The organism is Streptomyces sp. NPDC046900, from assembly GCF_040644975.1.
Lineage (GTDB): Bacteria > Actinomycetota > Actinomycetes > Streptomycetales > Streptomycetaceae > Streptomyces.
This window is the reverse complement of sequence record NZ_JBEYXD010000045.1, coordinates 1-57671: the sequence shown is the minus strand read 5'-3', so window position 1 is coordinate 57671 and position 57671 is coordinate 1. Positions and strand designations below refer to the sequence as shown.

Here is a 57671-nt window from a genome sequence, read left to right as displayed (position 1 = left end):
CGGACAGAAGAGAGGCCAGTTGCGCCTCGGCGGCCTGGACAGCCACGGCGAGATCGGCATTCCACACATCAAGGGCCGGCCAGTCGCCCAGGCGGCGAATCAGGGCGTCGTGCTGTTCGACGACGGTCGCCCAGCTCTGCCGGTTCCACGCCCTCCCAGCAGGGGCGGCGGACCAAGAGGACTCCCCCCAAAGGGTGCACAGCCAGGAGACCTGCGTCCGGTAATGGCCCCACGCTGCTTGCAGGGGCCAGGCGCCCTGCACCCGCTCTTGCACCGGGCCGGCGGAGGGATCGGTCAAAGCAAGGCCGCCCTCGGACGTTTGAGCCGCAGGCCGCGGGCAGGTGTCGTCCATCGCGGCACAGGGCGAGGTATCCGATCGGAAGTCCATGGCAACTTCTTCTGTCCAGGTATCACTGCTGTGACTGTGCGGAGTGCGGCGGAACGGCGGGGAATGCCCGCGCCGTGCCGATCAGGCCGCAGGCCTGATCGGCACAGGAGGCACCGTCTCCTTCGGCTGCCCCGCTGCCACGCGCCTCTGACCCCGCGCAAAGGCCGCATTCTGCGCCACAGCCCCACGTCACCCGCCCATCCCGTTCTCCTCGCCCCCGGCAAGGCTGCCGCCGGGCGGACCCGGAGGGGAACGATGTGGAGACGCGGCAGCCGGGCACGGCGCCGACAGCCCTGCGGGGTGTCCATGACAGAGATGCCAAAGCCCCCAGGGGGTTTTGCCTCGGGGCTGGCGATCGCCGCTGCCGTCAAACCCAGGTCAGTTCACGCTCTGGCCGCCGTCGACCATCACGGACTGACCGGTGACAAACGAGGCCCGGTCCGACAGCAGGAACAACACCACCTGCGCGACCTCCTCCGCCTCACCGATACGACCGAGCGGGATCTTCTCACCATGCGGGTGGTACTCCGAACCGTCGTCGTTCTTGGTGATCCCGCCCTCCGTCAGCGGAGTGCGGATGATCGTCGGGTTGACGGTGTTGACACGGATCGAGTCGGGGCCGAGCTCGACCGCCGCTGCGCGGGCCAGTGCCGCGACACCGCCCTTGGTTGCGCTGTAGATAGAGATGCCGTGCGTGCCCAGCTCCGCGAACACCGACCCGTTGAAGACGATGGCCCCACCGTGGCTCTGCCGCTTCATCTGAGCCGCCTCGGCCTGAAGGTAGAAGAACGAGCCCTTCAAATTCCCGTCCACCAAGTGATGCCACGCGGCCTCATCCAGCTCCGTGATCGGACCGACGGCGGCGGTGCCGGCATTGTTGAAGGCCACGTCAAGCCGGCCGAAACGACCTACCACCTGCTCCACAACGTCAGCTGCGCCACTGATGTCAGTGGCGTCGGCCTTGACGAACAGGGCTTCACCACCGTTCTTCGTGATCTCGTCGACTACCTCCTCTCCGGCGACCTCACGCCGGCCGGTGAAGGCCACCTTCGCGCCCTCCTGCGCAAACAAGACGGCGGCGACACGGCCGATTCCGGAAGTTCCACCGGTGATCAGTGCGACCTTCCCGTCCAGCAGACCCATCGTTGCTCCTCGCGACATTTTCCTAATTGATGGCGGCGGAATACCGTCCTCGGTACCCGGCCGTACTGCCACCTGGCGGCGGCAAGGTCCACAGCTACACAGTGGCCACCGTCATTCCGGCCCGGCCATTACAGAAATCGCTGGCCGCTATCGCAGGACTTCCTGACATCCGCCGTCACCTCGGATCATGCTGGCCTGCAGATAATCGCCGCGGACTCCTCCGATCCGCGGCATCCGCCATAAGATTTCATGAAAGCGACGATCAGTGCGATTTATGCCGGGCGGGTGACCTGCTGGAATGCCATATGCTGATATGGGTAGATGGAACTGCGGGAACTTCGAGCCTTCGTTGCTGTCGTCGAAGAGCACGGCATGTCTGCCGCGGCACGCCGACTGCACGTGAGCCAGTCGGCGCTGTCCCAGACTGTGAGCAGTCTGGAGCGGCAATTGGGATTGAAACTGCTGATCCGTACCAACACCGGCGTACGCCCGACGCAGGAGGGTGGGGCCCTCCTGGCCGAGGCCCGTGCCCTGATTGCTCGGCACGATCAAGCATTGCGGACGATGGCCGGCTTTACGAGCCCGGGCTGCGGGCTGCTGCGGGTCGGCATCCCCCTTGAACTCCCGTCCGATCTGCTCGGTCCAGCGATGGAACAGGTGGCAGCCGCATGCCCTGACACCCGGGTCCAGGCCCGCCACCTGTCATCAGCAGCTCAACTGGAGGCACTTCGCGCCGACGAGTTGGACATTGGCCTGCTCAGGGAACGCCCTGCGGACCCCGACCTCGATGCCATGCTGGTCGTCAGGGAACAGCTGGGAGTGTTGTTGGCGGCGAGTGTGGCCGCGGAGCTGGCCGACGACGAGGGGGTGCGTCTGGAGACCCTCCATGGCTTGGAGTGGGTGAGCTTTCCCCGCTCCGGAAGCCCTACATGGTACGACGAGGTCACCTCGGTGCTGCACAGCTTCGGCCTCGACCTCGGTCCCGAGCCGCCGGAAGACCAGGAGTTGATCGCGGAGATCAAACTGGCCGCCGTCACCACGGAGAAGGCCTTCGCCCTCGCCCCGCCCAACTGGTCCCAGCCACTCCCGGAGAATGTCGTCTGGAAGCCATTGCATGGACATCCCCTGGTGCGCCGCACCTGGGCTGCTTGGCCTAGCCACTCCCGGCGCCGTGACCTGGCCAGCTTCATCGCCGGACTCCCCACTCCGAATGCCTGACCGTTCCTGAACAGCGATCAAAAGTGCCGTAGCAGCCCGGCCAGGGCTTAGCCGGTGGTGCCCGCAGGCCGGCCTTGCGCCGGCCACCCGTGGCTCGTGACGCAGTGGGGTCAGCACGGCCTTTCAGGGCGGGCCTGTTGACCGTGCACACCGCAGCCGGCGGCACCGGCGCGATCCGCGCCGCCTCCACCCCCTACCTGCCCCGGGTGGATGCCTGTGGTGTCTTGGGCCGACCCACCGCATCGCACCTGCCGGCCTTGTCGCCGCCGACGAAGACGCGGCCCTCCTCCGGTGTCCATGCTGCTCCCGCGCCCTGCTCCTGCGTCCTGCTTCCGCGTGTTTTCGGTAGGGGTGGGTGGGGGTTGCTGGGGAGTGAACTCGACATCCTGGAAGGGGTCACGGTTATGGAGGAGAGCAGGGCGAGGGTCGGCAGCCCGCCCGGCGGCCGCGTCGGGGCGCGGGTTGAAGCGGAGCTGGTGCGGTGCAGGGTTGCGGAGGCGTTCGCGGCGGCTGGATCGGGCGGTTTCGTCCATGCCGTGGACATCGACAGTGGGGTGCAGTTCGAGTACGGGGCGGACGAGGCGGTGCTGTTGGCCAGTGTCTGCAAAATCCCGGTGTTGGTCGAGCTGTATGCCCGGTCCGACGAGGGCACGGTCGACCTGAGCGGCCGTGTGCATGTGCCAGAGGGCGGCCGGTCGCCGGGGCCGACCGGGTTGTCGGTCATGCTCGACCCGATCGACGTCTCCCTGCGCGATCTGGCCTACTGGATGATGAGCGTGAGCGACAACGCGGCGACGGACATCCTGTGCGACCTGCTGGGTATCGACGCCATCAACGCCAGGATGAGCGGTCTGGGGTTGAAGGAGGTCCGGCTGGAGGGGACGTGCCGGGACATCTACGCCGCGTTCGACGAAGAGTTCGGCGGCGCCGACGTTCTGGACCTCAGTGATACGCAAGCCGAGCGGCTGCGCGCCTCCCGTGTGCTGCACATCCCCTCTGCCACCCGCGGGACACCCCGCTCGATCACCGCCCTCCTTTCGATGATCTGGCGCAACCAGGCGGCGTCGGCCAAGGCCTGCGCGGCGATGCGCCGCATCCTGGGACTGCAGGTGTGGCCGCACCGGCTGCGCAGCGGTTTCCCGGACGACGCGGTGGCCGTTGCGGGCAAGACCGGGACGCTGCCGTTCGTCCGTAACGAGGTCGGCGTGGTGGAGTACCCGGACGGCGGCCGGTACGCCGTCGCCGTCTTCACCTGCCCCCATTCGCCGGCGTATGTGAATCCTCCGGCTGACGCCGTCATCGGCACCGTGGCCCGCGCCGCCGTCGACTACATCCGGGCGGCGCAGCCGACCGGCTGACCTTGCGGTGCTTGGCTTGAGGCCGCGGGTGCGGGCGCGTGCCGATCCGTGCCAAGCACCGTCGGCAGCCGAATCCCCCCGGGGGTTCGGCTGCCGGCGGTTTTCGGCCCCCGTATCTGGGGTCCTACCGCAGGGCCTGCAGGTTCACGTAGGTGCGCGAGATCGTGAACTCCTCCAGCGCGTCGGGTTGGACCTCGATGCCGAATCCGGGTGCGTCGGGCACCTGCAGGTGCCCGTCGGACAGGACGAAGGGCGCGGTGATGTCCTTGGCGTAGTAGCGTGCCGAGGCCGAGGTGTCGCCCGGCAGGACGAAGCCGGGAAGCGCGGCGAGTGCCACGTTGGCGGCCCTGCCGATCCCTGTCTCGAGCATGCCGCCGCACCATACGGGGGCGCCCATGGCGGCGGCGACGTCGTGGATGCGCCGGGCTTCCAGGTAGCCGCCGACGCGACCGGGTTTGATGTTGATGATCGAGCAGGCCCCGATGGCCAGGGCGTCGGCCGCGGCGCGGGCCGAGGTGATCGACTCGTCCAGGCACAGGGGTGTGCGGATGCGCTGGGCCAGTTGGGCGTGGCCGCGCATGTCGTCCTCGGCCAGTGGCTGCTCGATCAGCAGCAGGCCGAACGGGTCCAGTTGGGCGAGGGTGGGTGCGTCGGCGAGGGTGTATGCGGTGTTGGCGTCGACTTGGAGCAGCAGGTCGTCGCCGAAGCGTTCCCGCACCGCGCGGACGGGTTCCACGTCCCAGCCGGGCTGGATCTTCAGCTTGATGCGCAGATATCCGGCGTCCAGGTAGCCGGCCACCGCGTCGAGCAACCTCTTCGTCGAGTCCATGATTCCCACCGACACACCGGCTGGAACCGTGTCGTGCACTGCGCCCAGGTAGCGGGCGAAGGGCATGCTGGCGGCCCGCAGTTCGGCGTCGAGAACGGCCATCTCCACGGCCGCCTTCGCCATGCGGTGGTCCTTGATGGGGGCGAGCAGCGGCGCGACATGGGCGGCCGTCACCTCGTCAACCGCGGCGAGCCGGGGCAGCAGGAAGTGCTGGACGACGTGCTCGGCACCGTCGATGTACTCCGCCGAGTACAGCGGCTGGTTCATCGCCACGCACTCGCCCCAGCCTTCCGCGTCGGGGGTGACCATGCGCAGCAGCAGCAGCTCGCGGGCGTGCTGGGTGCCGAACGAGGTGCGGAAGGGCTCGACGAGCGGCAGCCGCACGCGCCGCAGTTCGCATCCTGTGATCTTCACCTGGTTCCTCCGAGGATGCCCTGGCCTTCAGGCTGGAGGGGAATCGGACTCCTGCGGAGCAGGGCAGGCAACGGGGTTTCGCCTCCAGGGCGAAAGACCGTCCACGCGAGCGGGTAGGCTGCTCGGTGTGCGTTGCGAGAACCAAGCGCGCACACCGTGCTGAGCGGGAGCCAGGCTGGCATAGCAACTCCTTTGCTTGTAGTACCGAACCGGGCAGGTTCCGACCCGGCTGGTGTTGAGGGTGTAAGACCCGTAGGTCCGCCGGGCCCGCAGGCAGCCTGAGCCAGGAATCCCCTTGCTTCAGCGGAGGGAGGGTTCAAGACGGGTTCCTCCGGGTGAGTAGGTAGTGCCCGGACCGGGTGCAGGTCCGGATGTCGTAGCCCTCCGCGAGGGCGCCGGTCAGCGCGGTGCGCAGCGCGAGCCGCCAGTGCGCGGCACCGGCGGGGTCCGCGCGGCGCAGGGCCTCGATGTCCGCAGGGATCCAGACCAGCTGGGCCTGCGCGCCGGTCGGGTGCGGCTGGGGGCCGCCGTTCGGGCCCTGCACCAGCCGGGGCTCGGCGTGGGCGGCGGCATCCGCCTGTGCGGGGCGGCGGCTGGGCATGGCGTCGAGCAGATCGATGACGTGGGTGGCCAGCAGCGGCCAGGTGAGGTGGAGCCGGTCGCTGTGCTGGCCTTGGTTGATCCCGTCGGTCATGTCGCCGTAGAAGTCGGTGAGGTATTCGGTGGCGCGGGCACCGAGTTTGACCAGGTTGAAATAGGCGTTGCGTCGTATGAGCGGGTCGAAGGTCCAGGTGATGTTCTCGATCCCGCGGGCGAGAGCCCAGGCACGTTGGTGGAGTTTGAGCGCGAAGCCGATGCTGCGGCCCTGCGCGGAGGCGCGGACGCCGCTGATATGGGAGTGCAGCATCGGCCCCTGGCGCAGACCGAGGAAGGCAACGGATGCGCCAAGCAGTTCCTCGCCGTCGAAGGCGCCCACCACGTAGTTGCCGGCGTGGGCGAGGGCCCGCATGACGTCGGAGTTGAGCGGGGGCCGGTCGGTGTTCCAGATGTTGGCGAACAGCAGGGCCGCGCTTGTCAGAGCGGGGATGTCGGTGAGTTCACGGACATCGACTGCGGCACGGGCCTGGGCCACCGCCGCGGCGGTGGCCGCCCGGTCCAGCGCGTCGGGTGCGGCGCCCGTGGGGGCGGCCGAGGGTGAAGTAGCCACCCCCTTACTGTGTTTGCATCCGCCCACATGTGCTTCGTCGCCGCGGATCAATCCTGGTCGGGGACTTGGTGGGGGCCGACGACGTGAAGGCCTTGGGCGGTGGTCGGCGCTGCTCTTGCCTGGGAGAGCAGCAGTCGCAACTGAAGCCAGAGAACGAGGCGTTCGTCCGCGTCCTGCAGGTTCACGCCGAACAGCTCCCCGAGGCGGCGGATGCGGTAGCGGAAGGTGTTCTGGTGGACGTGTAGGCGGTCGGCTGCGACGGTGGTGTCACCGAAGGCGTCGAGGTAGGCCAGGAGGGTCTGGGCGTACCGGGTGCCCTTTTCGGCGTCGTGGCGCAGCATGGCGGTGACCGAGGCGAGCTGGATCCGCGGGTCGTTGGCGATGCTCTCTTGGAGTTCCAGCAGGATCGCCTGGCAGCGCACGTCCTGGAGGGATGCGACGCGGGCGCGGTGTGGTTCGGCGGCGAGCACCGCCAGGACCCGGTCCGCCTCCTGACGCGAGCGCGGTACGTCCGCGAAGTCGGCCACTGCGGAGCCGATGCCGGCCCGCAGCCGGGTGTGCAGCGACTCCTCGCAGCGGGTGATGACCATCTCGGCCAGTGACGCCACCCGCGCCTGCGGTACGTCCTGCGCAAGGGGGAGCAGGGCGTAGACGACCTGTCCCTCGACCACACAGGAGACGGAAGAGGTCAACGTCTCCGCGCAGGCCATCACCAGGTCTGCGACCTGCAGCCCGAGGGTGTTGAGCGGGGTGGGGGAGGAGGAGGGCAGTTCGAGGGCGAGCACGGTCATTCGGCCACAGTCGATGCCGAACCTGGCCGCGGAGGGGAGTTTGCCGGCGAGCAGGGAGCGGAGCAGTTCGCCGCGGGCCCGGCGTTCCAGCTCGGTTGCGCGGCGCAGTCTGAGCAGGTGGAGCGTGGCCGCCTTGGCGGCGTCGGCGAGTGCCTGCTCGGCCTCGGGACCGAGCGGGGTGCCGGACTCTACCGCCCAGATGGAGCCGAGAGGTTCGGTGCCGGCCCGGATGGCCACCGCGAGGCGGGGCAGCGGCGAGGCGTCACCGACCCGGACGACCCCGGGGGCGCGCCACAGTCGCCGGTAGACCTGCAGGTAGTGGTCGTCCAGGGGTACCTGCCGCCCGAGGATGGTGTCGCGGCGGGCGTCGTCGATCGGCTGGCCGGGGAGGTTGGAGTAGGCCAGGACCCGCTGCTGGGGGTCCTCGACGGTGATGGCGCCGCCCACCATCGCCGCCACGGCGTTGGCCAGGGCGAACAGGTCGCCGACCGCGGCGGCCGAGGGAAATCCTGGCGCGTCCTGTCCGACGTTGCCTGCGGCGGCGGCGAGCAGTGCGTCGAGGTGCCGCCAGGGAATGACGTCGGCGACGGCGAGCACAGCGACTCCTGCGGCGGTGGCGGCCTTGACCAGCGGCCCGGTGTCGGCCCCGCGGGTCTTGAGGGCGATCGCCGCAACGCGTGCCCGGCCGAGCGCGGGCAGGGCGTCCAGGAGGGCCGCGGCGTCGGGACGCATCCCGACGGCCAGCAGGATCGCCCCCTCACGGGCCGGCCCCTCCTCCTCGGTGACGTCCAGGACGGTGTGATCGGTCACCGGGATGTCACATCCTGCCGGCGCGGCGAGCAGGCGGGCGGCGGATGTCCCCAGCAGGTCGAGGATCCGCGCGAGGGAGGGATGCGCGTAAGGGTTCGTCACGTTCCGTCCTTCCAATGCCGCTTACGGTCGCACGCCGCACCCGGCGGGGATATGTGCCAGGCCACATGGTCGCCGCACCGGATTGGTCGCGGAGAACGAGGTGGGGGTGCGGGCCTTTGGTGAGACTGCCATCCCGCAGGCAACCACAGTTAAGGAGACGTGGCGTGTACGACCTGAAGCTGTTCGGCGGCATCGTCTACGACGGCCTGGGCTCCCCGGGGGTGCGGGCGGACGTCGCCATCACGGGTGACCGGGTGAGGGCGGTCGGCCGCAATCTGGGGCCCGCTCGGCGGGAGATCGACGTTGCGGGGATGGCCATCGCGCCGGGGTTCATCGACCCGCACAGCCACTCGGACATGGTCCCGATGATGTCCGATCCGCAGCCCTTCAAGCTGCTCCAGGGTGTGACGACCGAGATCGCCGGCAACTGCGGCTATTCCGCCGCCCCGATGGACGACGCGGCCGCCAAGGAGGCCCAGGCCCTGTTCGGCGACCTCGCGGCCGGGGCCGCCTACACAGCGCGCTCCTTCGGCACCTATCTCGACGACATCGAGGCCGCCGGTCCCACCAACCACCTGGCCGTGATGGTCGGGCACCACACGCTGCGGCTGACCGCCAACGGCATGCGCCGCACGCTGGCCCCTAAGGCGCTGGCAGCGATGTGCACGCTGGCCGACGAGGCGTTCGCGGCGGGGGCCGTCGGCTTCTCCAGCGGTCTGATCTACACACCGGGGGCGTACGGCGACGTCGAGGAACTGGTGGCACTGGGCAAGGTCGCCCACCGGTGGGGGCGCCCGTACGCGACCCATATGCGCGACGAGAGCGACGCCCTGGAGGCCGGCCTGGACGAGGCGATCGAGATCGGCCGGCGGGCACGCATCCCGGTGCAGATCTCCCATTGCAAGGCGGCCGGCCGGCCCAACCACGGCAAGTCCTCGATGCTGCTGGGAAAGCTGCACGCGGCGCGGGTGGCCGGCGTGGACGTCCGCGGTGACGTGTACCCCTACCTCGCCGGAGGCACCATGCTCCACGCGCTGCTGCCCCCCGAGGCGCTCGCCGGAGGCGCTCAGGCGCTGCTGGCCCGGATGGCCGACCCGGCCGAGCGTGCCCGTCTGCGGGCCAGGGCCGAGGATGTGGCGCAGGCGGTGGCGGCGGGGCTGTGGCGCCAGGTGACGCCCGCCGACGTGCTGATCAACCGTCACCGGGACACCGCCGTCGCCGGCCGGACCCTCAAGGAGGTCAGCGGCGAGGGCGACGCGTGGGAGGTGTTGTGTTCCCTGATCACAGCCGACGTGAACGCGATGATCGTGCCGACCATGATGGCCGAGTCGGACCTGCGGACGATGATGGCCGATCCGCTCATCGGTATCGGTTCGGACAACGGCATGCCCACCGGGCTGGATCATCCGCGCACCTGGGGCTGTTTCCCCCGGTTTTTCGGCCGCTACGTGCGCGAAGAGAAGGTGGTGGACTGGCCGGAGGCGGTCCGTAAGGCGAGCTCGGCCAGTGCCGCCCAGTTCGGCCTCGCCGCACGGGGCTGGGTGGGGCCCGGCGCCATTGCCGACCTGTGCGTCATCGATGTGGAGAAGGTCGGCCATGACGGCACCTACACGGTGCCCGACGTCAAGCCGACGGGCATCCCGTATGTGGTGCTGGCCGGGGATGTCGTGGTGGACTGCGGGGAGTTCACCGGTGAGCGGCGAGGCCGCGTGCTGCGTGCCGGCCACGGCGAGCGAGCCGCCCGGGCGGCGGTGGCCCGGTGAAGCACGCCGCGCTGCTGGCCGCGGCCGCCTCGCAGGCGCCGCGGATGCGGGCCGAGCTGGCCGCGCTGGTGGAGCAGGAGTCGTTCTCCCAGGACCTGCCGGCCCTGCACGCGTGTGCGGACCTGGTCGCGGAACTCGGCGCGCAGGCACTGAAAAGCGCGCCCAGGCGCCTGGAGCTCGGAGGCCGGCCCCATCTGCTGTGGCCGGGTTCGGGTACCGGCGACGTGCTGGTGCTCGGCCACTTCGACACGGTGTGGCCGACCGGCACGCTCGCCGGGTGGCCGTTCACGGTGGACGGTGACCGGGCCAGTGGCCCCGGTGTCTTCGACATGAAGGCCGGCCTCGTGCAGATGTTCGCGGCCTTGCGGCTGCTGCCGTCGGCGCAGGGCGTCGCGGTCCTGCTCACCAGCGACGAGGAGCTCGGCGCCCCGTCCTCGCGGGAGCTGATCGAGGACACCGCCCGCGGCTGCCGGGCGGTGCTGGTGCCGGAACCGAGCGCAGCCGGGGCGCTGAAGACCGCACGCAAGGGCATCGGCGCCTACCGGCTTCACGTCCGCGGGCGGGCGGCGCACGCGGGACTGGAACCGGAGAGGGGCATCAACGCGACCGTGGAAGTCGCCCACCAGGTGCTGCGCATCGCCGCACTGGGCGATGCCACCGCAGGCACCAGCGTGACCCCGACCGTGCTGTCGGGCGGCTCCTCAATGAACACGGTTCCCGAACAGGCCTTGGTGCAGGTGGACGTGCGGGCATGGACGGCGGCCGAACTGGAACGGGTGGACGCCGTCCTGCGTACGCTTAAGCCCGTGGCCGCTGACGCCGGCCTGGAACTGGACGGGGGCGTCAACCGGTACGCGCTGGAGTCCTCCCATTCGGCACACCTGTTCGCCTCGGCCGCGCAAGAGGCTCAGGCGCTGGGGCTGGCCCCCCTGCGCCGCGCGGCGGTCGGCGGCGGCTCGGACGGCAACGTCACCGCCGGTCTCGGAGTGCCCACGTTGGACGGGCTGGGTGCGGTCGGGGACCATGCGCACGCCCCGGGCGAGTACGCCGACGTGTCCGCGATGCCGCAGCGGGCGGCGCTCCTGGCGGCGCTTATGGGACGGCTGCTCGGCACCGGCTGAGCAACTGCCCGGCATAGGCTCGGGGGCCGGCGCCTCTGGCGCAGGCCCCCGGACTTTGGCCCTCGTGCCGCCGCACCCGGCCATCGGCGCGGCGCCACGAGGGCCGCGTGTTCAGCCGACCTTCGGCGTGGCGCGACCACCGAGGTGGATGTAGCGGGAGCCATCACCCAGGGTGTAAAGGACGACAGGCGCCCACGCGGCGACGTCCTGCTCCCGGGTGACGAAGAGACCGGCGTCCGGATCGACGGCGGTCAGCGGCATCCGGTGCGGTGGCTCCTCGAGACCGGCCAGCCCCTCGGTGACGGTCACGGTCAGATGCGGCGTGCCGTCCTGGCACGGCGCGAGGTCCATGCGCACGCCGTGCCGCTCGTAGCTCCCGTACCAGTCGGCGAGATCCACGGCGATGCGCTCGGCGGGCGGCTGCGGCGGCCCGGGCATGTACAGCCCGGCGGCCTCGGGGAGTACCTCGTTCGCGACCGCCCAGAAAAGCTCCCGGGTGCGTCCGCCGTTGGCGAGCAGGACGATGACGACGTCCCGGTCGGGGAGGATGCGCAGGAAGGCGCTCTGGCCGATGGTGCCGCCGTCGTGGCCGTACAGGGTCCGGCCCTGCCAGGTCGGCAGGAACCAGCCCAGGCCCCAGTGATCGGCGATGGTCCAGCGGTCCGGCACCGCGACCTGCGGCTCGCGCATCATGTGTGCGGAAGTGGCGGACAGCACACGGGTGCCGTCCGCGGCCGCGCCGTCCGCGAGGTGCATACGGGCGAAGGCGACGAGGTCCTCGGCGGTGGCGACGACGATGCCCGCCGGTCCGGCCGAGCGTGGGATGTCCCAGCGCGGCGCGGGTTGTGGCCAGTCGTCGGCTCCGCCCTCCGGCACTGGCAGGTGCCCCAGGGCGGCCCGGAAGCGCAGCACGTCCTCGGGCAGGGTGAAGGTGTGGTCCATGCCCAGGGGGGAGAGGAGACGCTCGCGCAGGGCGGTGTCCCACAGCTTGCCGGTGAGCACCTCGATGACCCGGCCGGCGACGGCGAAGCCGGTGTTGCAGTACGACTGGGTGGCACCGATGGGGTGCGACTGGCCCAGCTCCGCCAACCGGGCCACGAACCGCTCCAGCACGTCGTCCCCGCGGCCGACGTCGGCGAAGACGTCGCCCTGGATGCCGCTGGTATGGGTGAGCAGGTGACGCATCGTCACCGACGCGGTCACGTCCGGGTCGGCCACCTTGAACGTGGGCAGTACCTTCACCACCGGCTCGTCGAGGTCGAGCAGCCCCTCGTCCACCAGTTGCATCACCAGGGTGGTGGTCAGGGTCTTGGTGATGGAACCGATCTGGAACAGCGAGTCGGTCGTGGTCTGCACTCCCGTACCCCGGTTGAGCACGCCCGCCGCCGCGAGAGTGGTCCGGCCGCCCGCGTGGACGGCCAGGGTGGCGCCGGGTACGCGGTAGGTGCGGGCGAGCTCTTCGAGCCGTCGCCCCAGTTCCGCCTGGTCCAGTGTCAACGTTGCTCCTTCGTCGCGGTCTCTTCGTCGGTGGCGGCCACCGCGGCGAGCGAGGCGTGCCCACCATTCGACGGGCCGTCGCGTTTTTCGGCAATCCCCGCGGCGTCCAGGGTCGGGCCGGTCGCCCTGAGGCCGCCGGCGGCCGCCGGGTCGTCGGCGAAGTGGCAGGCGGCCCGGTGGGGCCGCCTCGCCGCGCCGAGCTGCGGGTCCAGGGTCAGGCACACCGAACGGGAGGCGTTCACGCGCGGCCCGACGGGGCAGCGGGGGTGGAAAGGGCAGCCTTGCGGAGGATGGTGGGGATCGGGGGCGTCCAGGTCTCCGGACGGCGTGGTGATCTCGCGCCAGGACCGGCCCAGCCGGGGCACGGCTGCCAGCAGGGTTTTGGTGTAGGGGTGGCGGGGCCGGGCGAGGAGTTCCTCGGTGGGCGCGGCCTCCACGATGCGGCCCAGGTACATCACGGCGATGACGTCGCTGACGTACCGGACCACCTCGAGGTTGTGCGAGATGAACAGCATCGAGGTGCCCAAGCGGGCCTGGATGTCGCGGACGAGGTTGAGTACTGCGCCCTGCACGGAGACATCGAGGGCACTGGTGATCTCGTCGGCGATGATGACGTCGGGGCGCACCGCGAGCGCCCGTGCGAGGGCCACCCGCTGCCGCTGGCCGCCCGACAGGCGCCCAGGCAGCATGCCCGCATGCTCCGGGGACAGCGCGACCAGATCCAGCAGCCGGCCGATCCCCTGACCGCGCTGCTCACGTGTCAGGCGCGCACCGGCGCGGGCCCGGAGCGCCTCGTCCAGGGTCGCTCCGACCGTCATCCGCGGATTGAGGGAGGCGTAGGGGTCCTGGAAGACCATCTGGATGTGCCGGTGGCGGGCCGTGTGGGAGGCGATGTCCTCGTCGTCCAGCAGGATGTGGCCCGCGGCAACGGGAGCGAGCCCGACGACGGCGCGGGCGAGGGTCGACTTACCCGAGCCCGACTCACCCACCAGGCTGACGATTTTTCCCGGGGGCACGGTGAGACTCACCCCGTCGACCGCCGTCATGGCTCGGCGGCCCCGCCCGTACCGTACGGTCAGCCCTTCGATCCGCAATCCGGTCATGCCTGCCCCGTCGTGGTGGTCGTCGTGTCGGTAGGGCCCGCCGGAAACGGCGGACGCGGATGCCAGCAGGCGATGCGCCGCCCGTCCCGGAACTCCAGTGGCGGCTGCTCGCTGCGGCACTTGTCCGATGCGAACCGGCAGCGCGGTGCGAAGGCGCAGCCACCGGGCAGCTCGAGGGGCTGCGGGGGCCGGCCGGGGATAGTGGCCAGCGGCTGGTCCCGGTCGCTGGCCATGTGGGGCACGGACGCCAGGAGCGCCTCGGTGTAGGGATGGGCGGGGCCCTTGAGCAGGGAGGCGACGTCGATGTCCTCGACGATCCGGCCTGCATACATCACCACCACCCGCTGGCACAGCGAGGTGACGACCGAGATGTCGTGCGAGATCATCAGGACCGCCGCTTTCGTGTCCTGGTTGATCTGGCCCAACAGCCGCACGATCTGTTCCTGCACGGTCACGTCGAGCGCAGTGGTCGGCTCGTCGGCGATGATCAGTTCGGGTTGCCCCATCAGACCCATGGCGATCATGGCGCGCTGGCGCATGCCGCCGGACAGCTCGTGCGGGTACTGGGCCATCCTGAGGGCGGGGCTGGGGATGCGTACCTGGTCCAGCCGCTCCTGTGCGAGCCGCATCGCCTCGGCGTGGGTCAGGCCGAGGTGGACCTCGCTGGCCTCGGTGAGTTGACGCCCCATCTTCAGTGCGGGGTTGAACGAGCTCAGCGGGTCCTGGAAGACCACAGCGGTCATCGAACCCAGCAGCCTGCGCTGCTCGGGTGGGCGCAACGCTGCGGGGTCCCGTCCGGCGATCTCCATCCGGCCGGCGGTGACCCGGCCCGGCTGCGGCACAAGTCCGGCGATCGCCATGGCCGTCAGCGTCTTGCCGCTGCCCGACTCGCCGACGATGCCGACCCTCTCGCCGCGCCCCACGTCCAGGGTGACGCCCCGGACGGTGTGCACCGGCCCAGACGGGCCGGGGAAGACGACCGAAAGGCCGTGCACGCGCAGCGCGTACGCGTCGGCGTCGGCCGGGGGCACGGCGGTCTCCTGCTGCCCGGTCGTCCCGGTCGTCCCGGTCGTCCCGGCCGGCGGCCGGCTGGCGGCGGTGCGGCGCAGTGCCCCACCGAACCAGCGCGGACGGGCGGCCCGGGCGGCGGCGGCCGCATCTGCGCGGACGAGGGCGGCCGCACTCTCGCCGAGGGCGTTGAAGACCAGGCCGGCGATGACGATGGCGACGCCGGGCCCCAGCGCCGCGGCGGGGGCAGTGTAGATGCGGTTGAGGTTCTCGCTGAGCAGGCGCCCCCAGTCGTAGGAGGGCGGCTGGACGCCCAACCCGATAAAGCTCAGCCCGGACAGCGCGATGAGCATGCCACCGACCTGCAGGGTCGTGGTCACGATCAACGGTTCGGCGATGTTGGGCAGGATATGACGCAGCATCAGGCGCCACCGGGACACGCCGAGGATCCGTGCGGCCAAGACGTAGTCCGCCCCGGACACGGACGAGGCGAGGGTGTAGGTCAGGCGCGCATAGTTGGGGGCGGTCGCGATACCGAGGGCCCACACCGCCCCTGTCGCTCCGACACCGGCCACGGTCGCGACGCACAACGCCAGCAGCAGCGCGGGGAACGCGATCGCGGTGTTCATCACGGATTCCCAGGCCCGGCGGCCGCGGCGGCCAAGGACGGTGGGGAACGCGCCGAGCAGCACGCCGGCCGCCGAACCCAAGGCGGTCGCCAGCACCGCGAGGACCAGGGAGAGACGGGCCCCCGACATCACGCGGGCGAGCATGTCCCGGCCCAGGCTGTCGGTGCCGAGCAGATGCCGGGCGGAGGGTCCCTGCTGGGCTGCGGCCACGTCCAGGTGCGAGGCGGCGGCGCCCCAGATGACGGGGCCGGCAATCGCCAGGAAGAGCAGCAGGAGCAGGCCGACTGCGCCCACCATCCCGGTGGGGCCGATCCGGGAGGCGTACCGGCTGCCTTGCTTGGTCACCGGGTTCCTCCGAGGATGTCCCGGCTTTCAGGCCGGGGAGGAATCGGGCTCCTGCGGGGCAGGGCAGGGATAGCCGGATCGCCGTCGGGGCGATCCGGTGTCGACCCCGCACGGCGGTGATGTCGCCCACGATGATCGAGAACTCTCAACTGTCAGTCCTCCCGGGTAGGTTCGGATGCATGACGACGGAAGCGACCACAAAGGACGCCGGGCATGCCCGGTACACCTTCCGTGTGCGCCTGTCCGCGACGGCCCGGCGTCAGCTTGAAGCCGAGTGGGATCGCTGCCGGTGGATCTGGAACGAATGTGTGGCCAAGTCGAAGGCCGTGTATCAGCAGGCCAGGGCAACGGGCGAGAAGCTGACGTGTGGTCCGGCGCAGCTCGACAAGATGCTGACCGAGGCCCGCAGGGTGACGCCGTGGCTGGCTGAGGGCGCGAGCGTGCCTCAGCAGCAGGTGATACGCGACTTCTCCACATCCCGCGCGAAGGCCCTGAAGGACATCAAGGACCGGGTTGCGATGCACCGCCGGGCGGGGATGCCCCGGTGGAAGAAGAAGCGGGAGGCGCGGCCGAGCCTGAACTACACCCGGCGCGGTTTCCGGCTTGATGACGGTCGTCTGCACCTTGCGGGCGGGGTCGTCCTGACGGTGGTGTGGTCGCGGGAGCTGCCCGCGGATCCGTCCAGTGTGCGCGTGTACCAGGACAGTCTCGGCCACTGGTACGCGTCCTTCGTCGTCGCGGCTCAGGTTGAGCCGCTCGCTGAGACCGGCCGCGTGCTGGGCGTGGACTGGGGGGTGAAGGAGACCGCTACCACCACGGATGACGCCTACGACCTCCCGCATGGCGGGCACGGCAAGCGGGCCGCGCAGCGGCTCGCGAGGTACCAGCGGATGATGGCCCGGCGGCGCCGTCCGAAGGGAGTGCCCGCATCCGCGGGCTACCGGACGGCGCAGGCGCAGGCGGCGAAGCTGCACAAGAAGATCGCGAGGCAGCGTGAGGACACCGGCCGCAAGTGGGCCAAGGCCGTCATGCGCGGCCATGACGGGGTTGCGGTGGAGGACTTCCGGCCGACGTTCCTCGCGAAGACGACCATGGCCCGCAAGGCGGCGGATGCCGCCATCGCCGCGACCAAGCGCGCCCTGGTCGAGATGGGCCGCAAACACGCGCGAGACGTCCGTCTGGTGCACCCGGCGCACACCACGATGGACTGTGCAACGTGCGGAGCGAGAACCAAGCACGCACTACCTCTCTCGATGAGAACGTATACCTGCACCGTGTGCGCAGCCGTGTCCCCCAGGGACAAGAACTCCGCCCGCGTGATGCTGGTCCGGGCAGGTTGGAACCCGCACGGTGTCGAGGGCGTAAGACCTCCAGGTCCGGTGGACCCAGAGGCAGCCTGAGCCGTAAATCCCCGCTCAGCCCTGGAGGGTGGACAATCCCCTCCCCTCAGGGAGGGGAGCCTTCAACGTTGTTCAGCTCCTCGTGAGGGTCGAGCGGGGGTCGAGCAGACCAAGGGCCAGATCGACGACGAGGTTCACCACCAGCACCACCGAACCCAGGAGCAGGACGATCGCCTGCACCAGCGGGTAGTCCTGGGCGACGATCGCGCCCACCACGGTGCTGCCGAGCCCTGGCCAGGCGAAGACGTTCTCGACCAGGACGCTGCCTGCGACCAGCGAGGCGAACAGGATGCCGCCGACGGTGAGCCCCGCGGTGAGCACGTTGGGCAGCGCGTGGCGCAGGTAGAGCAGTCGTGCGGGCAGGCGCTTGCTGCGGGCGACCCGCAGGTGGTCCTGCCCCAGGACGCGGGTGGTCTCGGTGCGGATGATGCGGGCGAGTTGGCAGCTGGGACCGAGTGCCAGAGCGAGCACGGGCAGAAGGTAGGAGGCGGGTGTGTCGGCGCCGGCGGGTGGCAGCCAGGGGAGGGTGACGGCGAAGACGAAGACCAGGCCCACGCCGATCAGGAAGTCGGGGACGGTGGTGCAGATGCCGGTCACGCTGGTGAAGGCGAGATCCGCGCCGCGGCGGCGCCCACCATAAGTGGCCGCGGCCACCCACATACCGACGGGGATGGCCACCAGCGCGGTGAGCAGGAACGCCCCACCCGCCAACTGTGCGGTCGCCGGCAGCCGGGTGGCGATGACCGACGACACCGGATCGCCGCTGGTGATCGAGGTACCGAGGTTCCCGGTGAAGACGCCCCCCAGGTAGTGCAGGTACTGCGTCAGCAAGGGCTTGTCCAGGCCAAGTTGGGCTCGGCGGGCCGCCACCACAGCGGGGTCGGCCGTGATGCCCAAAGCGGAGCGCACCGGATCCCCGGGGACGAGGTGGACGAGCAGGAACGAGGCGGTGATGACCACGAAGAGCGAGATCGCCAGGCGTACCACTCGTCTGATCAAGAACCGTGCCCAGGGGGAGGACCGCCGGATGTCCTCCCCCTGGTGCTCCGCGCGTGCGACGACCGCCCGGGAACCGTCGCGCGGGAGTGTCACGCGGCCCGGGGATGGCTGAGCCATGGCGTGGTGTCTCCTTTAGTGGGCGCGCAGCCGGATGCTGGTCGGCAGGGGCATCTCGCCGGAGATCTCGAAGGTCGCGCCGCGCCCGAAGTAGCTGACGTACCGCTGGGCGATGGGGACGACGTCGGCTCGGGCGAAGAGCGCCTTCTCGGCCTGGGTCCACATCTGGCAGCCGGGCCGGCCGGGGGCCTTGACCGCCTGGGCGACCAGCTGCTCGTAGGCGCTGTTGTGGATGCCGGCGAAGTTGGATCCCTTGGGGGCGCCGGGGCCCGAGAAGAAGCTGACGCTCTGTGACGGCAGCTGGGTGGCCAGGTTGATCTCCGGGGTGACGTCCCAGTTGTCGCTCTGGAAGACCGCCTGCAGGAAGGCGGCCGAGTTCAGGCTCTTCACCTTCACCTCGACCCCGAGGTTCTTCCACGCGGCCGAGAACAGCTCCATGCCCGCCGACGCGTTCGGCCGGTCGGAGGAGTACATCGCGGTGAGGGTCAGCCGCTTACCGCCCTTCGCCCTGATCCCGTCCGCGCCCTTGCGCCAGCCCGCCGCATCCAGCGCGGCGGCCGCGGCCGCCGCGTCGAACGCGGGGATGCCCGCCGCAGCACCAAAGTCGTCGCAGACCATCGGCGGCACACCCATCGTGCTGTCACCGATCTTGCCCTGCCGGTCGGTGAGCACATCGGCGATCTGCCCGCGATCCAGGGCCTGCGTGAGCGCCTTGCGGACCACCGGGTCGGCACCGGGATGGCCCGGGTGCTCGTTGAACACCGCCAGGGTCCCGCCGTTCTCGAAGCGGTACTCCTTCATGGTGGCCATCAGCCGCTGCCGGTCGGGGCCGTTGACGATGCTGCCGTTGAGGGTGCCGCTGGTGAGGAGGTTGGCCGCGGTGGTGTCATTGTTGACGATCTTCAGGACGATCTTCTGCGGGGCTCCGGGCACATTGATCCTGGCGCCGTTGGGCCCCCAGGCGTACGCGTCGCGGCGGACCAGCGTGTAGTGGTCGTTGGGGACGGCCTCGGTCAGCTTGTAGGGGCCCGATCCACTGCTGGTCCTGGCCAGTGCGGTGGGATCGGCCGTGCCGCTGCCGCACACCACGAAGAAGGCGGCCAGCGACGGGAGCAGCAGGCCGTCGGGTGTGCCGGTGGTGATCGTGACGGTGCCCGCGGCGTCGTCGGCCTTGGTGGTGAAGTCCGGGCCCGGCAGCACGATGCCAAGCAGCGGCGAGGCGGACTTGGGGTCCTTGAGATAGTCCAGGTCCTTGCTGACGACGCTGGGGGTCACCGCCGAGCCATCGGAGCACGTGACGCCCTTGCGGAGGGTCAGAGTGACCGACGAGGGGGTGACATGCCACTTGGTCGCGATGCCCGGGACCGGATTTCCCTTGTCGTCCAGGGCCACCAGCGGGTCGTAGGTGAAAGACAGCAGGTCGTTGGCCGCGGCGACCACGGTGTGGTACGGGTCGAGTTTGCCCGGGTCCTGCGACAGGGTCGACGTGAACGTGCCGTTGCGGACATAGGCGCCCTGGCTCCCGGCGCCCGAGCCCGAGGCCCCCGCGGAGCAGGCCGTGGCGGCGAGCGCGATCACACACAACACCGCTGTCTTGGTTCCGTGCAGTCTCATCAGAATGCCTCCAGCAGCCCACCGTGGCGGTGAGGATGCGCAGGAGCATCCAGCCGGCACCCCCGGGCCGTCTTCGTCGCTGAGCACCAGACGGGCACCTCGCGTTCGTCGCCGGACCCCAATACGCCGGATCCGCAGGCGGATTGCTCGAGCCGGTTGCCTCCGCCCCCGCCGGGACACGGCGCTTTACCGGCGGACCACGTCGACAGCACCCGTATCCCGGCCCTCCGGGCTCCTTGGCGTCAACTCCGTCCAAGGCACCCCGGAAACCGCCCTTGGAGCCACCGACGATGTCGTGGAGCGCACTTCTGCCGGCGTGGATGGTGCGGTCCGCACAAGTTGTGGCGCGGCGTTGTGCGCTCCCGACGATGCAACGCATGGGCGGCGGCCCGGATGCTGCGGCGGATCCCCCGGAAAGAGCCGGGGCCACCATGATCCGAAAGGGAGCCCGATGCAGGATGTCGCAGCGAAACAGGGCCCGCTCGCACATGAGCGGTTGGTCATCCGCCGCGGAGCCCGATCCGGCGTGACGCTCATGGTCGCGGTGCACTCAACAGCACTGGGCCCCGCGGTGGGCGGGTGCCGGATGCGGGCCTACCGCTGCTGGCAGGACGCCCTGGCGGACGTGCTGCGGCTCTCGCAGGCCATGAGCTACAAGTGCGCCGCCGCCGGCCTCGCCTACGGCGGCGGCAAGACCGTGATCGCTCTGGACGAGGGCGCCGATCCGGCACGCATCGACCGCCGCACGGTGCTCCTCGACGTCGGTGACCTGGTCGCGGAGTTCGACGGCCGCTACAGCACGGGACCCGACGTCGGCACCTGCGCCCAGGACATGATCGTGGTACGGGAGCGCACCCCGCACGCCTTCTGCCTCCCCGAGTCCCACGGCGGCTCCGGATCCCCCGCCCTACCGACCGCGATCGGGGTGCTGGCCGCGTTGCGCACGGTGTCGGTGCACCGGTTCGGCACCGAATCGCTCGCCGGACGCCGCATCGCCGTCAGCGGGCTCGGCGCGGTCGGCGAGCGACTGGCGCGCAGCCTCGCCGAACAAGGCGCCGAGCTGACCGTGTCCGACGTGGACGACCAAAAAAGGGTGCTGGCCAAGGAACTCGGCGCGACATGGGTAGAACCCGCACAGGCGATCACCACCGACACCGAGATCCTCGTCCCGGCCGCAGTCGGCCAAATCCTTGACCACGCAGTGGTTCCCCGGCTGCGCTGCGCGGCGATCGTCGGACCGGCCAACAACCAGCTCGTCACCGACGACGTCGCCGACGTGCTCCGGCAGCGGGACATCCTCTGGGCGCCCGATTTCGTGGCCAACGCCGGCGGCGTGATCTACGCGCTGGCCCGCGAGGTCGAGGGCATCGGACACGGCGAGGCGATCGAGCGGGTGCACCACATCGGCACCACGCTCGCCGAGATCCTCACCACCGCCGATCGTGCCGGCCAAACGACGCTCGCGACCGCGACCGACCTCGCGGCCACCCGGCTGAGGACAGCACCGTGAACCACCGGCCGGGGGGCTCCCGCCGCCGACAGCGGCCCACCCAGAGCTCACCCGCAGACCCGCACCTCGGACACGGCGGCTCGGCGGCTCGGTTGCTCGGGGAGGCCGGAGCCGAGCACCCTGGGCCCAGAGCCCGGGGGCGGGTGCGAACGCGGGCGACTGCAACGGGAACCGCAACGGGATCGGCCTCTGCCGCAACCACCTGACCCGCCCACTGACTTCGGCACTTCGAGATGGCTGTTCTGCTCGCGCTGCTGACTGAGGGTCACCTGCACGGTATGCGCTGTGCGCGGTGCGGATGGGGCGGACCGACGGCGAAGGCCCGCAGCGCGGTGTGAGGGGCGCGCAGGGCTGGTGACGCCCGCCAAAGAGCGGGCGCCACAGCCCTGCGCGCGTCCGCCAAGGCGGCGTCACCGTGTTGGGCTTGTGGTGCTCATGCTGCTTGGAGCAGTCCTGCCGGGGCTGAGCGTGCGAACTGGTCGGTGGTCTGCGGCACCCAGAGCGCGCCCGTGATCGAGGCCACGACGCCGACCAGCATGAAGCCGAAGGCGACGGTGTAGGAGAAACGGTCGACGAGGAAGCCCATGACCAGCGGGGTGATGGCTCCCGCGAGCTGGCCGCCGAGATTGAGCAGGCCCATGCCGGTGCCGACGATGCGGGTGGGAAGCACCCGCAGCGGCAGCCCCATGACGGCCATGGTCGGAAGCGCCATGATCGCGTTGCCGAGGGTGAGGTAGGTGGTGAAGGCGGCGGTGGAGTGGGCCACCATCATGAGCCCGATGAAGATGCCTCCGAGGACGAAGCTGGGTACCACCATGAGCCGGGCCCGGTCGTGGAAGTACCGGTCGAACAGCCACCCGCCCAGGACGGTCGCAGCCGCCGCCACGAACCACGGAATGGCTGCGAGCCACCCGGTGTCGGCAAGCTGGACATGCCGGACGTCCATGAAGTAGCTGGGTACCCAGGTCAGGAGGCCGTAGGCGACGATGTTCCCGCCGCCCAGCAGCGCGGCGAACTTCCACATGGCCGGCGTCCGCAGCAGCGTCCACGAAGGAACCGGCTTCTGGGTCGCGGTGTCGGCCGAGAACTCGGCCTTTACGGGGGCGCCGCCCAACTCCTCGCGGCTCAGCTTCCTGGGCAGGAAACGCCACAGGATCACTGCCATCACCAGGCCGAGACCGGCGACGAGCAGGAACGTGCTCCGCCAGCCCACCAGCGCCATGGCGGGGGCCGCGATGAGCGGTGCGAGGGCTGCTCCGAGGCTGTTGGACGACAGCATGGTGCCGATCGCCGCGCCTCGACGTGAGGGCAAGGTGCGTTCGCTCAGCGCCTTGATGGATGCGCCGGGGAAGATGCCCTCGCTGACGCCGAAGAGGATGCGGACCAGCAGGAGTACGGCGAAGGCGGCAACCAAACCGGTGAATCCGGTGAAGAGCGACCAGGCGATGAGGGCTATCACCATCATCGGCCGGGACCCGAAGCGGTCCGCCAGGAGGCCTCCCGGCACCTGGCAGGCCATATACGCGATGAAGAACACCGTTACGACCAGGCCCTGTTCGGTCTTGTCCACGTGGAAGGCCTTGCCGATGTCGGGAAGTGCCAGGGCGATCACCAGCCGGTCGATGTAGTCGACGACCCAGGCGGTGAAGAGCAGACCTGTTGTCAGAGCTCCGATCCGGGCAATGCGACGGGCCGTGTCTGACTCCGTCGCAGGGGGGTCCTCGCCGGGGATATGGGAGGGGGCACGGTACAACACAGGGATTCACCTCCGCGGCACCTGTGGTGCCGAAACCAGCAGATAGGCGGTCGGTTGGTGTGTCAGTGCCGCGCCAGCATGCCCCGCCGAGATCGGACGCGCTTTGTGCCGGGAACCGAACCTCCCGGACACGGATGGTGGCCACCAACAGGTCTGGGTGATCGCGCGGTGAGTGAGGAAGGGCTGTCGGCCGCCGAGGCCGTTGCGTCACACGGGCGGGCGTTCTTCAAGGGACATGGTGTGGAGGTCGTCGACTACGGCCTCGGACCCGAACGGTGAGAGGTAGTGCCCGATCTGCGGATGGTCGTGGTGGGGCCCGGCCCCCGCAGCGACGGTTGGGCCTATGCGAGTGCCGGGTGCCGGGCTCCGATGGAAAAGGACGGTCACGGAGTTGAGTTCGTCATGACCGCGCAGGTTTGCGACCAGCGGTTCATCGATCTCATGGCGGTGATCGCCTACCACCACCGCGGAGGGCATGAGTTCGGCCTGAGGACAGCATGCCGATCGATGAACCGTGGGTGCCGGGTTCGACCTGCGACCACCTGCTGGTCAGCCGTGGCGCGCTGTGCAGCACCTCGATCCCTGTGGGGGGAAGAGGGTGGGCGGAAGGCACCCCGTCTCAGGTGTACGGCAGGCCGAACCGGTAGTGGACACCGTGGATTTCGAAGGTGTAGGGACGCCTCAACGTTTCCCAGGCGCCGATCATGTCGGCGTCGAAGGCGGCGTTCCCCAGCGTGTGAAGTGCGTCCCGTACCTCGGGGCAGTGGCGGGGGTTGGGAACTGTTCGTTTCCAGATGTGCAGGAGCGTGCGTGAGTGTGCACGAGCGTGTACTGGTTCGTGGTGTTGTAGCGCGCACGCGTCGCATGGCGGGCACTGTCAGTGTCGGCCGGTACCGTTCTTCCTGTTGCTGATCAAGTGTTGGGGAGGGGGTGCATCGATGCGTGATGAGTCGTCGCTGCGTACGATTGCTGCCCCTTTTGTGGCCGTCGGCCCGTCCGGTGTGGCGATCCGCACCCGTCTGGGCCACTTGAGCGCCGCCGACGAGGAGGTGTTGCGCCTGGTGGGCGCGCATCTGGGCTCGCTGGCCTCAAGGGACCTTAAACGCCGGTGCGCCGATGGTCTGGAGCACTCCGCGGAGAGGTGGGCGGAGCGTAAGCGGGCCCTGACAGGGGAGTCTTCGTCGCGCTGGGCCGGGAGTATCACCAAGGCCACGCATGATCAGTGGGCGCTTGCGCGGCGTGCCCAACTCGCGCACATTCAAAGTCTTCAGGCGGGCGTGCGGACGATCGCGCACCGCCTGTCCCTCCCGATCGGCGAGAAGGGAAACAGGCGGGCGTCAGGCGGCTACCGCAGCGCACAAGAGTGGTTCGCCAAGACCCGGCGCCTGCAGGTCCTTCACGACCGGCTCAGCGCCCAGCAGGCCGACCGCGCTGCGGGCCGCGTCCTGGTGGTGCGCGGCGGGAAGCGGCTCGCGCGCAATCGGCACAACCTGCACGCCGGCCAGCTCACCCAGGCCCAGTGGCGGCAACGGTGGGAAGCATCGCGCTGGTTCCTGCAGGCGGACGGGGAATCGGGCAAGCGGTTCGGCAATGAGACGATCCGCGTCACGCCCGAGGGCGAAGTGTCACTGAAACTGCCTGTGCCGCTCGCCCACCTGGCCAACGCTCCGCATGGCCGGTATACGCTCACCGGCGCTGCCCTCTTCCACCACCGCAGTGACGAGTGGGCCGACCGCATCACCACGAACCGGTCCGTGGCCTACCGCATCCACTACGACGTGCAGCGCGGGCGCTGGTACCTCACCGCCTCCTGGACCATCCCACCGGTCAAGACCGTTCCCCTGTCCCACGCCCGCGAGGGCGGCCTGATCGGTGTCGATACGAACGCTGACCATCTGGCTGCGTGGCGGCTCGATGCCCACGGCAATCCTTGCGGCGAGCCGCGCCGGTTCTTCTACGACCTGTCCGGCACCGCGATGCACCGTGACGCCCAGGTACGGCATGCACTGATCCGGCTCCTGCACTGGGCCGAACGCGACGGCCTGTCGATCGCGATCGAAGACCTCGACTTCAGCGCGGAGAAGACCCGGGAGAAACACGGGCGCCAGAAGCGGTTCAGGCAGGTGATCTCCGGCATGCCGGTGTCCAAGCTGCGGGCCCGGCTCGTCAGCATGGCGGCCGAACTCGGCATCACCATCATCGCCGTCGACCCCGCCTACACCAGCAGGTGGGGCGCCCAGCACTGGCAAAAACCCCTCACCGGCAAGACCAGGAAGACCACCCGTCACGATGCCGCGAGCATCGCGATCGGCAGGCGCGCCCTCGGGCACCGCATCCGGCGACGGACGGCACCGCCCCCACACGACCAGAGCGATCGTGCGGGGCATCGGACCGCCCAGGCCAGACACGGCACCCCAGGGCGTGAGGAAACCCGCCCCCGCATCCCCGGACCACGGACACGATCCACTGGGACCAGACGCGGCGCGAACGCGGGAGACCAGGACGCCCAACACCGTTCGGAGCGTCCGACTGAGCCCGTGCAACTCATGCTCAGTTCTTAGGAACGGTTCTCGCCCGCCAGCCGGGTGGTGATGATGCGTGCCTGGGCGCAGGACAGCAGCCGGAGCTCATGCTCGAGCGCCCGGCGCCGCTCCCGGCTCAGGATCCATCGCCAGCCCAGAGCGCTCCGGCTGTACCTGCCCAACCGCGCCGGTCGTGTTCGGCTGTGACGTCTCGGGATGAGGTGTGCACCGATGGCGGTGGCGGTGATCAGCGCCAGGGTCTCCAGCGTGTACATGATCTCGTTCGTCGCACTCACTTCGGCTCCCGGGCGTGCGTCGGCCCCCCACCAGCTTCCCTCGTGCCTTCGGTACCGACGTACACGGCGGTGCCCCGCGGGTGCATACAGCCGAGGCCCCTCACCGATGGACGGCGAGGGGGCTTTGTGGGGGCTGCGCGTCCGCTCTCGAGCGGAATGTCGGCTCAGTACCAGTGGTTGGCCTGCCAGAACGACCACGCCTGGCAGGGGCTGCCGTACGACTGGTTCATGTAGTTGAGGCCCCACTTGATCTGCGTGGCCGGGTTCGTCTGCCAGTCGGAGCCGACGGACGACATCTTGGAGCCGGGCAACGCCTGGACGAGGCCGTAGGCGCCGGAGCCTGCGTTGACCGCGCGGTAGTTCCAGCTGGACTCGTGGTCCACGATGTTGCTGAAGCATTGGAACTGGTTCGCGCCTACGATCTGACGCGCCATGGACTGGATCTGCGCGACCGTGTACGAGCTCTGGATGGGGGAGCTGGATGCGCCACGGCTCGCACGGCTGGCGGCGTCCGCCTCCTTGCGTGCCTTGGTTTCCTCTTCGGCCTTCTGCTTGGCGATCGCGTCCGCGGCCGCCTGCTTGCGGGCCGACTCCTCGGCGTCCTTCTTGGCGCTCACGTCCGCGGCGATAGCCTGTGCGTCGGCCTGCTGCGTCAGCGACGCGGTCTGGACCTGGGCCTGCTGACCCGTAGGTATGTCAGCGAGGAGCATCGAGTCGCTTGCCGTTTCCCCGGCGTCGCTCGAGGGCTGCCCGGTGCTGCCCGAGGCAACACCAGTGACGGCGCCGACAGCGGTGACCGCCGTGGCCGAGGCCACTGCGAATCCCCGGACCGAAATCCGGCTCACACGGTTTCCTTCCAGGATCGTCCGCTTGGGTGACCCTGGCGGACGCAATCGTTCCCCCTGATGCTGGCCTCCCAACTGCGGGGTCACGGGAGGCACGGGCCCGGTGGACAACCCCGTGGCAGGGGCGGCCGCGTGGTGCTCGGGCGGCATACGACGGCGCTATGAAGTTGGCTGTGGTGCTTTTGAGGTGCCGCACCGCTGGGGGTACAGCTGTGTCGTATGCGGGGCCTGACAGGGGTGGAACTCTGCCGCACGTGGATACCGGGGGGCAATTCTGTGATGAGTGTGAAAGCTCACATCCCGTTCGGCGCAGTGGATCACGGAAACCCCGGCGCACAAAAGGGCTGCTCGGCTACAGGCTGTCCCGTAACTGCACTTTGCGGGCAGCCCAGTGGGCCGTCGCGGAGGTGTGCGAGAGCGCGCTTTTTTGGTGAGCGTTATCGCCCGCGTTACGCGCCCTGGGCCCGCTGCCGCACCGGCCCCCACACCTTGAGCGTGCCGGGCAGGCTCCCTTTGCCCGGCGGCTTCGCCGACAGCGGTGGAGCGGCGGTGCGCCGGCACCCGTCTCAGCTGTACGGCAGGCGGAACTGGTAGTGCCAACGGGGCTGCCGGCGCGTGGGGGTCATCCCGGTTGTGCGCCTGTCCTTCCCCGGCCGGACGCGTCGTCGACGACCGGGAAGCAGCAACACCAACCGGACAACCAGCGAGGCCACCCCCGCGCTCCGCTTGCGGTCGGGTGTGAAGGGCACGAGACCAGTCGGCTCCCAGCGGGGCGCTGCGGTGGCCTGAGACCTACCAGACACCTACGAGAGGTCACCCGCGGCACTGTGTCCGTCGGTGCTGTGGGCGTTGGCGGGAGGGGGCGGCGCTGGCCGTGTCATCGGTGAGGAAGACGATCGCTTCGGTGGCCTCCTGCGGGGCCTGCGTGCAGGTCAGCCCCGAGTCGACCGTGTTGACGTGTACGTCGCGCGGACCGGACTCGGGTGGCTCGCGCCTTGGTGAGCAGGTTCAGCGCCGCTTTGCTCGAGCGTGATGGGGGCTCGATTCCCTGAGAGGATCGAGTCATGGCACGTCCCCGTACCCTGTTGAGCTCGCGAGTGTGCCGTACGCATGGTTGCGGAGGTCCGTCCGAACTATCCGACCGAGTGGGCCGCGATGAAGGCGGTCGCGGCGCACGTCACGGCGGTAGAAGACAGTCCTTGCGGACCAAGCCGAGGCTGTCACACCGTTGCAGGTCAGGCTTTTGCAGGAGTGGCCGTCATCGTTCCCGGTGGGCGCATCATGAAGACGTCGATCGGGTCCTGGGCTTCTACGACGAATCCGTGGCGCTCGTAGAGCCGGCGGGCAGCACTGCCCTGCAAGACGTTCAAGCCCACGGTCATGCCCTGCGCGTCCGTTCGCTCCAGTACCGTTCGCAACACAGCGGATCCGAGCCCTTGGCCCTGACAGCGGGGAGCAAGGTAGAAGTGCTCCAGCCACTGCCTGTCTTCGGCGGGCCGGACCGTGACGCAACTTGCCAGTTCACCGTCGATCATGATGATCGACGTGTGCTGCGGGGAGAAGGAGTGCCGCAGCCGCTGCCGCACTCGGTGCTCGTCGTAGCGCCCCAGGCGTTCCAAGTCCGCGCGCATGACCGTGGCCCGCAGCTCCGCGATCACCTCGATGTCCGTTGTCACCGCAGAGTGCAGCACCCAGCCCGCGGCGTGCGCCAACGTGGTCCGCGCAGTCAGGGCCATGTCCGATCGAGAACCGCTCCCTATCGCCCCAGCGTCCATGGCCGGAGTATCCCAGTCCGCCTGCCCCGAACAGGAATATGGGCGGCTCAGACCGAACTACCCGTTACCGCTCGGACGTGGCAGGAGGCGAAGACGAACTGGACCGGAGGCGGGATGCACGAGCGGTGGCGGAGCTGGTGGCTGCACCACCGCTGGCGGTGGGCCTGTTCGGGGCTCAGCCGTTACCGCAACTGATGTGAGACCTCACAGGCGGTATTCCGGTGAATGGTCTGCGGGGGCAGGTGCACGCGGCGTGCGGGACCCGCCGGCGAGGAATCCGAGGCCGCTGGCCCGGGTGGCCGCGGTCACCAGCGCCGCCGGCCATCGGCGGGGTGAGAACGGGCGTGCTCACCTCGAGAGCGGCGAATGCGGGAATCATGGATGTGTGTCTCTCCTGCGCGGGCGGAACCGCCCGCGGTTCTCAGGCCTCGGCAGCCGTCTGCGGTGCGCGGGCGCCCAGCAGGGACAGGGCGCTCGTCCACAAGGTGTCGGCCAGGGACGTGTTGTTGTAGAGCTTGGCGAAGAGGACCTGACCCTCGAGCTGGGCGACGATCGACCGGGCGGCCTGATGGGTGTCGCTGACGACGACCTCGCCGCGTTCGCGGGCCTCGTCGATGAGGGAGCCGACCATGTCGACCTGGGCGTCGAAGATGCCCTGCAGGCGCGCGCGGATGGCCTCGGTCTGGTTGCTCATCTCCAGGGTGAGGTTCCCGAACATGCAGCCCGAGACGGTTCCGCAGTTCCGCTGGCCGGTCAGCTGGGCCGCCTCCGTCAGTTCGAATAGTCGGCGCAGCCGCTCCAGCGGCTGCGCGTCGCTGTTCAGCACGCCGGTCCACCCGCGGCGCTCGACCGTCCAGTGCTGGTCGATCACGGCCAGCGCGAGCGCCTCCTTGGACTCGAAGAAGTAATAGAAACTGCCCTTGGGTACTCCGGCCGCCTTGCAGATCTCGGCCACGCCCAACGCCGAATAGCCGTGGAGCTCGATGAGCGACTCCGCGGCACTGATGATCTTCTCCTTGGCATCACTGGTGCGCCCCATGAGGGCAGTATACGACCGCTCGGCTATCATTTACTAGACCGGTCGGCTAGGATTCGGAACTCCGCACTGCGGCCACTCTGCCGGACGGAACCGCGACAGCCCCCGGCAGCCCGCCGCCGTGTCAGCGGACGGGGCCGGGCCCCGCCAACTCCCTTCACAGCGCCGCCTTCGCCTCCGGCGCACCCCATCCCCAGGAGAGCTGATCACCATGAGTGCAGACGCATCGAACCATCCCATGCATGAGGTGCTGGGCCGCTGGAAGGCCGCCTTCGACGGCCACCAGCCGGCCGCCATGGCCGACCTGTTCACCCCCGACGCCCTCTTCCAGGGATTCGGGCCCGTGGTCGTCTCCGGCCGGGAGGCCGTACGCGCCTACTACGAGGCCGTGTCGGCCGAGCGTAGCGCCCACGTCGCGGACGTCCAGGGCTACCGGATCGGCGAGGACCTGGCCGGCGGCTTCGCCGACGTCACGTTCCGCGACCCAGACGGCTGGGCGGTGTCCGTGCACCTGTCGCTGGTCCTTCTGCACGACGGCGACGGCTGGCGGATCCGCCAGTACCACGTCTCCCGGGTCGCCGCCGACGACTGACGGACCCACGCCGCTCAAGTGCCCCAGCAGCACCGCAGATTGGAGAGGTCATGAAGGAGTTCCTGGTCGAGCTCACCACTGTCGTCCCCGAGGACACCCCGCAGGTCGAGGTCGACCGCCGCCGTGCCGCCGAAGCCGTCCGGGCCGGGGAACTGGCCGCCGCCGGCCACCTGGTCAGGCTGTGGCGCCCGGTGGGCGAACTGCGCAGCATCGGCTTGTGGCGCGCCGCGGGCGAGCAGGAGCTGTACGAGAAGGTGCTCGGCACCCTGCCGCTGTGGCCCTGGATGGTCTCGGTGATCACCGCCGTGCAGCCGCACCCCAACGATCCGGGCCCGGCAGGCCGCGTCGCCTGACCCGCGCGTTCGGGCGCGCGTCCCCCCGTTACCTACTTCGTGGCTCCGCAACGGGGTCTCCGGCCTTCGGGTCCAGCATGACTTCCCCCTCCTGTTGTTGATGATCCGGGGGGTGGTGTCACCGGGTCCGAAGGCATCGACGGACCGCTGATGAGGGGCTTGAGCATCGGCTTCACCCGAGCCGGAAGAGCTCTCCGTAACGTGGATGTGGCAGCTCGGTGCCCTGGCAAGGCCGGACGAAAGCGTGAGTGGAGGGGCCTGCACGTGATCGACACCGGCGACATTGACGTCTTCCTCGGCCTGGACGTCGGCAAGGGCGAACACCACGCCACCGCCGTCACCCCGGCCGGGAAGAAAGCGTTCGACAAGCGTCTGCCCAACACCGAGCCCAAGCTTCACGAGCTGTTCGCGAAACTCCAGGCCAATGCCGCGTGGCTCGCCCTGGCGGCCCTGGCACACAATCTGACCCGCGCCGCCGGCGCCCTGGCCTCCGCGTTCCATGCCAGGGCGACCACCGCCACCATCCGCGACCACCCCATGCCCAAATCCCCAACCCAGCCCCGACACGGCCTGCGCGACCCCGAAACGATCAACCGGGAATCAAGCCGGTGGATCCGGGCTGAGCCGCGGACGTCCGACGTCCTCCCGCAGAGCGCGGCAGGGGCGCACGGCCCCGCGCCCCCGCCGCGACCGGGCTGCCTGCTGCTACCTGTTGCCGTGCACCGGGCCGACCTGCAGGTTCTGCATGGTGGGGCCGACGCACTCGTGCTTGTTCCACGCGATGTCCGCCGACGCCTTCTGGCCCGGCGGGTAGATGCGCAGGGCCGGCACCGTAGTGAGACGGCACTCTTCGGGCGTGTATCCGCCCTGGCCGTTCACGGCCTGCACTTCGGCGTAGGGATGGGCGTTCGGGATCAGCGTGACGATCCGGGAGGCGTCCCCGGCCAGCGTGCGGCTGGCGCCTTGCCGAGCTGGGTGCCGTGCGTGTCGGCGAACGAGACGCCCGGGTGCCCGGTCAGGGTGCAGGGGGCCGTGCCGGTGTTCTCGAAGACAAGCTGGAAACCGATGTGGCCCGCACCGCTGTCGAAGTTCGCCGCGGTGCAGCCGACTGGTGGCACATCCCCGGGATACCGGCCGCATCCCCCGAGCCCTTCGATGTGGACGAACCGGCACTGCCCGCCGACGCGTCCGGTCCGCGGTCGTGCCGCCGCCGGGCTGCGCGGCCGACGCCGTGCCGCCGTAGCCGCACGCGGCCAGTGTCAGGCGCAACGGCCAGCATGCCGGTCATCAGTCCGCGGCGGGCGGTCGCAGTGAGCCTGGTGCCTCTCTTCTCATTGTGGCTTGTCGGTGGAGGCTGCGGGGCGCCGGGCGGAGTTCCGGCCCGCGTCGAGACGGCTTCGACTGTGTAGACGGCTGTCGCCGAAGCCCGGTTCGCACCCGGCGCAGACCTTTGACGACTACTAGACCGGTCGTCTATATTCACTGCAATCGCTCGCCGCCAACTGCTCCAAGCACCTGCACAACGAATCGGAGAGCCCTGTGGCCACCCCCGTGAAGCTCGCAATCGTCTACTACTCGTCGACCGGCACCATCGCCGAGGTCGCTGAGGAACTGCGCAACGCCGGTCTCAAGGCCGGCGCCGAGGTTCGGCTGCTCAAGGCCGCCGAACTGGCCCCGCAGGCCGCCATCGACTCCAACCCGGCCTGGGCCGCCAACCACGCCGCCACCGCGGACATCCCCGTCGCGACCCCCGCCGACGTCGAGTGGGCCGACGCCGTGATCTTCGGTACTCCGACCCGCTTCGGCAACGTCTCCTCGCAGCTGAAGCAGTTCATCGACACCCTGGGGGGCCTGTGGGCCGAGGGCAAGCTGGCCAACAAGGTCTACAGCGGCTTCGTCTCCACAGCGACCGCGCACGCCGGCCAGGAGTCCACCCTGCTGGCGCTCTACAACTCCGTCCACCACTTCGGCGGCATCATCGCGTCGCCCGGGTTCACCGACCCGGCCAAGTTCGTGGACGGCAACCCGTACGGCACCTCGCACGTGGACGGCCAGCTCAACAACCCCGTCGACGACATCACCCGCACCGCCGCCCAGATCCAGGCCGAGCGCGTCGTGCAGATCGCCGCACGGCTCAAGTCCGCCTGACCGCCCCGGCGACACCCTGGAGTACCCGGCCCTGCCTGCCCGCGCCGCGGCAGTGGGGGCCGGGTGCATTTCGTCATCCGGTACGGCGGACGGACCGGGCCTTCTTGCCTCTCTCCGATTCCGGGCGGAGATCCGGGCGCAGGTGCGGGGTGGCGCCCATGGCGTCCAGGAGGCGGAGGCTGATGTCCCCGAGCTGGTCCATGCGTTCCGCTCCCAGGACGTCCACGACCAGCGACCGCACGGTCTCACATGGCCGGGGGTTCGCGTCCCGTGGCGGCGCAGGGCCCGTGGCTCACCACCACGGGCCCTCTCAGGGCCGCACGGGCCCCCTCACTGCGTGCTGCCATCCCGAAGGTCAGTAGCGCGTCGGCCGGCAAGGCGCGGCCATGCCGCGGTGCCGGCAAAGACGACCGCGGCCAGGGCGATCCCGTAGACCGGCAGCCACTGGGTTGTCGCGTCCGCCTTGCACGCCTCCAGCGCATCCTCATACGCGTGCTTGGGGACTGATCGTCAGTAACAGTTCGCCAGGCGACACCCAGTGTTCCTTACCCAGCTTGAGTGTCGGGTTGCAGCTCCATGCCGTTGGTGCCGGGCTGCAGTCGGTAGCGGGGGCGGGATGAGACGTCGATGCTGTGGAATCCCTGGCCGTGGTTGTCCAGGACGCTGGAACCGAAAGCCGTGCGCCTGCCGAATACTCATTCGCGCTGGTGGGAGGTAGGGCGCCGCAGTTCGGCACGGCCAAAGCGGTGGCCGATGCCCAAGAAGAGCTCGTCGAGTTGCCGGTCCCAGGCTGCGTCCGCATGTTCGTCGATCACGCTGGGAGGCTGTCCGGACCGAAGCCCGACCAATGCCCGCCTCCACTCGATGGAGGGGCGGTCCGGCAAGACGGCCCCTGGCCCGACATCAGCCAACTACACTCCGGACGACGCCTCTGACCAGGCCAGATAGCGAAACGCTGCTGGAGTACTAGGCGCAGCACCAGCGCTCGGATCGAGCGCACAGTGCGCGGCCGGCCCCCGCGCTTTGGCCGGGACTGGGCGGCGTGCCGGCCGGCGATGAGGTTACGGTGCCCGCGCAGCAGCGTGTCCGGCCGCACCAGCAGTCGCATCCGGCGCAGGACCTCCCGCGGCAGGCCCTGGAGCAACGCGGCCAGGAACGCCCGGTCGCTCGCGTGGAACCGGACCCGCTGCCCGTTCAACTGCCGCTCCAGGACTGCAATCTGATGGCGCAGGGTCAGGATTTCTACATTCTTCTCGCGGCCGCTCATCGGCAGCGGCCGCAGCATCGCGAACGTGTTCGTCCTACCCAGGTACGCCAGTCTCAGCAGCACGACCGATCATCATGCCGCGACCACCACCGACCGTGCGAGAGTGCCGGCTCGGGCAACCACTGGCCGACACTCAAACTCGCTCTCACCTGCATGGATGAGGTATGCGGCAAGGGCACCGTCAGCTCGGCGTCGACAGGCGGCTCATGCTGCTTCTTCACTCAGACACGGAGTGTCTCCGGGTTCAACTCAAGCTCGCGAGCTGTCTCGGAGATGGTCTTGCGGACCGGAGTGCGATCTGGACGGCTTCCTCGCGGAACTCCGGTGAGTACTTGCTCGGTGGCGCCACTTCTACTTCCTCGTTTCCTGTTCAGGGCAACCCTATTGGGTCCCTGTCCGGAAACTTCGGGGCGTCCCACAGTCAGCGGTCGGCTGTGCCCGCCGCCACGACCCACTTCATGGTCTGGCCCGTGATCGCGGCGATCATGTCGTAGTCCTGGTCGTAGTGCAGGACGGTGGCACCGTGCCGTTCGGCCGCCGCGGCGATCAGTAGGTCCGGCATGGACAGCGCGCGGTGGTTGCCCTTGGCGATGGCCTGTCGCTGAACGTCCTTGGCCCGGTCCCACACCTCGTCGGGCATCGGCAGGTAGTCGAAGCCGGACAGGAACCAGTGCAGGCGCTTCGCGTCGTTGGCGTTGCGCGCGGAGTACATCACCTCCATCTCCACCGGTCCACACACGGCCAGGACGCCGTCCTCGTGGAGCGGATCGAGGACCTCCGCCACCCCTGGCTGGCGCCAGCGTTGGAGGGCGGAGTTGTCAATCAGGAAGCGCTCACTCACGCCGCGTCCCTGCTGCCGGCTCTGCCCGACTGTCGTAGGTCAGGTCCAGGTCGCCGGACTTGATCGCGTCGATGCCCTCCTGCCGCAGGCGACGCTTGACGGCCTCCTCCATGGCCATGCGCACGGCCTTGGCCTTGGTCTTCACGCCGTACAGTCGCATGGCGTGCTCCACCATCTCATCGTCGAGGTCGATCATGGTGCGCGACATCGAGAGCTCCTCCCGCCGGGTACAGCGACACCCAAAATGATAGCATTCCAATGCGCTGGAATGGTGTCGTATTGAGGTCGACGGCAGCACAGGTGCCGATACAGCCGCGGCACGGGCAGTGAGACCACAAGGACCCCTGCTCGGCGATCAAGCCCGTGACCTGGATGGATGAATTATCGGCACCCGCACCGCTGATTCGTAGCGCACCGGACCTGCGAGTTGCCTACGCAGCACCGCGTTCTCGTGCCGCAGGACAAGAAGTTCGCGTCCTTGGCCACCTGCCAGCGCAGCAGCAACACCGAGACCGACACAGCTTCCTCGTCACCCGATAGACCAGCGAGACAATCACCCGCGGCATCGCCCCAGGCGGCCCTGAGCGCCACCAGAGCCTGCAGCGACGCATTTCTGAACGGCACAGGCCCGGCACTTTGACGACCGCTCCTAACGGGGCAGCCCGGCGTCCGTGGCCCGAGATCTGACCGCCAGTCACGTCGGCAGAAGGATCTCAAGCGTCCCGCAGGTGCGTCTTCATACCGTTTCCACGCGCCCGAGGGAGATCCACATGGTGAAGGCGAACAGGAAGTCGCCGCGCTCGGCGGATTGGCGGACGGAGTCGAGGAAGGGTTCCACCAGTTCCGGCTGTACGCAGGTTCGCAGTGGTGTTTCATCGAAGAGCGGTACGACGACGGCTGCATCATCGGGCGTCGTGAACCGGAGCGTCACCGGGAGGGCAGTGGTGACCGGGAGGTCCGCCTTGACCATGCGTGCCCGGGCGGTGCGGCCGGCCGAAGGGTGCGGAAAGGGGAATCGTTCCAGGACTTCGGCCAGGTGGTCGAAGCCGTCCCCGACGGAGGACGTCCAGTCGGTGTCGATCACGCACACACGGCCGCCGGGCCGGGTGACACGGATCATTTCCTTGATCGCGTGATCGGGATCTGGCAGGTGCTGCAGTACCCGCTCGCACCGGACTCCGTCGAAGTGGCCGTCGGGGAAGTCGAGGGCGGTGATGTCGCCGACCATGTAGGTGACTGAGCTGCCGTCGTGCCTCGACTGGGCGACGGAGATGGCCTCGGCGGAGCGGTCGACGGCAGTTACGGAGCCTGTCGTGCCTACCCGTGCAGCGAGTTGTCGGGATACTTCCCCGGCGCCGCACCCGACGTCAAGGAGCCGTTCGCCCGCTGTGGGTGCGAACAGCTCGAAGGCCGCAGACCGCATTCGCTGTATCTCGGGATGCGCGGCGACAGTGTCGAGGTAGCCGATGATGCGACGTTGCTGTTCCTGCGGCGCATCGTCCAGACGTTCAAACGGGTTGGCGGGCGTTGGAGGTGCTGCCTCGGTGGTCTGGGGTCCGCCGGTCATCGTGGTCATCGTTACTTCCGTACTTCCGTACTAGTGCAGATGCTTGCTTCAGCAATTACATAGCGGCAGATCGAGGAGCTGGTCGAACATGCGGCGGCGGATGTGGACAGCTTCTCCACCGCGACCAGCGGCCCCAACCCGCGGATACGCAGGCTCACCAGTTGGATGAGCGAAGCGTAGTGAACCTGTGGCAGAGTGCTACGCGCACGCCCGGCGCCCAGGCGACGCCCACACCCTCCTCGGTCGGGTCTTGCGGCCCGGTCGACCAGCGTCCGCGGGGACGTGCCACGCGGGCTGGCGGCTCCTGTCGTTCACCAGGGCACGAAGGCGATTGGCTCCCAAGGCTGAGCAACGCTCAGGCTCGCTAAGCCGATCAGAGACGCTCTGTTGATGGTGACCCTCGACGCGAAGGGCGTCGGGTGCAGCCTGCCCGATGCCGCACCCGCGCCGGGGCCCCGCGGGGCCCCGGTGATCAATACCCGGCATGCCAGGTGCGGGCAGGGGCGGACGTCCTCATGTCGTTCGCGCGGTGTGGAGGGGCCGCTCGGCCGAGGCCGTGGGGTCACGGGGAACCTCGCAGGAGTCAGCGGCCGGGGAGTCGCTCGGTGATCTCCTGGAGTACCCAGCCGTTGCCGTCCGGGTCGCTGAAGGTGGCGAAGGAGCCGTAGGAGGCGCGCTCGGGCTGAGGGCCGGCGAGCCGCTGCTGTCCCTCGAGTCGGTGGGTGACCTCTCCCGCCTCGTGGCCGTGGTAGAAGAAGTCGGCGTCGTGGAAGATCTCACTCACCTCGATGCCGCGATCGACGAGCTCCGTGCGTGCCTGCTCGATGTCGGAGACGACCAGGTACAGGCCCTGGGCTGAGCCAGGTGCGGCGGAGGTGACCCCTTTGCCGAAGATGATGGAGCATTTGGAGCCGGGAGGCGTGAACTGCACGCCGCGCCAGTCCTCGTTGGCGGTCTTGTCGAGGTCCAGACGGAATCCCGCCTTCTCGTAGAAGGCCTTGGCCCGGTCGACGTCGGAGACGGGCAGCACGATGACTTCGAGTTTCAGATCCATGGCTATGTTCTCACTTTCAAATATAGACTGGTCGTCTAGTAAAATTACCGCCATCCGCCGAGCGCTGGGAGTTTTGTGACCATCCGGACAGGAGGTGGCCCCGGCGGATCGGGGGGTGGCCGACAGGCGCGCCTTCGGCTCAGTGGCCGGCGATCTGGCCGCCGTCGACGTGCAGGATCTCGCCGGTGACGAACGGGGCGTTCTCGAGGTACACCGCCGCGTCGACGACATCGCTCACGTCGCCCACGCGGCCAACCGGATGCAGGCCGGCGAGCGCGTCCCAGTATCCCTCGGTCATGGGGGTCTTGATGGCGCCCAGGGCGACGGCGTTGCTGCGGATGCCGCGGGTGGCGTACTCGATCGCGAGGGCCCTGGTGGCAGATTGCAAGCCGCCCTTGGTCAGCGCTGCGAGTACGGAGTTCACGTGGGAATTGGCCTGGTCGGCCAGGGTGCTGGTGATCTGTATGACGTGACCGGCGCCCTGGGTCAGCATCTGCTGGATCGCGAGCTGGGTGATCCGGAAGAAGCCGGTCAGGTTCACGCCGAGCACGGCGTCGTACTCTTCCCTGGAGAAGTCGGTGAACGCGTTCGAGATGAAGATCCCGGCATTGTTGACCAGCGTGTCGATGCGGCCGAACCGCTCGAGACCCGCGGCGATGACGCGCTCTGCGGTGGCACGGTCGGCGATGTCGCCCTGGACGGTGAGGATCTCGGGGTCCTGCGACGCTGCAATGGATCGCGAAGTGGCGACGACGGCGTAGCCAAGCTTGCGGTAGGCGACGACCAGCCCGGCTCCGATGCCCTGCGAGGCACCAGTGATGACTGCGACCTTCTGGCTTTGGGTGCTCATGATGGTCCCTTCGAGGGTGGAGGCGTTCGAAAGCGAGGCTAGACGACCGGTCGCCTATACGCAAAGACCTGACAGGCGCATGCGATCGACGACACCGGTTTCCCCAAGGACGGCTACGGCCCCCCGGGCGGCCCGGACGCACTGCGGCGCACTTGGGACCTTGGGCCGAGGGGCTGGCGTTCAGGGCAACAGCCAAGGGGGAGCGGGACGAGGGCGTGATGTCATGTGGGTCATGCGGGGCTGTCCGGGATGACCGTGGGCGACGGCGTGAGCTCATCCGCGTAACTGCCGGTGACCGGATAGACCACACGCTTGGCCACGGACACCGCGTGATCGGCGAAGCGCTCGTAGTACCAGCCCACCAGGGTCACGTCCACTGCCGTCTCAACCCCGTGCTTCCAGTCCTCGTCCAGCAGGTGGTGGAAGAGGGTGCGATGCAGCTCGTTCATGCGGTCGTCGTCCTGCTCCAGCTGCAACGCTTGGTCGACGTCCTTGGAGATGAGGACAATTGGCCACCTGGGCCATCGGCCGTTGTGCCGGCCGGCTCATCTCGAGAATCGTGGTGTGAAGGTCCTTTGGGACCGTGTGCCCGGGAAAGCGCAGCCGGGTCAGTTTGGCCACATGTTGGGCCAGGTCACCGGCCCGCTCCAGATCTGCGCTCATCCGCAGTGCTGCGGCGCCCACAGCCGCGTGCGGGGGCCAGGGGGCTGATGGCCGGCCGGTATACGACTGTGGGCCCGCCAACCATATCGAGGTCCTGACCGAGGCCGGCGAGCAAGGGGCCTGGGTGGTCGCCGGATGCGTCCTGTGCGGGGCGACGGGCTCTGCTGTCTGCTGTCAACTGCGTGGAATCCAGCTGACGTTGAGCGGTGAAGAACCCGTCGGGTTGACGCCGTCGGTGCCGGCCTGGTCGACACACTGCTGACCGGCGAAGGGCGCTTCCCGCGGTCCTCACCTTCGTCCTGCTCAGCTTCATGTGGACCTGGAATGACTACTTCCTCTCCCTGATCCTGGTCTGCGACCGGGGCCACCAGCCGATGGCGCAGGGCCTGGGCGCCTTCTCCGGCCGCTACATGGTGCACATCACCCTGCTCGCAGCGGCTGCGGCGCTGATCTCGGTTCCCGTCGTGGGCTGTATGTGTTCTTCCAACGGCAGTTCATCCGCGGCATGCTCTGCGAGGCGGTCAAGGGCTGGGACACAGACCCTGGTCGGCCACATGATTAGCAAGCGGCCGTCCCCTGATACGCGCGCACCGGCAGGGCCGTCAGCAGCAGGCGACGGCTGGAGTGCGGCGCGCGCGCACTGAGCTTGCCCTACCGTTCTCGCGCCGGCTCGCCCGGTCATGCGTTGGACCTGCAGCGGTGGGGGACTGGCACCCCTGCGCCACCTGGTGCCCATGCACACGGCGACATCCGTTCCCAGTGCGGCGCACTCCGGATTCCTGAACTCGGCACGCGGTAGGCCCCGTCGAAGCCAGAGCACGAACGGCTCAGCGTCGACGGGGCCTGACGAGACTTTCGGATCAGTCCTTTGGCGCGAGGCCCATCGCTTGAGGGAATCAGCGTGCGGCTCTCAGCGACAAGGAGCTGATGACCGGGTTACATCGCGTGGTGGTCGCCGCGGCTCATCCCCATCAGGCCGCCGTGGATGTAGTGCACGGCGGGCGGCATGACCACGAGGGGCCGCATCATGCCCTCGTCCTCGTGGTCGAAGAGGTGGCAGTGGTACATGACCCGCCCGGTCTGCTCGGCGATCTTTCCGCCAATCGTGACCATGGTGTTCGCGTTGACGGTGATGGTGTCCTTCCAGCCGGACTCCTCAGGCGCAACGGGCACCGCATCGCCGACGGTGATGGGCGCCGTGGTGCTTGCGGCGGCGAAGTCCATACCGCTGACGTCGATCGCACGCCGGTCCACCACCTGAAAATCCATCAGGTGTATGTGGAGCGGGTGGTAGATCGGCACGTTGGGCGGTGCGATGTTGATCAGGTTCCACTTCTCCCAGGTGCTGGATGCCGCGAAGAAGGTGGTGGCGTCCTCGAAGATCGAGGCCACCCGGCGGAGGGTCTTCGTTCCACCCGGCAGGGCGATCTGCACGACACCCTCGCCGGATGCCTCCCCGGAGACCTCCTTCATCTCCCAGATCACCGGCATGCCGGCCTTGTCGAGGGTGAGCACGACGAACCGCTCGACGGCGCCCTCGGGAACGTCGGAGCGGGTGAGCCTCTTGAAGCCGGGAGACAGCTTTGCCGGAACCGTGTAGGTCTCGTTCCGCCTGGCCCCGACGCGGAACTGCATGACCTCGGGGAAGGGAATGATGAAGTCGGGCAGGGCGGCTCCGGGGGTCTGGCCCGGGATGGTGTTGACGAGCTTGAGCTTCTTGCCCCGGAAGGCAGCGAAGTCGATCACGATGTCGGCGCGTTCCGCGGGGGAGAGCGACAGCGCCTCGTCGATGGTCTGGGGCGCGCCGAGCAGGCCCAGGTCGGTGGCGAGGACCTTCATGGCCCCCCGCACCACCTTGCCGGTCTCCTCGTCCACCACGGCCATCCGGTAGATGCGGGTCGGCGAGAGGTTCACCAGGCGGAACCGGTAGGCGCGGGCCTCCACGTCCAGATACGGCCACACCACACCGTTGACCATGGTGAACGGGCTCAAGGTCGCCAAAGACGGAGGGATCATCCCCGGCTCAGGCTTCGCCGGGGTGATCTTCTTGCTGAGGATCTGCCCGGTCAGCCGCCCTTGGTCATCGGTGTCGAAGTTGACGTCCTGGATCGCCAGCGGGATCTCGTAGCCGCCGCCGGGCAGAGCGAGCTGGTCCTCCACCTCGTCGCGGATGACGTAGTGGCCCATCAGTCCGGCTTGCACATTCAACGCGGTGATCGCCATGGCGTGGTCGTGGTAGAAGAGGTGCGTTGCGGCCTGGTCGTTGCCGTATTCGGCCAACTGCGCACTTCCGGGTGTGACCGCGAGGTCCGCACCGCCGTCGTGCAGCGCGTGGTTGTGTCCGCCGTGCAGGTGGACCGTGGTCCAGGCAGTCAGCATGTCGACCTCGGGGCGCGTGGTCGCGCCCTTGGATCCCGGGCTGTTGTAGGGCAGCAGGCCGGGCCCGGGACCGTCCGGGGCCACGAACACGGCCTTGACGGGGATGGTGCCCTTGAGGTTGTTCTTCCAGGCGATGCGGGTCCGCTGGCCCCTGCGCACCTCGATGGTCGGACCGGGGAAGTGGCCCATGTAGGTCCACAGGCGGGTGGCCGGCATCTGGGAGTGCAGACGGATCTGGGCTTCCACCAGATCGACCTTCGTGAGCGCTTCGTTGCCGGGGCGCAGCGTCGGAGGGATGCGCAGCGGGTCCTTGAACGGAGTCAGTTTGGTGAACTGCGGGGAGCTCACGCCGTCCAGCGGCTCGCTGCCGCCGTCGAGCGTCTGGTTGGCCTGTGCGCTTGCCTGGAACAGGCCGGTGGCGCTGTAGACGGCCGTGCCGGTGATGGCGGCAGCGACCGCGGTGCCGCCGGCCATGCCGAGGAAGGTCCGTCGCTTGTGCTTCATGTTGGATGGTTTCCTGTGCTCAAGGTTGTTGTGGTGGGTGCCCGTCTTGGGCACCGTCGCAGGGGACTGCAGTCCGATGTCCCAGCGGCGTCAGCGATGTGACAGGGCGTCCGGCCGTGCGGTCGCCGTGTGTTTGGGATCGCTGTCAACCCTGGGCTGCGACGCAATACGAGATCGGGCAGTTTTCTGCCGCAGTGAGAAAATCCCGGCCTCGCTTGAAGGAGGCGCCCCCGTCGCCTTGGGGTATGACCTGTGCACGCGGGACTTGGCCCCCCAAGGCGCCCCCGGCTCTGTGACTGCTTTTCTCCCAGCGCGCTGGTGGATCCTGCGGCGCATGGCGCTGATTGTTCGTATCGAAGCTTCGTCGTGTTGCTGGCTCCCGTGCGGGAAGCCGCCTCAGGTCCGTCGGTGCCTACTTTCGACCGCCCTCGATATCGAATCCGTGGTTCACGGCGCACCTGACGCCGCAGAACGGCAACGGTTACGGCCCTGAATCCGCCCGACAGGAGCGGCCGTCGCGCCGCTTCCCCCGGTTCACGGGCACCTCAACCGCGTGGCATGTTCGGTGAGTTGGCACCGTGCATCAGCGCGCAGCGAGAACGGGATCGCCCGTTCCGGACCACCGCCTTGGGGACCGGTCGCACCAAAGACCCCAGTGATCTCCTCGCCCGGCACGCGATTCCCCTTTCCTCCGAAGACCTCATGAGTCGCATGCAATCTCGACGTTCCGCAGGACCGTTTCTCGCGGGAGGGCGACGAGCCCGTACGTGAGCTCGAAGCAGGTTCTGCGTCGAGCGCCGACAGGGCGGCGACGATCTCCGGGAAAGGTCTCCGGAGAGGCGACGTACGGGGAATCCTAGGCAGCGCAGCGGCGGCAACCAGGGCCCTCCTGTCATCAAATACTCACTTACATCGCTACATTCCAACCCAGCGAGTGCCTCACCATGCCGTGGGCACCCACGCTGTGGGCACCCATAACGTGAAGAGAAGAGCGACTCGTGGTGGTTTGCGGGATGGCGGATCATCGACCTTCGGTCATCACCCTGCTGACCAGCCAGAACCCCACCGCCTACAGAAACGCCCTCCAGGCGGCCACACGCATATCCGTCCAGGTAGGCCCCCGGATCCAGCGCTCCAGGCGGCTGCATTGCGCGGATATGGATCCAGGGCTCGGTGTGCTTGTGAGGACTGCTACCTGTCCCGTGTGTACCGTCGCAGGGCCGGTGTACCGTCGCAGGGCCGGCGGGCCCCGTCCGAAGGCTCACCAGTTGGATCAGCGAGCCGGAGCGACCCTGTGACAGGTGGTGACCCGCCCGTGCGGCGCCCAGGCGACGTCGGGCACGTTCCTCGGTAGGGCCTCGCCGGCGTCCGCAGGGGCGCGTCACGCGGGCCGGCGGCTTCGGCCGTACGGCACCAGGGCGCGAAGGCGATGGGCTCAAGACCGAGCATCGCTCGGTTCACGTCCGGTCGCAGGCGCCGCCGAGGCGCTTGCAGGGGCCTTCCCCGCACTCGCCGGACTCGGGGGCAGGAGTTCCGGTCCGAGGGTGCTCTTGCCGCCATCCTGATAGGAGCATATGCTCATAATGTGGGCGGAACACGGAACACCAAGCTCGGAGACTTTCTCCGCGCCCGACGGGCAGCACTCTCACCTGGGGACGCCGGGATCGCTACCCACGGTTCGCCGCGCCGCGTACCGGGTCTGCGGCGCGATGAGGTCGCGCGGCTCGCCGGGGTCAGCGTGAACTATTACGCACGCATCGAGCAGGGGGAGGACCACCACTTGTCCGGTTCGGTGATGGAGGCCATCGCGGGCGCGCTGCGACTGAACGACATCGAGCGGCTCCACCTGCTGCGCCTGGCATGGCCCGCACAGGTCGTGAGGCATCGGGCCGGGCCTGAAGAGGTGCGGGACTCGGTGATCGCTCTGGCCGAGAGCACCACCCAGCAGGCGGTGTACATCGTAGGCAGGCGCACAGACCTGCTCGGCGGCAACCGATTGGGGTTCGCACTGCTCGGCCTGAGCCCGGACCTGCCCTCGAACCTGGCACGGCACATCTTCCTCGAACCAGCGATGCGCGACTTGATCGTCGACTGGAACTACTGGGCGCGCCACGTGGCCGGCTACCTGCGGATGACCTCGGTGGAATACCCCGATGACCCGCTCATGACCGAGCTGATCGGCGAACTGAGGCTCAAAAGCGCCGAGTTCGTGGAGTTGTGGGATACCCAGCCGGTGGCCGAATGCACCCACGCAGTCCGGGAGTTCAACCACCCACTCGTCGGACACCTCACCCTCCGCGAGGAAATCGTGCGCCTGTCCCGTCCCCCCGACCAGCACATCATCTTCAACGGTGCTGCCCCCGGCTCCGAATCCGCCGAACGGCTCAGGCTGCTGGACTCGCTGGCCTCCTCAAACCCCGCCGCAACCACCTTGGCCAAGGCGCCTGATACCCGAGCAACCACACATTGAACCTGGCCCGGAATCCAGACCCACCAGGCGCCAGAAGGCCGCATGCGCGCCTCTTGCGTACGTCAATCCACATCAGAATCGAGGCGACACACTCATGACTTTTACACTGACCGGAATGGACCCCAACGACCCGCACTGGGACAAGCGCGGTGCCCTCTACGTGCCGTCTGGCCAGGGCCCCACGGTGTGGGCCGTAGGCGACGTCTACACGATCAAGGCAACCGGCGCGCAGACGAACGGGGGACTCGGTTTCATCGAGGCCACGGTTCCGGCGGGCGGCGGCCCGCAGGCTCACGCCCACACCGAGCAGGAAGAGACGTTCTACATACTCGACGGTGAACTGGAGTTCCTGGACGGCGACCACATCTTCACAGCCGTGGCCGGGGACTTCATCCACGTACCTCGGGGGGTCCGCCACCGCTTCACCAACAAGGGCAACCACGCCGCGAAGATGATCTTTATGTTCACTCCCCCCGGGCCGGAACAGATCATCGCCGACTACGCCCAACCTGTCCGGCCCGGGGAGGCGCCGCCGCCGCAGATCGACGATGAACAGATCGCACGGTACGAAGAGATGGTCCGGTTGACAAAGGTGATCAATCTTCCGGAACCGTCCTGAACATGGGTGGACCGAGGCCACTTCGGCGGTGAGTTGTGGCGCGGCGGATGCGGCCCACCAGCGCCCGGCATGGTGACTATGCGCTCCCGCGCGTCCGCAACGGCCCCATGCGAGCGCTCAGGAGACGTCGTGGCAACGCCTGCCGCCCGGCCGCCGCCAGGGCGCAGGGCGACGTCATAGCGGAACGCGTCGCAAGCCCCATGACCTGCCGGACTCCGGCGGGCGGGCCTGCAGAACGCCGTCTCGTGCCGTACGCGGTTTGCAGTGCTCAGACGGTGGGGCTTCCCGCGCAGTGTGGTCCTGGACGCTGCGCGGCCTTCATCGCTGCAACGCTTCCATGTGGAGCGCGGCGTCGCCGGCCGCCTCGTCGGGAGTCCGGCCGTTCTCACGGGCGACGATGTACGCGGCATACCAATCCGACCAGTGATGCTCGGGGGCGGTCGCCTCGTACGCTCCGTGGCGCTCCTCGGTCTCCCGCAGAAGTTCTGTCAACGTGGGGATATTCATGGCGGAGGCCTCCTCAGTCGTGCGGGACTCATTACCACCGAACGAGACGTATGAGGTGTGGCTGCGAGGCTCTGGGTCGGGGCCATCCACCCGTTCCTGGACGGCGGTGTCATAGGCGTGGTGGAAGACCTCGCGCACCTCGACGGCCCTGCTGCGATGTCCAATGGGCCCCTGGGCGGAGCCCGGCGCCGCGGGTGACCCCTGCACCGGTGGGAATCCGAGCGCCGACCGTGAGCCCTCGCGGACCTACTGACACGACAATTGTGACTTATCAAGTGAAGGCAAGCGTAACGAGCTCATCGTCGATCAACGCTGTGACCTGCGATCCAGTCGTCCACGGTTGTCGGCGTTGGGCGCCGTTGTAAACCTTCGTGCAGCTCAGAGACGGCCCAGGCAAGCTTGCGCGGCCCGGCGGGGTCGGTTGCCCCGTCTGACGGCCTCGAGGCGGCGTAGGGCGGGTGCAGGAGCTCTTTACGTGGAGATTGCACCGAAACATCCAGAATACGATTAGGAAAGGATCGTTTGGGTGATCGCTCGATGCCTCTCAGGGAGCGGCAGATGGACACCTTGGACGAACTCATTCGGAGAAGTGAACCGTCGGCTCTTTTGACCTTGGACGGCACCATCCGCTCCCTCAACGTCTCGATGGCCGTGACACTGGGCAGGCCGGCGGAGCAGTGCGTAGGCCATAACTTCCTTGGCTTGCTGCCCGAAACCCAGCGGGCCGCGGCCGAGACTCTCCTGATACACGGGGCCACGACGAAGACGGTCTCGATGCGTGTGCTGCTGTTCGCGGGGCCGGGTAGCGCGTCCGTGGTCAGCCTCGTCGAGGCCCGGCCGGTGGAGGATCTCGGGGGCGGCAATCGACTGGTGTGGGTGCACTCGGTGGACGCGGGCAACGACCTGGGCAGTCTGCTGATCCCGTTCCGGCTGGCGGCCGCGGCTGCAGATCTGGGCCTGTGGATGTACTCACCCCAGGAGCAGGATCTGGAATGGCTGGGTGGCGCGCCCGCCCTGGCCGAGCTGTTCCCGGAGGCCTCGGTCTCCTTGTCCAGTGTGGTCCGGCGAGTTCACCCAGATGACCGGGAGGCCTTGGGACGGATCATGCACTCGACCGCCGCTCAGTCCCCCTGGATCAGCTTGCGGTTCCTCACCAAGCGGGGCGGGTGGCACCATCTGGCCTGCCAGACCCTACGGATCCAGCTGGGCTATGGCGGTCCCGAGCAAGTCTTCGGGGTGATCCGCGATGACACGCGGCTCGAGGAGGACCGACAGGAAATGCTGGCCACGCTGAGTACCGAGCGGCGCCGCGCCGACGAGATCGCCGCCTTCTCCTCCGCGCTGATCACCGCCGCCACGGAGCAGGAACTGCAGCAGGTCGTCCTGACACGGGTTGCCGCGACCTTCGGCGGCACAGGCGCCATGCTCGCGCTCTTCGATAGCGGGACGAGGCGCCTACGCGTCGCCTCCGATGCCAGGGTCGATCCGCGGCAGGCCGACGACATGCATGGACTGTTGCTGGATGAGCCGGGACCGCTGACCGATGCGATCCGAACCGGCACGCCGCAGTTCATCCCGAATCAGGAGGAATACATACGCCGCTGGCCGGAGGTAGGTGGCGCTCCGTGGCTCAGCTCCTATGTGGCCACGTCGATCGCCCCCCTTAGCCCGGTCGGCGACCAGCCGCTCGGTGCCTGGGGGGTGACCTACGACAGCGAGCACCACTCGTCCCCGAACGAGCGCGCTCTCATGAGTACTTTGGCCGATTTGGCGGGCCAGGCGCTCAAGCGCATCCGATTGCAGCAGGCTCGCGTCGAGCTGGCCACGGCGCTCCAGCGGAGCATGCTCCCTACGCTGCCCGAGCATCTCCCGGGCCTGGAGGTTGCTGCCCGCTACCTGCCCAGCCGGGCCGGGCTCGACATCGGCGGAGACTGGTACGACGTCTTCCTCATGCCCGACGGTACGGTGACTCTCGAGATCGGCGACGTCCAGGGGCACGACGTGGACGCCGCTGCTTTCATGGGGCAGGTGCGCTTGTCCATGCGCGCGATCGCCGCCCAGGAACTGGATCCGGGAACCGTACTGACGCGAACCAACGAGCTGCTCGTCGCGATGGCCCCCGTGCGATTCGCCAGCTGCACCATCCTGCATCTCGACCCGGACGGCGGTCGGGTCACGGGGACCAGTGCCGGCCATGTGCCGGTGCTGTGCGCACGCAGGGACGGCAGCCACGACATCCGCGAGCTGCCGGGCGGTCCGGTCCTGGGTATCGTGCCCGACACCGAGTACCGCGAGGAGACCTTCACGCTGGAGGAGGACGCCGCTCTGGTCATGCTCACCGACGGTGTGGTCGAAGGGCCGGGCCTGACGCTGGACGCGGGACTGGAGCGGGCCGGAACACTGGCCGCCGAGGCCCTCCACGACGGGCTGAACGCCGACGCGACTGCTGACCGGATCCTCGATGCCGCGGTCGCGGTGGACCACCTCGACGACGTGGCCGTGCTGGTCATCAGGCGCACGTGACGGTGCCCTTCGCTTCGTGCTGCGGGATCACCCAAGTGAGGACGAGGCTCACCAGTTGGATTAGCGAAGCGTAGTGAACCTATGGCAGAGTGCTACGCGCACGCCCGGCGCCCAGGCGACGTCGGGCACCCTCCTCGGTCGGGTCTTGCGGCCCGGTCGACCAGCGTCCGGAGGGACGTGCCACGCGGGCTGGCGGCTCCTGTCGTTCAGTACCAGGGCACGAAGGCGATTGGCTCCCAAGGCTGAGCAACGCTCAGCCTCGCTAAGCCAATCAGAGACGCTCCCCGCATGCGGTACGGGAGCGCGGTCCTTTGCAGGGGACACCGATGCGGCTCCGCCATGGCATGATCCCGGATCGCTCTCACAACGGCCAATAAAATGACGCGAGTTGTCGATGGGCGATCAGGCAGCCCCGCGTACCTGGCGTCGGAACTCTTCCAGGGCGACGGGGTGATCGATGTCGACATGACCGCCGTCAAGGAGGACGAAGAGATGCGGGGCCCGCCGACAAGCCTCGTTTGCCGAATCCCGGGCACTTCTCAGGGCGTGAAGGGTGTGTCGGGCACGAATTCGTCCGCGCGTTCGCCGGTGACGAGGTAGACCACGCGCCGAGCAACCGACACAGCGTGGTCGGCGAAGCGTTTGCAGCGCAAGGTAGCTTCGCCCAACGACTTCACCGACCTCAACGAGGTCGAGAACCGGCTCCGAGCGTCTCTGATTGGCTTAGCGAGGCTGAGCGTTGCTCAGCCTTGGGAGCCAATCGCCTTCGTGCCCTGGTACCGAACGACAGGAGCCGCCAGCCCGCGTGGCACGTCCCTCCGGACGCTGGTCGACCGGGCCGCAAGACCCGACCGAGGAGAGTGCCCGACGTCGCCTGGGCGCCGGGCGTGGCGCAGCACCTTGCCACAGGTTCACTACGCTTCGCTAATCCAAATGGTGAGCCTTCGAAGACCGCTACAACGCCACGGCACAGCCGTTCCAGTGGAAGTTCACCACCTCCGACCTGGACGATCTGCTGGCCAGACTCGACTGGCACACCGCCGATCACCCATAAGAATCCTCCGCCACCCCTGAAGCATGATCAACCCCGAAGGGCTTACGACGCAGACCACTTAGTACTCGGGCAGCGGTCAGTCTGTCTCTCGAAGTGTTCTGGCGAGCACGGAGCGGCGTGTGGGTTGGGCCTCCATATGACGCTCGCGGCCCTCGTCGGTGAGGACGACGAGGATGCCGCGGCGGTCGGCTTCGCATATGGCGCGCTTGAGGAAGCCGTCGCGTTCCATTCGGGCGATCAGCCGGCTTGCGGCGCTCTGGCTCAAGTGCACGACGTCAGTGAGGTTCTGGGCGCGGCACTGGGTGTTCTCGGAGCGGGCGAGGGCTTCGAGCGCTTCGAACTCGCTGACGCCGATGCCGTGCCGTGCCTGCAACTCACGCTCGAGGGACTGGTACACGACGGCATGCTGAACCAGGAGATCGTGCCACTCCTTGACCAATTGCCGCTCGTCACCAGCGTCCATGCGACCACCGTAGCATGCACACACATTTAATGTTCACGCATTAGATGCGCTTGCATTTCAAATACGAGCATGTGAGCCTACCGGCATGAGTCCTTCCGCACCATCGCCCTTGTCCACGTCCTCGCTCGCATGGAACGCGCGGCTGTGGGGGATCCTGCTCACCGTCTCGATCGTCGGGTTCCTCGACGCGCTGGACGTGAACATGGTGGGTGTCGCCCTGCCCTCGATCCAGGCCGACCTCGGCCTGTCCACAAGCGCACTGCAGTGGATCGTCAGCGGTTACGTCCTCGGCTACGGCGGCTTTCTGCTGCTGGGCGGACGCGCCGCCGACATCCTCGGCCGCCGCCGCGTCTTCCTGACGGCGGTCGCCGTCTTCGCCCTGACCTCGCTGGTCGGCGGCCTGGTCGACGACGGGAACCTTCTGATCGTCGCCCGTCTCCTGAAGGGCGTGTCGGCGGCGTTCACCTTGCCCGCGGCGCTGTCCATCATCACGACCACGTTCGCCGAGGGGCCAGCCCGCAACAAGGCGATCGGGATCTACACGCTCATGGGTGCCAGCGGCTTCTCAAGCGGCCTGGTGCTGTCCGGTGCACTGACCGAGCTCGGCTGGCGCTGGACATTTCTCCTGCCGGTGCCCGTGGCGCTGATCGCTCTGGCGGCGGCCATCCGTGTCCTGCCCAAGGACGGCCCGCGCACCGTCGGCAGCTACGACCTGCCCGGCGCACTCACCCTGGTCGGCGGAATGCTGCTGCTCGTCTACGTCGTGGTCGACGCGCCGCAGAAGGGCTGGACCACGGCGAGCACTCTGGTGCAGTTCGGGCTCGCAGCCGCACTACTGGCCGCCTTCGTGGTGATCGAGCTCCGCGGCGCACAGCCACTGATCCGTCTGGGCATCCTGTGTTCCAGCTCCCTGGTGCGTGGCAACGTGGGCCTGTCGGTGTTCTTCGGCGCCTACGTCGGCTTCCAGTTCGTGGCGACGCTGTACTTCCAGCAGGTGCTGCAGTGGTCGGCGCTGCAGACCGCGTTCGGCTTCCTTCCCGCCGCCGCCATCGTCACCCTCGCCTCGCCGCGTATCCCGCACCTGATCGCACGATTCGGCACCGCGCGCAGCATCATCGCCGGCGTCAGCACGCACGTGGCCGCCTATGCGCTCTTCCTGGCCATCGCCCGGGACCACCCCTACGCCGTGGGTGTGCTGCCCAGCATGCTCCTGATCAGCATCGGCATGACACTGGCGTTCGCGCCCTTCCAGATCGAGGGCACCTCGGGAATCCCTGACCACGAACAAGGCCTGGCCGGCGGCCTACTGAACACCTCCATGCAGATCGGCGGCGCAATCGGCCTCGCCATCGTCACCGCGGTCCTCACCGCAGGAAACGAAGGCAAGAGCGGACCCGACGCCCTGCTCGCCGGTTTCACCCCCGCCATGATCACCGTCACGGTGCTCGCGGCCATCGGCCTGCTCACCGCCCTGTCCGGAACGCTGGGACGCCGCAGGGCGGCTACGCCGACGGACCAGAGCACCGCCCAACTGGAGTCCGACAAGGAGCCCGGGATCACCAGGTGACGGCCGACCGCCGAGCCTCAACTCCCACTTCGTTCCGCAGACTTGAAAGGCAAGACCACTCACATGAGCAAGATCGTCCGATTTCACGCCACCGGTGGCCCCGAGGTCCTGACCCTGGACGACATCGAGGTCCGCGAACCCGGACAGGGCGAGATCCGCATCCGCACCCGGGCTCTCGGGGTGAACCGAGCCGATGAGGTGTTCCGCAACAACCACCTCGTGGAGCTTCCCTCCGGTATCGGATGGGAGGCCTCCGGTGAGGTCGACGCCATCGGCCCGGACGTCGAAGGTTTCACCGTCGGCGATGCCGTCAGCATGATCCCCTACTTCACGCTCACGCCCATCAACTACCCCATCCACGGCGAGCTGGCCATCGCGCCCGCCACCGCGGTGGTCAAGCACCCCGACACCCTGTCCTGGGAGCAGGCCGCGGCCCTGTGGGGCGCGTACCTGACCGCCTACGGCGCCCTCATCGAGACCGCGGACCTGAAGGCCGGTGACACGGTGCTCATCCCGGCCGCCTCCAGCAGCGTCGGGCTGGCCGCGATCCAGATCGCCCGCAGCGTGGGAGCCCGGCCCGTGGCACTGACCCGCACCAGCGCCAAGCGCCGGCGACTCCTGGACGAAGGCGCCGAGGCAGTGATCGTCACGGACGAGGAAGACGTGGTCACCCGCGTGAACGAGCTCACCGACGGCCACGGCGCCCGCGTCATCTTCGACCCCGTGGGAGGACCTGCCCTGGCGGGCTTGATCGGCGCCGCCGCACCCGGCGCGATGGTGATCGTCTACGGCGCGCTGAGCAGCGAGGCCACGACGCTGCCGGTGATGGGGTTGATCGGCAAGAGCCTGACCATCCGGGGATACAAGGTCTTCGAGCTCACCACCGACGTCACACGCCGCAAGGCCGCCGTCGACTGGGTCCTTGACGGCCTTACCCGCAAAACCCTGCGACCGGTCATCGACACCGTCTTCCCGCTGGAGGACATCGTCGGGGCCCACCGTCATCTCGAGTCCGGATCCCAGGTCGGCAAGATCGTCGTGACCGTCCCCCGCTGACCCGACACACCTTATAGGCGCCAAGAACCGCGTCTTTGCCTACACAACGCAAGTTACTCGTCTTACTCGTCTTAGGGAGAGGTCCACCCATGCGATACACCACCTTCGGGCGCAACAACGGCCTGCGCGTGTCCGAGTACGGCCTCGGCACCGCCAATTTCGGCACCGGCTGGCGCGCCGGTGGCGGCTGGGGCCCCGGTGCCGAGCCCGCCGAGGCCCGCAAGATCTTCGACCGGTTCGCCGAAGCCGGCGGCACGCTCATCGACACCGCCGAGAACTATCAGGCCGGCGAATCCGAGAAGCTGCTCGGCGAGTTCCTGGGCGCCGACCGGGACCACTTCGTGCTGACGGGCAAGTACAGCATGAACGGCGTCGGACCGCTGACCGTCTCCAACACCGGCAACAGCCGCCGGTACATGGTCCAGGCTCTCGAGGCCAGCCTGCGCCGCCTGAACACCGATCACCTGGACATGTACTGGGTGCACGCCCCTGACGGCCTGACCCCGATGGAGGAGATCCTGCGCGGCCTGGGCGACCTGGTCAGCGCCGGAAAGATCCGCTATTTCGGGCTGTCGAACTTCCCGGCCTGGCGGGTGTCGCGCGCCGCCGCCATCGCCGAGCTGCGCGGCTGGTCACCGGTCGCCGGTATCCAGGTCGAGTACAGCCTGGTCGACCGCACCGCCGAGCGGGAGCTGCTGCCAATGGCGCAGGCGCTTGGCCTGGGCGCGGCGCTGTGGAGCCCGCTCGGCGGCGGTCTGCTGACCGGCAAGTACCGCCAGGGCGCCACCGGCAGGATCAGCGACCTCAAGGCCGTCGGGTTCTTCGAGGACACCGCGCAGAAGACCGCGATCGTCGACTCCGTCCTCGACGTCGCGGCCGAGCTCGGCGTGCCGGCCTCCCATGTCGCCATCGCCTGGATGCGGCAGCAGGGCGCGCGAGCGGCCACGGCGTACGTGCCGATCATCGGCCCGCGCAGCGTCGCGCAGCTCGACGACTACCTGGGCGCGCTGGACGTGACGCTGACCCCGGCGCAGTTCGCCCGGCTCGACGAGGTGAGCGCGATCAGGCTCGGCACCCCGCACGAGCTGAACGCGTGGATCGTGAGTCCCATCCGCGGCGGTGACGCAAGCGTGATCGACGAGCCCACGACCCCGGCAGCGTGATCTCAGGCGGCGGACCAGTTCCGAGACACGGAGTGGCCCTATCGCGCGCAGCCTGGAGCACGTCAGCGAGTGGTGGAGCATGCTGATCATGCCTGACGCCTTCGACGGCTTCACCCGCTTCGACGAGTTCGAGCGCAACCTCGGCATCGCCCCGAACATGCTGACCACCGCCTGAAGTCCCTGGTGGACACCGACCCGCGGCGAGCAGACAAGGACGTGTCCAGCACGACATAACGGTCCGCCTCGGCCATGGACCCCGACCGCATAGATGCCCGGCAGGCACAGGCGAAGCCACACCGCCGCGCCGCGGGGCCACCAGCTCGCCGGTTCCACGGCTGCTTCGCCATGCCCGCGCAACCATCGCCGGCTCCGCTCGACGTGCCCACGGCGCCAGACGGGGCTTCCCGAAGCGGCATCCGTGCCGTACATAGCGCCTGGCCGCAGCTGACCGGCCTGCGCATCCGCCACCGGGACCAGTTCGCCTATGTGGCGGGCGAACCGGCCGACGGCGGGAGCCTCAAGCTGATGCGCCTGCGCTACCGCGGCACCGCGAGCCGGTGGGGCTTCGTCCTGTACGACGCCGGCAGCGACCGCTACCAGGACGCCCTCCTGCCCGCCGGCAGCGGCACCCCAGAGGACGCACTCGACTGCGCCTGCCGACTCCACCTCACCGCTCTCGACAGCTGATAGCGCACACCCACGACCGGCTCCGGAGTCAACCCCCGAAGAACTTACGACGCAGACCACTTAGTTGACCTGTGTCAGGCTGCGTGGGCTTCGGGTTGTTCGGCGAGGCAGCCGCGTTCGAAGCGGGCCCCAGCGCGGACGGGCGACGAGGTGGGGTGCGTTCACGGCCCGCCACCGCTACTGGGCGGACTCGACGAGCGTGAAGACCATGGCGAGCGCGGCGTTCGGGCTGCCGGCGCCCGCCGCGGTCGGCGACCTGTTCGCCCTGGCCAACGCCGTGGCGGCGATGGTGGGCGGTCGCCACACCGGATTGGTCGCGGAAGACGAGGTGAGGGTGCGGGCCTGCGGCGAGACTGCCGTCCGCTGTACCGCGTACCCGGCGCCTCCCTGGCCGTCCATGCGGGCGGCCGGACCGTTTTTGTTCGGCGACCTCCCGGCCGGGCCGCGTACACGGTCATCGCTGTGATGTACCTGGGCCGCATCGTGGAGTTCGCGAGGAAGCGGTGGTGGGCGGTGCGGGCGCTGACCGTGTGGCAGTCCGAGCCGGTGGTGGCCGGGTGCGGGTGGCGTGCCCCTGCTGGGGATGGGATGGCGGGGTGATGTTGTGCGGGCTCGTCGCGGTGGCCGCTGTTGTGGTGCGCCGGGCCCCAGGGCGTGGGTCAAGGTGTTGTCGGCTGGTGGGATGAGTGCCGGCGCGGTTCATCCTTGCGGCTGAGGTGGAAGTTCGTCACGGGTGCGGACGAGGCTGGCGTGGGGCGGCTCAAGACTGGACTGGTGTCCTGACCAGGGCATTTCCCCCTTCTTGAGTAGCATCGACTTCGAGCGGAGCACGGCCGCGTGGCTACATTCCTTTACAGACTGGGCAGATTCGCCTTTCGGCACCGGTTCGGTGTGGCCGTTGCGTGGCTGGTGCTCCTGGTTGCGGCCGGTGTCGCGGCGTCCACGGCGGCCCCTGCCGTCCCGAGTTCGTTTGCGCTGCCGGGGACGGAGGCCCAGCGGGCCGTGGATGTGCTGAAGGAACGCTTTCCCGGTATGGACGTGGAGAGCGCGTCGGCGCGGGTGGTGTTTCGGGTACCGGTGGGGCATCGGGTGACCGAGCGGGCGAACCGGGCGCGGATCGAGGCGACGGTCGCTGCGCTGAAGAAGAGTTCCCCGCAGGTGGCCTCCGTCGCCGACCCGTTCATCGCCCACACGGTCAGCAAGGACCGTACGACCGCGTACGCGCCGGTGGCCTACAAGGCCAGGGCGGTGGCGTTGAGCGAGCAGTCCAAGACGTCCCTGGTGCACACGGTGGAGAAGGCCCGCGGCGGGGGATTGGCCGTTGAGGTGGGGGGCAGCGCCGTGCAGGCGGAGGACGGGGGTTCGGGCATGGAGGTGGTGGGCATGGCGATCGCCGCGGTGGTCCTTGTGATCACTTTCGGGTCGCTGGTGGCCGCCGGCCTGCCCCTGGTCACCGCACTGCTGGGCGTGGGCATCGGTGTTTCTGTGATCGGCGCCCTGGCCAACCCCCTGGATCTGGGCGATCAGACGTCCACGTTGGCGTTGATGCTCGGTCTGGCGGTCGGGGTCGACTACGCCCTGTTCATCGTGACCCGCTACCGGACCGAACTGGCCGAGGGCCGTGAGCGGGAGGAGGCGGCCGGCCGGGCCGTGGCCACGGCCGGCTCGGCGGTCGTCTTCGCGGGTCTGACGGTGGTGATCGCTTTGGCGGGCCTGTCGGTGGTGGGTCTGCCGGTGCTGACGAAGATGGGCCTGGCCGCGGCGGGAACGGTCGCCCTGGCCGTGGTGCTCGCCCTGACCCTGCTGCCGGCGCTGCTGGCCATGGCGGGCAAGCGGATCGTGGGGCGGCGTGCCCGCAAGAGGCCGGCGGGCAGAGCGTCCGGGAAGCCGACCGTGGGGGCGCGCTGGGCGCGTTTCGTGCTGCGGCGGCCACTGATGGTGATGGTGGTGTCGGTGATCGGTTTGGGCGTGCTGGCCGTACCGGCGGCTTCTTTGAAGCTGGGGATGCCCGATGAGGGGGCCATGGCGACCAATACCACGCAGCGTAAGGCGTACGACATGCTGTCGGCCGGGTTCGGCCCGGGCATCAACGGCCCGCTCACGGTCGTGGTCGATGCCAAGGGCGGCAAGAACGCCACCCGCGCCGCCCGGAAGGTCACCTCGACGGTGAGGGCACTTCCTGGGGTTGCGGCGGTCGGTCCCGCCGCCTTCAACGCGGCACATGACACCGCGGTCGTGACCGTGGTGCCGAGTACCAAGCCGGGCAGTGCGCAGACGGAGAACCTGGTGCACGCCATCCGCGCCTCCAGCGCCGACCTGCAGCACGTGACGGGTGCCCGCACCATGGTGACGGGGCTGACCGGTATGAAGGTCGACTTCTCCCGGAAGGTCAGCGGGGCACTGCTGCCCTATCTGGGGATCACGGTCGGTCTGGCGTTCGTGTTGCTGATGCTGGTGTTCCGGTCCGTGCTGGTGCCACTCAAGGCCGCCGTGGGTTTCCTGCTGTCGATCGGGGCCTCGCTCGGAGCACTCGTCGCGGTCTTCCAGTGGGGGTGGCTGGCCGACGTCCTCGGCGTCGACCAGAAGGGACCGATCACGAGCACCATGCCGATCCTCATGGTCGGTATCGTCTTCGGACTCGCCATGGACTACGAGGTCTTCCTCGTCACGCGGATGCGTGAGGCATACGCGGCAGGGCAGAGTCCGCATGAGGCGATCGTGACCGGCTTCCGTCACGGGGGACGCGTGGTGAGTGCGGCGGCCCTCATCATGACGGCCGTCTTCGGCAGCTTCATCGCCTCGGGCGATCAGTCGATGAAGTTGGTCGGTCTCGGGCTCGCGGTCGCGGTCCTGCTGGACGCCTTCGTCGTTCGCATGGCGATCGTGCCGGCCGTCCTGGCCCTGCTGGGCCGGGCGGCCTGGTGGCTGCCGAAGTGGCTTGGCGCCCTCTTGCCGGACATCGACGTCGAGGGAGAAAGACTGCACCGCACCGGCGGCGCCCTCACTCCCGCCCATGCCCGGCGGCAGGAGGCCGGAGGCGACCGGCTGTGCTTGTGATCCTTGATGCGCCGGGTCCGGCCCCCCTCTTTCGGTGGGGGGCCGGGCCCGGCGCCGCATGCGAAAGGAGGGGCGGGGGCGGGCGCAGGGAGTGCGGGACCACGTGGGCGCCCCAAGGGGGCAGCTTGGTCCCACGCGGCATGGCCGTGATCTCGGTGAGGGCCACGGCGTTGGGGACGCCCTCTGCACGGATGAGGACTTCAAAGCGCTGGCGCTCGATGACCTCACCGCCGGCACGAGCCCTGACAGGCACAGCGATGACGGTCTTCGCCCAGCTCTGGCGAACCGCCTCGGTCGCCGGCATCTCGAGGCCCGTGGGCCACGCGTACGCGTCCCTCGACAGATCGTGACTGCCCGGGCCCTCCTGCCCCCGGCTTTGTAAGGGCGGGGGTTGGGAGCTGTTCGGTTTCGGGTGTGCAGGAGTGTGCGTGAGTGTGTACTGGTTCGTGGTGTTGCAGCGCGCGCACGACGCTGGCGGGCACTGAATGTCAGTGTCGGCCGGTAGCGTTCTTCCTGTTGCTGATCAAGCGTTGTGGAGGGGGGTACATCGATGCGTGGTGAGTCGCTGCGCACGATCGCTGCGCCCTTCGTGGCCGTCGGCCCGTCCGGCGTGGCGATCCGCACCCGCATCAAGGGCCTCACGCCGGACGACGAGCAGGTGTTACGTCTGGTCGGCGCGCATCTGGGGTCG

At 68.8% G+C, this 57671-nt stretch carries 45 protein-coding genes and 4 pseudogenes (1 of these 49 running past the window's edge); 19 read left to right on the top strand and 30 right to left on the bottom strand.

Features of this window, described 5'->3' with window-relative positions; all coding sequences use genetic code 11:
• Both ABZ904_RS32400 and ABZ904_RS32395 read right to left on the bottom strand, forming a co-directional pair.
• A protein-coding gene (locus ABZ904_RS32400) for a hypothetical protein (RefSeq protein WP_361827301.1) crosses the window boundary here: on the bottom strand, positions 1–388 show its 5' portion. It extends 143 nt beyond the left edge of the window; only the first 388 of its 531 coding nucleotides appear in the window; it begins with the start codon at positions 386–388; the stop codon falls past the left edge of the window.
• Positions 389–766: 378 nt separating this feature from the next.
• A complete protein-coding gene (locus tag ABZ904_RS32395; RefSeq protein ID WP_361827298.1) occupies positions 767–1531 on the bottom strand; it encodes a glucose 1-dehydrogenase in 765 nt (254 codons plus the stop codon).
• 321 nt (positions 1532–1852) lie between these two features.
• Between ABZ904_RS32395 and ABZ904_RS32390 the strand changes: the two genes are divergently transcribed.
• Together ABZ904_RS32390 and ABZ904_RS32385 are read left to right on the top strand one after the other, a co-directional pair.
• A complete protein-coding gene (locus ABZ904_RS32390; RefSeq protein WP_361004591.1) occupies positions 1853–2749 on the top strand; it encodes a LysR family transcriptional regulator in 897 nt (298 codons plus the stop codon).
• Positions 2750–3153: 404 nt separating this feature from the next.
• Positions 3154–4107, top strand: a complete 954-nt coding sequence (locus ABZ904_RS32385; protein ID WP_361827295.1) for a serine hydrolase — start codon at positions 3154–3156, stop codon at positions 4105–4107.
• Between the two features lie 124 nt (positions 4108–4231).
• On the opposite strand, the gene menC is transcribed toward ABZ904_RS32385, so the two are convergent.
• The 3 genes from menC to ABZ904_RS32370 all read right to left on the bottom strand — a co-directional run bounded on the left by menC (position 4232) and on the right by ABZ904_RS32370 (position 8260).
• On the bottom strand, positions 4232–5350 hold the full coding sequence (gene menC, locus ABZ904_RS32380) for an o-succinylbenzoate synthase (protein ID WP_361827292.1): 1119 nt from the start codon (positions 5348–5350) through the stop codon (positions 4232–4234).
• Between the two features lie 316 nt (positions 5351–5666).
• On the bottom strand, positions 5667–6557 hold the full coding sequence (locus ABZ904_RS32375) for a GNAT family N-acetyltransferase (protein ID WP_361827289.1): 891 nt from the start codon (positions 6555–6557) through the stop codon (positions 5667–5669).
• 47 nt (positions 6558–6604) lie between these two features.
• A complete protein-coding gene (locus ABZ904_RS32370; RefSeq protein WP_361827286.1) occupies positions 6605–8260 on the bottom strand; it encodes a helix-turn-helix domain-containing protein in 1656 nt (551 codons plus the stop codon).
• Positions 8261–8424: 164 nt separating this feature from the next.
• Between ABZ904_RS32370 and ABZ904_RS32365 the strand changes: the two genes are divergently transcribed.
• The gene (locus tag ABZ904_RS32365) at positions 8425–10023 is read left to right on the top strand and encodes a D-aminoacylase (RefSeq protein ID WP_361827283.1); all 1599 of its coding nucleotides are present in this window, start codon (positions 8425–8427) and stop codon (positions 10021–10023) included.
• On the top strand, positions 10020–11144 hold the full coding sequence (locus ABZ904_RS32360) for a M20 family metallopeptidase (protein ID WP_361827280.1): 1125 nt from the start codon (positions 10020–10022) through the stop codon (positions 11142–11144). The genes ABZ904_RS32365 and ABZ904_RS32360 overlap by 4 nt, the downstream gene beginning before the upstream one ends.
• A 111-nt stretch (positions 11145–11255) precedes the next feature.
• On the opposite strand, the gene ABZ904_RS32355 is transcribed toward ABZ904_RS32360, so the two are convergent.
• Genes ABZ904_RS32355 through ABZ904_RS32345 form a run of 3 tightly spaced genes read right to left on the bottom strand, consistent with a single transcriptional unit; the run spans position 11256 to position 15726 of the window.
• Positions 11256–12641: a serine hydrolase domain-containing protein gene (locus ABZ904_RS32355; protein ID WP_361827277.1), complete on the bottom strand. Its 1386-nt coding sequence runs from the start codon at positions 12639–12641 to the stop codon at positions 11256–11258.
• Complete coding sequence (locus tag ABZ904_RS32350; protein WP_361827274.1) at positions 12638–13744, bottom strand: ABC transporter ATP-binding protein; 1107 nt, start codon at positions 13742–13744, stop codon at positions 12638–12640. The genes ABZ904_RS32355 and ABZ904_RS32350 overlap by 4 nt, the downstream gene beginning before the upstream one ends.
• Positions 13741–15726: a dipeptide/oligopeptide/nickel ABC transporter permease/ATP-binding protein gene (locus tag ABZ904_RS32345; RefSeq protein WP_361827271.1), complete on the bottom strand. Its 1986-nt coding sequence runs from the start codon at positions 15724–15726 to the stop codon at positions 13741–13743. The genes ABZ904_RS32350 and ABZ904_RS32345 overlap by 4 nt, the downstream gene beginning before the upstream one ends.
• A gap of 179 nt (positions 15727–15905) precedes the next feature.
• On the opposite strand from ABZ904_RS32345, the gene ABZ904_RS32340 reads away from it, so the two are divergent.
• Positions 15906–17126: a transposase gene (locus ABZ904_RS32340; RefSeq protein WP_361827268.1), complete on the top strand. Its 1221-nt coding sequence runs from the start codon at positions 15906–15908 to the stop codon at positions 17124–17126.
• Positions 17127–17198: 72 nt separating this feature from the next.
• On the opposite strand, the gene ABZ904_RS32335 is transcribed toward ABZ904_RS32340, so the two are convergent.
• Together ABZ904_RS32335 and ABZ904_RS32330 are read right to left on the bottom strand one after the other, a co-directional pair.
• On the bottom strand, positions 17199–18242 hold the full coding sequence (locus tag ABZ904_RS32335) for an ABC transporter permease (protein WP_361827265.1): 1044 nt from the start codon (positions 18240–18242) through the stop codon (positions 17199–17201).
• A 15-nt stretch (positions 18243–18257) separates the two neighbouring features.
• Positions 18258–19856: an ABC transporter substrate-binding protein gene (locus ABZ904_RS32330; protein WP_361827262.1), complete on the bottom strand. Its 1599-nt coding sequence runs from the start codon at positions 19854–19856 to the stop codon at positions 18258–18260.
• Between the two features lie 451 nt (positions 19857–20307).
• Here ABZ904_RS32330 and ABZ904_RS32325 point away from each other — a divergent pair, with 451 nt between their 5' ends.
• A complete protein-coding gene (locus tag ABZ904_RS32325) occupies positions 20308–21366 on the top strand; it encodes a Glu/Leu/Phe/Val dehydrogenase dimerization domain-containing protein (protein ID WP_361827259.1) in 1059 nt (352 codons plus the stop codon).
• 433 nt (positions 21367–21799) lie between these two features.
• Here ABZ904_RS32325 and ABZ904_RS32320 read toward each other — a convergent pair whose 3' ends face one another.
• Entirely contained in the window at positions 21800–23122 is a 1323-nt protein-coding gene (locus ABZ904_RS32320; protein WP_361827256.1) for an MFS transporter, read from the bottom strand.
• Positions 23123–24060: 938 nt separating this feature from the next.
• Between ABZ904_RS32320 and ABZ904_RS32315 the strand changes: the two genes are divergently transcribed.
• Positions 24061–25683, top strand: coding sequence for an IS200/IS605 family accessory protein TnpB-related protein (locus ABZ904_RS32315; RefSeq protein ID WP_361827253.1), 1623 nt, complete (start codon positions 24061–24063; stop codon positions 25681–25683).
• Here ABZ904_RS32315 and ABZ904_RS32310 read toward each other — a convergent pair.
• The 4 genes from ABZ904_RS32310 to ABZ904_RS32295 all read right to left on the bottom strand — a co-directional run bounded on the left by ABZ904_RS32310 (position 25680) and on the right by ABZ904_RS32295 (position 29599).
• Positions 25680–25940, bottom strand: a complete 261-nt coding sequence (locus tag ABZ904_RS32310) for a hypothetical protein (RefSeq protein ID WP_361004771.1) — start codon at positions 25938–25940, stop codon at positions 25680–25682. The two genes, ABZ904_RS32315 and ABZ904_RS32310, sit on opposite strands and share 4 nt — an antisense overlap.
• Positions 25941–26104: 164 nt before the next feature.
• On the bottom strand, positions 26105–26785 hold the full coding sequence (locus tag ABZ904_RS32305; protein WP_361004768.1) for a transglycosylase SLT domain-containing protein: 681 nt from the start codon (positions 26783–26785) through the stop codon (positions 26105–26107).
• 1235 nt (positions 26786–28020) lie between these two features.
• Positions 28021–28521, bottom strand: coding sequence for a GNAT family N-acetyltransferase (locus ABZ904_RS32300; protein ID WP_361827250.1), 501 nt, complete (start codon positions 28519–28521; stop codon positions 28021–28023).
• A 460-nt stretch (positions 28522–28981) separates the two neighbouring features.
• Complete coding sequence (locus tag ABZ904_RS32295) at positions 28982–29599, bottom strand: TetR/AcrR family transcriptional regulator (protein ID WP_361827247.1); 618 nt, start codon at positions 29597–29599, stop codon at positions 28982–28984.
• Between the two features lie 208 nt (positions 29600–29807).
• Here ABZ904_RS32295 and ABZ904_RS32290 point away from each other — a divergent pair, with 208 nt between their 5' ends.
• From ABZ904_RS32290 to ABZ904_RS32280, 3 genes and pseudogenes are all read left to right on the top strand, one after another.
• Positions 29808–30188, top strand: coding sequence for an SgcJ/EcaC family oxidoreductase (locus ABZ904_RS32290; protein ID WP_361004074.1), 381 nt, complete (start codon positions 29808–29810; stop codon positions 30186–30188).
• A gap of 50 nt (positions 30189–30238) precedes the next feature.
• On the top strand, positions 30239–30541 hold the full coding sequence (locus tag ABZ904_RS32285; protein WP_359411825.1) for a muconolactone Delta-isomerase family protein: 303 nt from the start codon (positions 30239–30241) through the stop codon (positions 30539–30541).
• 264 nt (positions 30542–30805) lie between these two features.
• Positions 30806–30961 (top strand): annotated as a pseudogene (locus tag ABZ904_RS32280) (transposase); the annotation flags it as partial.
• A gap of 285 nt (positions 30962–31246) precedes the next feature.
• Here the strand turns inward: ABZ904_RS32280 and ABZ904_RS32275 are convergent.
• Positions 31247–31420, bottom strand: a complete 174-nt coding sequence (locus ABZ904_RS32275) for a hypothetical protein (protein ID WP_361827244.1) — start codon at positions 31418–31420, stop codon at positions 31247–31249.
• 35 nt (positions 31421–31455) lie between these two features.
• Positions 31456–31659, bottom strand: a complete 204-nt coding sequence (locus ABZ904_RS32270; protein ID WP_361827241.1) for a DUF4232 domain-containing protein — start codon at positions 31657–31659, stop codon at positions 31456–31458.
• A gap of 421 nt (positions 31660–32080) precedes the next feature.
• Between ABZ904_RS32270 and wrbA the strand changes: the two genes are divergently transcribed.
• Positions 32081–32689 (top strand): NAD(P)H:quinone oxidoreductase, encoded by a 609-nt coding sequence (wrbA, locus tag ABZ904_RS32265; protein ID WP_361827238.1) that lies wholly within the window; start codon positions 32081–32083, stop codon positions 32687–32689.
• Positions 32690–32762: 73 nt separating this feature from the next.
• On the opposite strand, the gene ABZ904_RS32260 is transcribed toward wrbA, so the two are convergent.
• The 9 genes and pseudogenes from ABZ904_RS32260 to ABZ904_RS32220 form a co-directional block, all read right to left on the bottom strand.
• Positions 32763–32891 (bottom strand): hypothetical protein, encoded by a 129-nt coding sequence (locus ABZ904_RS32260; RefSeq protein ID WP_359397569.1) that lies wholly within the window; start codon positions 32889–32891, stop codon positions 32763–32765.
• 765 nt (positions 32892–33656) lie between these two features.
• Positions 33657–34019 (bottom strand): annotated as a pseudogene (locus ABZ904_RS32255) (integrase); the annotation flags it as partial.
• Positions 34020–34377: 358 nt separating this feature from the next.
• Entirely contained in the window at positions 34378–34797 is a 420-nt protein-coding gene (locus ABZ904_RS32250) for a PIN domain nuclease (RefSeq protein ID WP_361827235.1), read from the bottom strand.
• Positions 34790–35005 (bottom strand): type II toxin-antitoxin system VapB family antitoxin, encoded by a 216-nt coding sequence (locus tag ABZ904_RS32245; protein WP_361004084.1) that lies wholly within the window; start codon positions 35003–35005, stop codon positions 34790–34792. The genes ABZ904_RS32250 and ABZ904_RS32245 overlap by 8 nt, the downstream gene beginning before the upstream one ends.
• A 528-nt stretch (positions 35006–35533) precedes the next feature.
• Complete coding sequence (locus ABZ904_RS32240) at positions 35534–36373, bottom strand: methyltransferase domain-containing protein (RefSeq protein WP_361827231.1); 840 nt, start codon at positions 36371–36373, stop codon at positions 35534–35536.
• A gap of 574 nt (positions 36374–36947) precedes the next feature.
• Positions 36948–37418, bottom strand: coding sequence for a VOC family protein (locus ABZ904_RS32235; protein ID WP_361004091.1), 471 nt, complete (start codon positions 37416–37418; stop codon positions 36948–36950).
• A 139-nt stretch (positions 37419–37557) separates the two neighbouring features.
• On the bottom strand, positions 37558–38268 hold the full coding sequence (locus ABZ904_RS32230; RefSeq protein WP_359411992.1) for an SDR family oxidoreductase: 711 nt from the start codon (positions 38266–38268) through the stop codon (positions 37558–37560).
• Between the two features lie 230 nt (positions 38269–38498).
• Positions 38499–38940: pseudogene (locus tag ABZ904_RS32225) on the bottom strand (PhoU domain-containing protein); the annotation flags it as partial.
• 927 nt (positions 38941–39867) lie between these two features.
• Positions 39868–41814: a multicopper oxidase domain-containing protein gene (locus ABZ904_RS32220; protein WP_361827227.1), complete on the bottom strand. Its 1947-nt coding sequence runs from the start codon at positions 41812–41814 to the stop codon at positions 39868–39870.
• 1585 nt (positions 41815–43399) lie between these two features.
• Between ABZ904_RS32220 and ABZ904_RS32215 the strand changes: the two genes are divergently transcribed.
• Complete coding sequence (locus tag ABZ904_RS32215; RefSeq protein ID WP_361827224.1) at positions 43400–44284, top strand: helix-turn-helix transcriptional regulator; 885 nt, start codon at positions 43400–43402, stop codon at positions 44282–44284.
• A gap of 115 nt (positions 44285–44399) precedes the next feature.
• The gene (locus ABZ904_RS32210; protein WP_361827222.1) at positions 44400–44903 is read left to right on the top strand and encodes a cupin domain-containing protein; all 504 of its coding nucleotides are present in this window, start codon (positions 44400–44402) and stop codon (positions 44901–44903) included.
• Positions 44904–45221: 318 nt separating this feature from the next.
• Here ABZ904_RS32210 and ABZ904_RS32205 read toward each other — a convergent pair whose 3' ends face one another.
• Positions 45222–45410 (bottom strand): bleomycin resistance protein, encoded by a 189-nt coding sequence (locus ABZ904_RS32205; RefSeq protein WP_361827219.1) that lies wholly within the window; start codon positions 45408–45410, stop codon positions 45222–45224.
• 558 nt (positions 45411–45968) lie between these two features.
• Between ABZ904_RS32205 and ABZ904_RS32200 the strand changes: the two genes are divergently transcribed.
• On the top strand, positions 45969–47933 hold the full coding sequence (locus ABZ904_RS32200; RefSeq protein ID WP_361827216.1) for a SpoIIE family protein phosphatase: 1965 nt from the start codon (positions 45969–45971) through the stop codon (positions 47931–47933).
• A gap of 539 nt (positions 47934–48472) precedes the next feature.
• Here the strand turns inward: ABZ904_RS32200 and ABZ904_RS32195 are convergent.
• Together ABZ904_RS32195 and ABZ904_RS32190 are read right to left on the bottom strand one after the other, a co-directional pair.
• Positions 48473–48577: pseudogene (locus tag ABZ904_RS32195) on the bottom strand (phosphate transport system regulatory protein PhoU); the annotation flags it as partial.
• Positions 48578–49063: 486 nt separating this feature from the next.
• Positions 49064–49450 carry a MarR family transcriptional regulator gene (locus ABZ904_RS32190; RefSeq protein WP_361827213.1) on the bottom strand — a complete coding sequence of 129 codons (387 nt, stop codon included), beginning with the start codon at positions 49448–49450 and terminating at the stop codon, positions 49064–49066.
• Positions 49451–49535: 85 nt separating this feature from the next.
• Here ABZ904_RS32190 and ABZ904_RS32185 point away from each other — a divergent pair, with 85 nt between their 5' ends.
• From ABZ904_RS32185 to ABZ904_RS32170, 4 genes are all read left to right on the top strand, one after another.
• The gene (locus tag ABZ904_RS32185; protein WP_361827211.1) at positions 49536–51017 is read left to right on the top strand and encodes an MFS transporter; all 1482 of its coding nucleotides are present in this window, start codon (positions 49536–49538) and stop codon (positions 51015–51017) included.
• Between the two features lie 63 nt (positions 51018–51080).
• Positions 51081–52073: a zinc-dependent alcohol dehydrogenase family protein gene (locus ABZ904_RS32180; RefSeq protein WP_361827208.1), complete on the top strand. Its 993-nt coding sequence runs from the start codon at positions 51081–51083 to the stop codon at positions 52071–52073.
• A gap of 89 nt (positions 52074–52162) precedes the next feature.
• Positions 52163–53236, top strand: a complete 1074-nt coding sequence (locus tag ABZ904_RS32175; protein ID WP_361002352.1) for an aldo/keto reductase — start codon at positions 52163–52165, stop codon at positions 53234–53236.
• 378 nt (positions 53237–53614) lie between these two features.
• Complete coding sequence (locus ABZ904_RS32170) at positions 53615–53923, top strand: hypothetical protein (protein ID WP_361002350.1); 309 nt, start codon at positions 53615–53617, stop codon at positions 53921–53923.
• Positions 53924–54100: 177 nt separating this feature from the next.
• Here ABZ904_RS32170 and ABZ904_RS32165 read toward each other — a convergent pair whose 3' ends face one another.
• A complete protein-coding gene (locus ABZ904_RS32165; protein WP_361002347.1) occupies positions 54101–54322 on the bottom strand; it encodes a hypothetical protein in 222 nt (73 codons plus the stop codon).
• 438 nt (positions 54323–54760) lie between these two features.
• On the opposite strand from ABZ904_RS32165, the gene ABZ904_RS32160 reads away from it, so the two are divergent.
• Positions 54761–56980 (top strand): MMPL family transporter, encoded by a 2220-nt coding sequence (locus tag ABZ904_RS32160; RefSeq protein ID WP_361002345.1) that lies wholly within the window; start codon positions 54761–54763, stop codon positions 56978–56980.
• Positions 56981–57671 lie beyond the last annotated feature (691 nt).

Coding starts and splice junctions, on each gene's coding strand:
- ABZ904_RS32205 (WP_361827219.1), bottom strand. CDS start 45,410: ATGAATATCCCCACGTTGACAGAACTTCTGCGGGAGACCGAGGAGCGC.
- ABZ904_RS32300 (WP_361827250.1), bottom strand. CDS start 28,521: ATGGCCCTGACTGCGCGGACCACGTTGGCGCACGCCGCGGGCTGGGTG.
- ABZ904_RS32180 (WP_361827208.1), top strand. CDS start 51,081: ATGAGCAAGATCGTCCGATTTCACGCCACCGGTGGCCCCGAGGTCCTG.
- ABZ904_RS32245 (WP_361004084.1), bottom strand. CDS start 35,005: ATGTCGCGCACCATGATCGACCTCGACGATGAGATGGTGGAGCACGCC.
- ABZ904_RS32290 (WP_361004074.1), top strand. CDS start 29,808: ATGAGTGCAGACGCATCGAACCATCCCATGCATGAGGTGCTGGGCCGC.
- ABZ904_RS32190 (WP_361827213.1), bottom strand. CDS start 49,450: ATGGACGCTGGTGACGAGCGGCAATTGGTCAAGGAGTGGCACGATCTC.
- ABZ904_RS32175 (WP_361002352.1), top strand. CDS start 52,163: ATGCGATACACCACCTTCGGGCGCAACAACGGCCTGCGCGTGTCCGAG.
- ABZ904_RS32200 (WP_361827216.1), top strand. CDS start 45,969: ATGGACACCTTGGACGAACTCATTCGGAGAAGTGAACCGTCGGCTCTT.
- ABZ904_RS32165 (WP_361002347.1), bottom strand. CDS start 54,322: ATGGACGGCCAGGGAGGCGCCGGGTACGCGGTACAGCGGACGGCAGTC.
- ABZ904_RS32295 (WP_361827247.1), bottom strand. CDS start 29,599: ATGGGGCGCACCAGTGATGCCAAGGAGAAGATCATCAGTGCCGCGGAG.
- ABZ904_RS32235 (WP_361004091.1), bottom strand. CDS start 37,418: ATGGATCTGAAACTCGAAGTCATCGTGCTGCCCGTCTCCGACGTCGAC.
- ABZ904_RS32185 (WP_361827211.1), top strand. CDS start 49,536: ATGAGTCCTTCCGCACCATCGCCCTTGTCCACGTCCTCGCTCGCATGG.
- ABZ904_RS32210 (WP_361827222.1), top strand. CDS start 44,400: ATGGACCCCAACGACCCGCACTGGGACAAGCGCGGTGCCCTCTACGTG.
- ABZ904_RS32260 (WP_359397569.1), bottom strand. CDS start 32,891: ATGGACCAGCTCGGGGACATCAGCCTCCGCCTCCTGGACGCCATGGGC.
- ABZ904_RS32240 (WP_361827231.1), bottom strand. CDS start 36,373: ATGACCACGATGACCGGCGGACCCCAGACCACCGAGGCAGCACCTCCA.
- ABZ904_RS32325 (WP_361827259.1), top strand. CDS start 20,308: ATGCAGGATGTCGCAGCGAAACAGGGCCCGCTCGCACATGAGCGGTTG.
- ABZ904_RS32350 (WP_361827274.1), bottom strand. CDS start 13,744: ATGACCGGATTGCGGATCGAAGGGCTGACCGTACGGTACGGGCGGGGC.
- ABZ904_RS32340 (WP_361827268.1), top strand. CDS start 15,906: ATGACGACGGAAGCGACCACAAAGGACGCCGGGCATGCCCGGTACACC.
- ABZ904_RS32285 (WP_359411825.1), top strand. CDS start 30,239: ATGAAGGAGTTCCTGGTCGAGCTCACCACTGTCGTCCCCGAGGACACC.
- ABZ904_RS32335 (WP_361827265.1), bottom strand. CDS start 18,242: ATGGCTCAGCCATCCCCGGGCCGCGTGACACTCCCGCGCGACGGTTCC.
- ABZ904_RS32230 (WP_359411992.1), bottom strand. CDS start 38,268: ATGAGCACCCAAAGCCAGAAGGTCGCAGTCATCACTGGTGCCTCGCAG.
- ABZ904_RS32220 (WP_361827227.1), bottom strand. CDS start 41,814: ATGAAGCACAAGCGACGGACCTTCCTCGGCATGGCCGGCGGCACCGCG.
- ABZ904_RS32390 (WP_361004591.1), top strand. CDS start 1,853: ATGGAACTGCGGGAACTTCGAGCCTTCGTTGCTGTCGTCGAAGAGCAC.
- ABZ904_RS32385 (WP_361827295.1), top strand. CDS start 3,154: ATGGAGGAGAGCAGGGCGAGGGTCGGCAGCCCGCCCGGCGGCCGCGTC.
- ABZ904_RS32395 (WP_361827298.1), bottom strand. CDS start 1,531: ATGGGTCTGCTGGACGGGAAGGTCGCACTGATCACCGGTGGAACTTCC.
- ABZ904_RS32330 (WP_361827262.1), bottom strand. CDS start 19,856: ATGAGACTGCACGGAACCAAGACAGCGGTGTTGTGTGTGATCGCGCTC.
- ABZ904_RS32315 (WP_361827253.1), top strand. CDS start 24,061: ATGCGTGATGAGTCGTCGCTGCGTACGATTGCTGCCCCTTTTGTGGCC.